Here is a 57,054-nt window from a genome sequence, read left to right as displayed (position 1 = left end):
CAGCTCGTTGGCCGCGCGAAACACCCGGATGGCGATTTCGCTGCGGTTGGCGACGAGGATCTTCTTGATGGGCATCTGTGGTGTCCGGGCATGAGGGGGCGCCGCGAGGCGCTGAGGCTCGTGAACAGTCGGCAACGAAGCCACCGGCAGGGACGCCCTGCTACTGGCTCAGATGTCCCGCAAGATGGGACATGTCGTAACCCGCATTTGCTGCTGCCGCGATGATCTCTGAGGCTGGCGCCTTGCCAGCCTGGCTGAGAGCCCACAACGTGGTCGAGCGGGTGCCCGACCTGCAGTAGCAGAACACAGGCCCGGCGCTCCCCTCGAGCACCTGCTTGGTCTGCTCGACCATTTCGGCAGAAACGCCTTCACGGCCAAGTGGAATGTAGTGGTAGGCGAGGCCGGCGTCGTGCGCCGCTTGCTCGATGGTCGCGCTCGTCGGCTGATCCGGGGATTCCCCGTCCGGCCGGTTGTTGATGATGGCGACGAACCCCTGGGCCTTGATGGCCGCGACGTCCTCGGGGCTGATCTGCGGGGACACGCTGACGTGGCCATTGATCCGCTTCAAATCCAAATCGGCTACTCCAAATCGGCGAGAAGTCAGCAAGGACTTCCGAACCTTTATAGCCATCGCCGCGCAAGGGAAGCAAGGCGCAGCCGCGTGCCCTCAGGCGGCGACTGCAACGGCGCGCGGGGCAAGTGCCAAAGGCGCAGGACGGGCCAGCAGATATCCCTGAAGGCCGGTGCAGCCGCACCGCTCGAGGAAGTGGAGCTGTTCCTCAGTCTCGATGCCCTCGGCTATGACTTCAACTCCGAGCGATCGGGCAATTTCGCACAGCGCCGAGACGATCAGGCCGTCCACCTTGCTGCCGGGCAGATTGGCGACATAGGAACGGTCGATCTTGATGATGTCGAAGGGAAAGCCGCGCAGATATTCCAGGCTGGCAAAGCCAGCGCCGAAGTCGTCGATAGCGATGCGGACACCCAGCGCACCCAGTGCGCGGATATTGCGCAACTCGGCAACACCGGCGTGCAATTGCAGGGTCTCGGTGACCTCGACGACCACTTGGCTACCGGCAATCCCGGCTTCATTGAGAATGGCCGCGAACCGCTCGGCAAAGTCGCTGCGGCGCAGTTGCACCGCCGACACGTTGATCCCGACATCGGGCGTCCCCAGCCGGGGCAGGTCGCGCAGCGCCTGGCGCAGCACCCAGTCACCCAGCTTGTCGATCAGGTCGCTCTGCTCAGCAATGCCGATGAACTCGCCTGGCAGCATCCGGCCGCGCACCGGGTGCTGCCAGCGCACCAAGGCCTCGTGGGAAATCTTCTGCCTGCCATTGGCAGAATAGATCGGCTGATAGTGGAGCTCGAGTTCGTTGAGCAGGATCGCCGCACGCAGGTCGCGTTCGACGAAGCGCTTGTGGCGGTCATCGGCCAGCAGTTCCGGATCGTACGCCACCGTCAACGCTCGGCCGTTCTTCTTGCCTTTATAAAGCGCGAGATCTGCCTTTGAGACCAGTTCATCGGCGCTTACAGCGTCCTGCGGCCAGAGCGCCACCCCAATGGTTGCCGACAGCCGTGTCGGCCGTCCCTCGATCGAAATCGGGCGGCCCAGCGTCGTCAGTACTTCATCACCCAGCCGGATCAGCGCCGCCCGGTTATCCTGCCCGGCGATCGCTATACCGAATTCGTCGCCACCCAGCCTGCCCACCAGCGCCTGCGGCATCAGCGTGCCCAGCGTTTTGACCAGATGTACCAGAGCCGCATCGCCGGCCCCATGGCCATGCGAGTCGTTGAGCACTTTGAGGTTGTCCATGTCGATCTGCAAGTAAGCCAACGGGCTCGCCTGATCGACGAGCTGCTCATGCAGTTGCGCCAGGAAATAGGAGCGGGTGAAAGCCCCGGTCAGCGAGTCGCGGTAGGCGGAATCGAGCAGGCTCTTTTGTGCCGCCGCCGCAGTCTGCAACTCACGCTTCAACTCGAGATACCCCCAACGCGACAAAACCAGCAGCCCAGAGATGCAAAGAACGAGCCCGAACAGCGGCGTCAGCGGTGGTCCACCCTCCCACCTGGCACCTGACAGCGTGCCGAGCATCAAGGCCAACATAGCGCCGATCAGCGCGGTGCCGATGATCGCGATGAAGCGGAACGTCGCAACAACGCGCTCCAGTGAAGCCTGCTGGCGCACTAGACAAACTCCAGAGCTAAAGTGGGACCGTCCCGCTTGTTGTCGCCAAAGTGCGCGAAGGAGCTTTCCGAAGCCCTAACAACAGAGATTTCCGACGTATTTTCAGTTGGTTAAACAAGACCAACCCCCTCGGGGCCGTTGACGCTAATCGAGCTTTGTGACGATTGGACAACACCGAGCCCCCCACCTCTCAGAGTGCTGAACGCCCGGTTACTGCGGCTTGGGGGCGGCCAGTTCGGGCAAACCTACCCACGGGCGCCAGATCTCGCCGCGCTCGGCGACGAACCGGTCGGCAACGCTTTCTACTGTGGCGCCGGGCTCGCCCAGTTGCTGCAGCATCCGGTTCATTTCCGCAAACGGCATCCGGGCCCGGCCGAAATAGGCGGCCACCTGTGGCGCGCCCAGATAGACCCATTCCGCCAGGGCCACGACCACCGGATCAGGCGCGAAACCAGTAGGCGTCGTAGACCCACAAACGCTGCGTCCCATGCAGAGGAATGCATCATGGTCGTAGGGCGCGAGGGCTACGGGCTGAAAGCTGAACTGTGACAGCACCGCATTGGGCTGCCAGTAGTAAAACGCGATGGGCTGCTTCCGGCCGACCGCCTCGGCAATCAGCGTATCCATCTCGAACCGGTTGGCGGGCTCCACTATCTCGAAGCTCTGGTCGAGGCCATAGGCGCGCAACAGGTTGCGGTTGACCAGGGCGCAGCCCCAGTCGATGGGGCAGGAGATGAACCGGCCCGGCTTACCGGCCTGGGCAAACTCCGCAGCGTGGGCCTTGAGCGCCTCGACCGTCGCAATATCGGGCCACTTGGCGACAACGTAGTCCGGAACGAACCAGCCTTCGAAGGTGGCATCGGTATAGGATGTGCCCGCCTGCCGGACCTTATCGCCCTGCATCGCAGCGTTCCAGATATCGGCGATCCGCGAGATCCAGAGTTCAGGCGCGACGGCCGGTTGTCCGGTGGCGCCCATCGACGACCCCGTGGTGGCGAGATCGCCATCCTGCACCGAAACATTGCAGAGGAAATTGGCGGTCAGCAGCCGCGAATGGATTTCGGCCAGTAGCGCCGCCGAGGGCCATTGCATCCTGGCGATGGTGATGGGCTGCGTGCCGCAAGGCGGCGGTGGCGCCGGCGCCGCCGAAACATCCGGACTTCCCGGAGCCGCTCCGTCAGCCGCGGGCACGACGGCCGTACTCTCGCCGGAACTCACCCCACTCGGCGGGCCAAGTTGCTGGACCGAGTCCTGCGCGAACACCGGCGCCGTCGTGCCGAACAGCACAATCACAATGAGGCTGACAAAGCGGAGCATCTTGCGGTTCGTCCCCGAACATTGAGCGCGAACTTATAGAACGGTGAGCCGCGATGACAACTGGCCGCCGTCCTTTACCAGTTGATCAAATCCGGGTGACTCCACGATCTGAAATATGCAATATCGCCGCCAGCGGGGCATGGGTTATGCCCCCATTGATTGCCGCCGCTCCGTAAGGTTTGCCAAAAAGGCACCACGGCCCGGCGTCATGTAAGAGGGACACAATGAATACGTCAAAGAAACTCCTCAGCCTCGCAGTCGCGGCTGCCGTTCTCGGTCTCGCCGTTCCGGCACTCGCCGAAGACGTCAAGATCGGCATCCTCGGCGACCTGACCGGCCCGATCGAAAGCCTGGCTCCGCCGATCGTCGCGGGCGCTCAACTCGCGTTCGACGAAGTCAATGCCCAGGGCGGCATTCTCGGCGGCGGCAAGATCATCGTCAGCACCGGCGACTCTGCCTGCGACCCGTCTGTTGCCGGCCCGGCCGCCGATAAGCTGGTCAATACTGATCAGGTGACCGCCATCGTGGGTGCCTTCTGCACCGGCGCCACCATCGGTGCCGCCACTGCTGCCGGCATCCCCGGCGGCGTCGTCCAGATCTCGCCGTCGGCGTCGGCTCCGGCCCTGACCACGCTCGACGACAAGGACCTCGTCTTCCGCACCACCCCGTCCGACGCCTTCCAGGGCGTCAAGATGGCTCAGTTGGTGCTGTCCAAGGGCATCAAGGACGTTGCCCTCACCTACGTGAACAACGACTACGGCAAGGGTCTCGCCGACGTGTTCGTCGCAACCTACACCGCCGGTGGCGGCACGGTTTCGGCTAACGTCGCGCACGAAGACGGCAAGGCCGACTACCGTGCCGAGCTCGGCCAGCTCTCGTCGGGCGGCTCGCAGAACCTCGTGATCCTCGCCTACGCATCGGGCTCGGGCAAGACCATCCTGCAGCAGGCAATCGAAGGCGGCGAATTCACCGCATTCGTCGGCGGCGACGGCATGGTCGGTGACGACCTGACGGCAGGCCTCCCGGCTGACGCTGTCAACGGCAAGATCATTGCCACTCGCGCTGGTGCCTATGCCGGCGAATCCGCCGACCTCTACAAGAAGCTGGCAACCGATGCCGGACAGGACCCTGCCGCGACCTACGCGCCCCAGGCGTATGACGCTGCGTTCCTCCTGGCGCTCGCCATCGAAAAGAACGGCTCGGCCAAGCGCGAAGGCCTCTCGGCCGCTCTGCGCGACGTCGCCACTGCTCCGGGCGAGAAGATCCTTCCCGGCGAGTGGAGCAAGGCAGTCGAACTGATCAAGGCCGGCACCGACATCGACTATGAAGGCGCTGGCGGCCCGGCCGAATTCGACAAGGCCGGCGACGTTGACGGCATCATCGTCGAGCTCGCCGTCGAAGGCGGCAAGTTCGTCGAAAAAGGCCCGATCAACTAAGGCTCGCTTTCACATCAGGATTGAAGAAGGCCCGGGAGCGATCCCGGGCCTTCTGCCTTTCTCACCCGGGCAAGAGGCGCGCCTCAATCTGGCGCCCGTCAGTCTCGACACTGATTTCGAAATGCTCCGCCTGGGTCACATCCAGAACCTTGCTGGGACGATAGGCGCAGGCGTTCAGGCCACCGCGGTGGCGGACGCTGGCATAGAGCAGCCCATCCTCGCCGGCCGCCCGCTGCTGCTCGCCGAAGACCTGGCCTGCCCCGTAGGAATCAGGCGCCATCAGATCGGCTCTCGCCTCTTCGCGCAGGTCGATGTAGCTGCCATCAAGCCGCGCCACATAACTGCGATAGACGCGGCGCATCCCGCGCAGTCTCCGGGCCAGAGCCTCACGGCGGAGGTGATGTCCGACTTCTGCAATTGCAGTTCGGACTGCGGCAGCCGCATACCAGGCACCGAGATCGGGGCCATTGAACCGGGCGCCCGCCGTATGAAGAAACGCGGCCATCACGACGCTGGAATTGGCCCGGCCGTAGACCCGCTGCGCCTCGGGAAGCCTCGCCACCCGCTCCCTCACCAGCCGGTCGTTCGTCCAGCCCGACAGCTCCATGACAGCGTCGAGGTCTGCGGCAGTGGCGACCGTGTCGAAGAGCCCGATTGGCGGAAACTGCGAGGGGATCAACCGGTAGCTGGGATGCGGCGCCGAGGCGTGCATCACCGGACGATGATCTCGGTGTCGTCATAGGGCGTGAAGGCCACATCCAGCGCATTGGGCGCCATGTAGAGACCGCCCCGCGCCGCATCGAGGAACCGGCGCACGGCCATCAGGCCATCCTGGGTACCGGAGGTCACCAGCACCATCGGCGCCTGCCCGCCAAACAGCGGGGCATCATGCGGCCCCCTCAGCCAAGTGAGCCCCGCCTGCTCATCGGCGAACAGAACGCCCAGCGCCTGATGGATGCCAAGCATCGCCGAAATCCTCAGCAGTGCATCAAGGTCGAGCACGAAGCTGCCATGTTCCCGCGCCTGTTTGGCCCAGCTATGGAAGGTCGAGCGCGACGGATAACCCAGCACCAGCCGCCGCTGCTCCTCGTTGAGCACCCAGAGATCGGCAATGGCTAGAAACGTGCGAAAAGCCGGCGCGCTCAGCCGCCGCCGGTTCTCAGGCGAGAACCGCCCCAGGACGGGCTCAGCTGAAATGAACGGCGTTGACGGCTCGTGAAGCCCAAGGGTGTGCATTGCACGCCTCCTATGTCTAAATCTGGATATAAGACAAATTTGGACGAAACACAATGTCCAAATTCGGACAGGCTTTGCCGCACCCGATGCCCATCTTGACAAAAGACCACTGGCCTCTTAATTAGAGACCATCATTCTTTTATGAAGGTGCTGCATGAGTTGGTCGACCAAGGACATCCCCTTCCAGGCTGGGAGACTCGCATTGGTTACCGGAGCGACAGGCGGTCTGGGTTACGAGACGGCCCTTGAGCTGGCTCGTGCGGGCGCCGATGTCGTACTCACCGGACGCAATGCGGAAAAGGGAGCAGCAGCCCTGGCACGGATCAAGGCTGAGGTGCCGCAGGCACGCGTCTCATACGAAAACCTCGATCTGTCAGCGCTGGGCAACGTGGCACGATTTGCCGAGGATTTTGCTACACGGCACAACCGGCTCGACATCCTCGTCAACAATGCCGGGGTCATGGCGCCGCCGAGCCGTGAGCTGACGCGAGATGGGTTCGAGTTGCAGCTGGAGACCAACTACCTGTCGCATTTCGCGCTTACGGCAAAGCTTCTGCCCCTGCTGATGGCCGCACCGGCTGGACGCGTAGTGCCCCTCGCAAGCGTGGCAGCGCGAAGCGGGAAGATCGATTTCGCGAACCTGCAGTCGGAGCGGGACTACAAGCCGATGGTCTCATACAGCCAGACCAAGCTCGCCTGCCTGATGTTTGGCTTTGAATTGCAGCGGCGGAGCGATGCAAATGGCTGGGGTATCGCCAGCATCACTGCGCATCCGGGTGTCTCGCGCACCGATCTGGTCAACAACGGCATGGGCGAGGCGAGCGTCGCGGGTTTCTTCCGGCGCCACTTCTCCTTTCTGTTCCAACCCGTGCCGATGGGGGCGCTGCCCACCCTAATGGCAGCAACCGACCCGTCGGCAAAACCAGGTGGCTACTATGGTCCCCAGGGACTAATGGAAGTGCGTGGCGCACCGGGCGAGGCCTCGGCGCCCAGCCAATCGCTCGACCTCGCGGTCGCTCGCCGGCTCTGGGACGTATCGGAAGAACTGAGCGGCGTGCGCTTCCCGGAGCGGGTACTGGCATCCTAGAATGGAGTGATGACTCAAACTCAAGAATTCCAGCGGGCACGAAAGCCCCAAGAGATCGAAGCGCGACGCACCACCCTTCTCACCTCGGCGGCGGAGCTGTTCGACGCCGAAGGGCCGCAGGGCGCCGGGCTGAACGCCATTGCTGCTAGGGCCGGGTTCACCAAGTCCAACGTCTATCGCTACTTCGAAAGTCGCGAGCAGGTGCTGCTGGAGTTATTCCTCGGCGAAATGGCCTCGCTGGTGCCCACCATGTGCGACAGGCTGGGGACCGCGGCCGAAAATGATGTGCCAGCGATAGCCGATCTCATTGCTGGGGAGTTCACGGCGCGGCCACGGCTCGGCCAGTTGACCGCGATCCTCACCAGTGTGCTCGAAGCCAACGTGTCGGAGGACACCATCGTGCGGACCAAGCGCACGATGGGCGCCCTGACAGCACGCCTCGCAGAGGCGTTGCACCAGAAGCTGCCTAAGGCAAGTGTCGCCGATTGCCTCTGGGCCATCTCGATGATCGGCACTCTGGTCGCAGGCATGTGGCCAGCTGCCCGTCCCTCACCTGCAGCGGCCCGCGTGTTGGAGCGGGAAGAATTCGCCGCGTTCCGGCCCAATATTCAGCGGGATTTGAAGCGGGCAGCGGAGGCGCTTCTCGCTTCGATTGTCTAGCCGAAAGAGCGACTGGTTATTTCTCCCGGCGTACGATCTCCGGGATCAGGCCACGCGGTGCGTAACGCAGGGCAATGGTGATCACCACGCCGAGCACAAACACGCGCATCTGGCTGGCGCGCGACTGGATTTCAGGGATCGCGCCCCAGCCATGCTCGACCGACCAGCTCGAAATGCCGTTGAACAGCCACTGCGACACCGGGTCGGAAATCATCCAGGTGATGTAGATCAGCAGCGCCCCGAACACCGCGCCCCAGTTATTGCCGGCGCCACCCACGATCACCATCACCCAGATCAGGAAGGTGTGGTTGATTGGCTGATAGGCGCCCGGATCGTAGATCTGCTGGAACGACACCAGCATCGCGCCGCCGATCCCCATCAGTACGGAGCCGAGGACGAAAATCTCGAGCTGCCGACGCGTGACGTTCTTGCCCATAGAGGCGGCCGCGACATAATTGTCGCGAATGGCGCGCATCATCCGGCCCCAGGGGCCAGCATAGGCGCGCTGCACTAGGAAGAACGCCGCGGCAAGGATGACCAGCACCACGGCGAGAAAGCCCAGCCGCGCGTAGATGAAGGACTCGGTGATCGGCAGTCCCTGCGCCTGCAGGTCCTGCGGTTGCGGTACCGGCCACGGGATCGGCGAAACGGTCAACGTACCGCGCGTCAACCAGTCCATGTTCTTGAGCAGGGCGCGGATGATCTCCGAAATCCCAATGGTGGCGATGGCCAGATAATCAGTCCTCAGCCCCAGGCAGATACGTCCCACCACGTAGGCGACACCACCTGCAAGCAGCCCGCCAAAGGCCCATCCAAGCACAGGGTTAAGGCCAAGCCCACCCACCCAGCCTGAGCTGCCCTCGATATAGGCCGCCGCCGGATCGATCTGGCTGCGATAGCCGATATAGGCAACGATCCAGGCGACGACGATCAGCGCCGTCCGCCAGCCGCCTTTGATGCCTATCCGGTCAGCATGGCGTGCGCCAAATACCAGCGCTCCACCGGCGATGAACGCCAGCAGCGCCTTGCCCAGCATCAGCGGACCGTCCGAGCTCCAGAAGGCCCCGTTCACCGGGAACGAAATGAAGGTCACGGCGGCGCCGCCGACCATCAGCATGCCCATGATCCCGAAGTTGAACAGCCCGCCATAGCCCCACTGGATATTGAGACCGAGCGCAATCAGCGCATACGCAAAGCTCTGCACCAGCAGCAGCGAGATGTTGGCGGTGCCGAGGAACGCCCCGATCACCACGAACAACGCGAACAGCCCGGCAAACAGAATGAGGGAACGGCGCCCGATCATGACGAGGCTCCCTTGAAGATACCCGTCGGGCGCCACAACAGCACCACCACGAGGATCACGAACGCCACGGTCAGCTTGTACTCGGTCGGAACGATCGCCAGCGTCGCCGGCACATCGAACGGCAGCGCACCCGCCATCGGCTTCAGCAGCACCGACCAGTTGAAGATCGAAAGCGTCTCTGCAAAACCGATCAGGAACCCGCCCGCGATCGCGCCATAGGACTGGCCGAGCCCGCCCACAATCGCCGCCGCAAAGATCGGCAGCACGATGTTGAACGCCAGGTCGGGTTTCAGCGACACATCGAGCGCCAGCATGGTCCCCGCCATACAGGCAAGCGCGCCGGCGATGATCCAGGTCACCCGCACCACCAGCTTGGTGTTGATGCCCGAGACCTGCGCCAGATCGGCATTGTCGGACATCGCCCGCATCGCCTTGCCGAGCCGTGACCGGGTTAGGAACAGATGCAGCGCCAGCACCACGATGGCTGTCGAGACCACCATCAGCACCTGCGGCTGGGTAAAATTGATCGTCCTCGTGACGCCCTCGAGCGGCACTGGAATGCGGACCAGTTGCTTTGCTTCCGTCTCAAAGAACGACACCGTTCCCGATCCAAAGAACAGCCGGATCAGCCCCTGGATCATCAGCGTCACGCCAATCGAGGCAATCAGCATCGTCACCGGCCGCGCCCCACGGCGCCTGAGCGGCGCGTAAAAGCCCTTGTCGATCCCCAGCGCCACCACCGCGGCAAGCACCATAGCGAGCGGCATCACCAGGAACCCAGTCGGCACCAGCGGCGTGGTCCAGCCCATGGCCGTGCACACGGACGCGAGGAGGAACGCCATGAACGCCCCCATCGTCATCATGTCGCCATGGGCAAAATGCGCGAAGCGGAGGATGCCGAAAATCAGCGTCACGCCCACTGCGCCTATGGCATAGATCGACCCGAGCACTACGCCAGCGACGATGACATTGTTGAAAAAGAAGATCAGCTCGTTCATCGCTCAGCCCCCCAGGAAGCTCTTGGCGACTTCGGGATCGGCAATGAGCTCGGCGCCCGTACCGGTAAAACGGTTCTGGCCCTGCGCCAGGACGAACCCGCGCGAGGCAAACGCCAGCGCCTGCCGGGCATTCTGCTCGACCATCAGGATCGCAACTCCCTCCTTGTTGACCTTGACGATCTGTTCGAAGATTTCGAGCACATAGCGGGGCGAGAGCCCGGCCGAGGGCTCATCAAGCAGCAGCAGCTTGGGCTGGCTCATCAGCGCGCGCCCCATCGCCACCATCTGGCGCTGTCCACCGGACAGTTCTCCAGCCGGTTGCCGGCGCTTTTCCTTGAGCACCGGGAACATGCCGTAGACCCATTCCATGGTCCCGGTGAAATCGTCGGTCCGGGTGAAGGCACCCATCTCAAGATTTTCCTCGACACTCATCGAGGTGAAGACGTTCTTTTCCTGCGGCACAAAGCTCAGGCCTTGCGGCACCAGTTTATCGGGCAGCGCATTGGCGATCTCCGCGCTGCGGAACCTGATCGAGCCTCCCGTGACCTTCAACAGCCCGAAGATCGCCTTGAGCGTCGTCGACTTGCCCGCCCCGTTGGGCCCCACGATCACCCCGATATCGGACTGCTCGATGGCCAGGTTCACACCATTGAGAATGGGCGCACCGCCATAGCCCCCGACCAGGTCGGTGATTTCCAGCAAAGCCATCAGGCGGCCTCCACCGGCGAGCCGAAATAAGCTTCGACGATCGCGGGATTGGCCCGGATTTCAGCCATCGGACCCTCGGCAATCTTTTCGCCCTGCGCCATCACGATCACCGGATCGCACAACCGGCCGATCAGGTCCATGTCGTGCTCGATGACGAAGAACGTGTATCCGAGTTCGCGGTTCATCCGTTCGATATTGGCCGCAAGATCCTGCAGCAGCGTGCGATTGACGCCCGCCGCAACTTCATCGAGCAGCACCACCTTGGCATCGACCATCATGGTGCGGCCCAACTCCAGCAGCTTCTTCTGGCCGCCCGAAAGGTTGCCAGCGAGCTCGTTCTTGACGTGCCCGAGCTTCAAAAAATCGATGACATCGAGCGCCTTCTGCCGCACCGCGCGCTCGCCCGCCTTGACGCGCCCCGGCGCGAACCAGGTGGTGACAAGGCCTTCACCCGGCTGCCCGGACGGCACCATCATCAGGTTTTCAAGCGCCGTCATGTTGGAGAATTCATGCGCGATCTGGAAGGTCCGCAGCATGCCGCGATGAAATAGCTGGTGCGGCTTCAGACCCGTCACATCCTGGCCATCAAAGATGATCTGCCCGCTGTCGGGCACAATGTTGCCCGCCACGAGATTGAACAGCGTGGATTTACCAGCCCCGTTCGGGCCGATCAGTCCAGTGATCGATCCGCGCGCAACCTGCAGTGAACACTGATTGACGGCCTTGAGGCCGCCGAAACTTTTGCTGACGTTCCTGACGTCGATAACTGCATCCAAGGACACCCCGCCCCCGTCCTGATAGAGTTCTTGTCTTGCGGTCTTGGCCGCATTTGAAATCTACATGCGCATACGCTGCCCACCCGGTCAACGTGGGCTGCCGCGTCCGGGCTCCGGAGATGACAGTTTTTTGACCAGACGGTCAAATCGCTGCCAGCACCGCGTCCGCCGTTTTGTGATTGGGCGCGAGAAGGATGTCGTAGAGCGTGGCGAGCCGCGTTAGCGACTTGATGTCGACGTCATGCGGCATCGCCGTCAGCGGATCCTGGAAAAAGATCAGCGCATCGAGCCTGCCTTCAGCGATCATCGCTCCGAGCTGAGCGTCACCACCCAGAGGCCCACTCAGCAAGAGTGTCACCCGCAACCCAGTGCCCTGGGTCACACGGCTGCCGCTGGTACCGGTACCCCAGAGGTCATGCTGCAGCAACGTGTCACGGTTTTTCAGCGCCCAGGCGACGAGCTCATCCTTCTTGTCGTCGTGCGCAACCAGTCCGATACGTGCCATGGCCAGTCTCCGTTACCGGCCTTCTTTCACCACGGCTCAGGCTTTGAGCGCAATGGCTTCAGCGAGGAGGATAGCGAGCTCATCGTCGGGGATCGCCGCGCCGGGATCGAAACGGATGAAGCGCACCTGCTTGCCATCACCCTGCAGGAGTGGGGAGGACAGTTGTCGCCCGTGCTCGAAGACCAGCGACACATGATCCTTCATCGGAAATACTGCACACAGGAACCCAGCTTGGGGGTGCCGGTAGTTCATCGAACCCCAGCCGACCCGCACAGCCGATTCAAGGTCTGGCCGCAGGCGCGCCAGAGTAGCACAAAGCCGGATCGTCATCTCGATGATGCCGGGGTCGAGGCCACGGACCAGCAGTTGCAGATCGTCGGTCATGTTCAGGATGCCTCGCGAGAACTCACCGCCCACTAGCAGATTCGCAGCCTGCTGCTGCGCACTGCTCCGTGAAAAAAGAGACCCAGTCCAGTCTCGGAAGGGTCTCTTGCTTGTTTGCGATCTTGAGGCGAGCGATCAGAACTCCGCCCAGTCCTTTTCGGCCACCGCAGCTCCGCCGCGCGAAAGATACGAACGTGCCGCAGTCGCCACCTTGTGCTGCAGCGCCTTGATGCCCCTGGCTGGCTCAGTGCTGCGCCCACCAGCCACATCATTGACCTTGAACACCTCGACGATCTGGTCGAGTTGGGCCGCCTGCGCCTCGGTTTGTTCTATCGCCGCATTGGTTTCTTCCACCAGTGCCGCGTTGTGCTGGGTCATCTCGTCCATCTGGCGCACCGCTGCGCTGACCTCCTCAATCGAGGATGCCTGCTCGCGGCTGGCACGGGCGATGGCATCCATCGCAAGGTTCGACGAACGCGCCGCCGTCAGCATGGATTGCAGCTTTTGCGCCGCCTCGGCGACAAGTCGCGAGCCGCTCTTCACTTCGGTGCCGCTCTGCTCGATCAGCGCTTTGACTTCGGCCGAAGCGCTGGCGGCAGATTGCGCCAGCCGCCGCACTTCCACGGCCACCACCGCGAAACCCTTGCCCGCATCGCCGGCCCGCGCCGCTTCGACTGAGGCGTTGAGCGCCAGAAGGTTCGTTTGGAACGCGATATCGTCGATCATGCCGATGATGTTGGAGATCTTGCCCGACGACGCGGTGATCCGCTCCATCGCAGCATTGGCCTCATTCATCACCACCCCGCCTTCTTCGGCGGTCTTTGTCACCCCCGCAGCGGCGCGCGAGGCCTCATGGGCCTGCTCGGAATTGGCGAGAACCGTCGTCGCCAACTGCTCCATCGCCGCCGAGGTCTCCTCGATGGTTGCCGCCTGCTTGGTGGTCCGCTCGCTGAGGTCGTTCGCCCCAGCCAGAATCTCGCCGGTCGCCGTCCGCAGCGAGCGCGAGGTTTCCTTCAGCCCCAGCACCACTTCACTGAGTTTGTTGGCCACCGCGTTGGTATCGGCCTTGAGCCGCTCGAACGCGCCTTCATAGCTGCCCTCGACCCGGCGGGTCAGATCGGTGTCGGCAAGCGCCGCCAGCACCTGGCCAGTTTCGCTGAGACCCCGATCAACGGTTTCAACCAGTTCGTTGACGCCACGGGCGAGTGCATTGAGCTCCTCATCGGGGAAGCTTGCCTCGACCCGCTGGGAAAAGTCGCCCGCCGTTGCAGCGCTGACCACCGAGCCAAACGCACGTTGCAGCCGCTGCATCATGCTGACGCGCTCATTGCGCCGATGCTCCGATCCCAGCCGCTCGCTCTCGGTCATTTCGCCGACCTTGAGGGCATTCTCCTTGAACACTAGTACCGATCGCGCCATCAGGCCAAGCTCGTCGGAGCGCCCAGCCCCGGCCACCTCGACATCAAGGTTGCCCTTGGCCAGACTGTCCATGGTCACGGTAAGGCGGGACATTGGACGGGTGATGCTTCGCGCAAACAGGAAGCCGGCGATCGCCACCAGCGCCAGCAGCCCCATGGCAGCGATCAGCATCCCGTTGCGGATATCGGTCACCGGAGCGAGGGCTTCGCTCTTGTCTTCTTCAGCCACCACCACCCAGGAGATGCCCTCGATGTTGAGCGGCGTCACTGAAACCAGGGTTTCAGCATTTTCTTCGTTAGTGCCCTCGCCAGATCCGCTTTGGCCGGCGAGCGCGACGTCAAGCAACGGATTCTCGTAGGAGACGCTCAGTGTGTCATCTTCTGTGGTGTGGTGGCTGTCGTTGCGGCGCAGCCGGTCCGCTCCAACGAGGAAAACTTCGCCGCTCTCACCCACCCCGGCAGTTGAATTCAAAATGGCGTTGATCTTGTCGAGCGGCAACTGCAGCGCGATGACGCCTTGCTTCCGGCCCTGATCATCAAAGACCGGCGTGGCCATGAACAACGCGGGTGCGCCAGCGCTGGGGGCATAATGCTGGAAGTCTGAGAATGCGATCTCGCCAGGCTGCTGCATCGCCGCGGCAGCCCGATAGACCCGGCCAAGTTCGGTGTCCGCATAGGGCCCACCGCCCTCCGAGAAATTCTGTCCGAAATCGTCTTCCTTGAAGGCGGTGTAGACGGCATTGCCCGCATCATCGAACAGGAAGAGGTCGTAGTAGCCACGCTGCTGGATCAAGGTGCGGAAACTGGGGTGCACCTTGCGGTGGAGGAAGTTGTAGCTCAGCAGCGAGGTGGCAGAATCCAAAAGGATCCGCTCGCCCGGCGGGTTGGGGTTGTTGTCGATATAGGCTTTCCGCAGGACCTCTGAAGCCGAGCCGGTCTTGATCTGGCCCCAACTCACCTGGAAATCATGGATAGTGCTCGCCGTACTGGCACCCGCACGTGTCAGCAGGTCGTCCTTGATGCCGGTCAGGTAGGTGGCGACTTCCGCACCGCGCTCGGCAACGGCGTTGGCAAGGCGTTCCTGAGTGAGCTTGACGACGGCATTCTGTGCGATGACATAGCTCGCGCCGCCCACCCCGCCGCTCACCACCAGCGCGCTCAGCAGCACCGCGATCGGCAGCTTGTGCGCGATCTTGAGCTTCGGCAGAAATCCCATAGCCATTCCTCTGCTGACGACCTGCACGGGAGGGGAAAACAGACGGCGGCCGCTCATTCAGCGCCCGCCATGCCTCCTCCAAAGCAAGACTTAGACTAGATGCGATGGCGGAGCCTATAGAGCAGATATTAACTTCTGATTGCACAGGTTAGTGATCGGAAACGCAGATGTAGATCCAGCAAAAAAAGCAAAAGGCCGCCCGGAGGCGGCCTGTTTTGTCTGTCACGCAAGGACCGGCCTTACGAAAGCACGCCGATAACTGCCTCGATACGCTTCTTCATGGTCGAAGCATCGAATGGCTTGATGATATAGTTGTTGACCCCAGATTGGATCGCTTCCTTGACCTGCTCCTTGTCGGAGCGGCCGGTTGCCATGATGAAGGGCATGGCCTGGGTCTTGGGGTGCTTGCGGATGACGCGAAGCAGCGTCAGCCCGTCGATATCGTCCATGTTCCAGTCGGAAATGATCAGGTCGACATTGCTTTTTTCAAGCTTGCCCAGCGCATCGCGGCCGCTTTTGGCCTCGACGATCTGCGTAAACCCAAGCTGATTGAGGATGTATTTGCAGATGCCCCGCATCGACTGCTGGTCATCCACGATCATCACACTGATAGCACTTGCCTTCGGCATTGTTGCGTTACGCCTTCTAGCCGCCCGTAAAACCAACCCGGGTCGCGCACCCTGCAGACCCTAGGCAATATCTGTTACCAATCTCTCAATCCGCGTCGGACTATGCCGCGGATTTGAGCTTTGTCAGTGCAGCAGCCAGCCGTGCCGCGATGGCCTCGACCGGCGCCTGTTCGACCACGGCGCCCTCTTCGAAGGCCACCCGCGGCATGCCATAGACCAGCGCCGACGACTGGCTCTGGCCAATCGTGTAGCTGCCGGCATCACGCATCTTCTTGAGCCCGCGCGCCCCATCCCGGCCCATCCCGGTGAGGATTGCGCCAACGGCCATCGCACCGACGGAATTGGCGACGGATTCAAACAGCACATCGACGCTCGGACGATGTCCGGAAGCCAGCTCATCCTGCGTCAGCCGGCACTTCAACTGGCCCGAACTGCGCTCCACCCGCAGATGATAATCACCCCTGGCGATGTAGGCGTGGCCGGGCTGCAGCACCATGCGGTCCTCGGCCTCGAGCACCTTGATTTCCGAAAGCTCATCGAGCCGGCTGGCAAAGCGAGAGGTGAAGCCGGCGGGCATGTGCTGGGCAATGACGATCGGCGGGCAATCTGCCGGCATCTGGCTCAGCACCACCCGGATCGCCTCGACGCCACCGGTAGAGGCACCGATAGCAATCAGCGAGCCCTGAGGAGCAGCCGCAGTGCGCACCGGCACATTGGCCGAAGTGGCGCGCATGGCGCGGCCCTTGACGTCCGAATTGGCGGCAGCGCGGACCTTATGGCGGAGGTTTTCGCCAAAAGCATCGAGCCCGCCAGCGAGCGTGGCGTTGGGCTTGGCAACGAAATCAACGGCACCAAGTTCCAGCGCCAGCAGCGTTTCACTGGCCCCCTTGGTGGTCAGGGTCGAAACCATCACCACCGGCAATGGGTGGAGGCGCATCAACTTGTCGAGGAACTGCAGCCCATTCATGTTGGGCATCTCGATATCGAGCGTCACCACATCCGGGCTCAGATCCTTGACCTTGGAGCGCGCCTCGATCGGATCTTCCGCCGTGCCGACGACGACAATGTCACCATCACGGCCGAGCGTCCGGCTAAGAACCTCCCGAATGAGCGCTGAATCGTCGACCACCAGTACCTTGATAGTCATGCCGCTTCCCTCGCCTTGTTCTGGATTTTTGACTGATAGATGGTCTTGCCGACCAGCTTGAAGTTGGTGCCACCGGACCCGAGATTTTCGGAATGGCCAATGTACAGAAAGCCCTCGGGCACAATCAGTGCGCCAAGCCGGCCAAACAGCTCACCCTGGGTCTTCTTGTCGAAGTAGATCGCCACGTTCCGGCAGAACACTGCATCGAACGGGCCACGCATCGGCCACGGATTGTGCATGAGATTGAGTTGCTTGAACGCGATCAGTTCTCGCGCGGCAGCGGGAATGCTCACTTCGCCGTTGCCTGCCTGTTCAAACAGCCGCATCCGTTCCGGCGACAACCCGTTGAGTTCGGCCACCGGATAGACCCCGGTCGCAGCCTTCTTGACCACGTTGGTGTCGATATCGGTTGCAAGAATCTTGAAGTCCCAGCGCTTCAGATCGGGGAGAGCGTTGAGCAGCGTCAGCGCGATGGTGTACGGCTCCTGACCAGTCGAGCAACCCGCCGACCAGATCCTGAGTTTGGGCCTGCCGCCGGGTGCCATACGCGGACGGGACTGCATCAGCCCGCCGACATATTTGACCAGGTGCTCGAAGTGATGATCCTCGCGCCAGAAGCGCGTCAGATTGGTCGTCAGGGCGTTGATGAATTCCTGTGTATCGGTCGGGCTGCCCTGCCGCTCGAGATAGTCGAGATAGGCGTCAAAGGAGTTGAGCCGGAGCGCGCGGACATGCTTGGCGAGGCGAGACACCACCAGCGTGCGCTTGGCGTCCGAGAGCGAAATGCCGGCTTCGGCATAGACGCGGGCCTTCACCCGGCCAAACTCGCGCTCGCTGAGGGGCAGTTCGCCCTGTTCCATAGTCCAACCCCTAACACCTGCCTGCTTTATGCAGACTTTCTGCGTGCCGGCAGTTGCAGGGCTCTCGCCGCTTCTGTTCCGACCGCGCTTACACTGCCGTCGAGCCGCGCGATCGCGCCGCTCCCTTCGTCCAGTGCACCCGCTATCATGTCGGTCTCTTTGCTTAGATTCTCTAAATGCGACCCCAGACCGGAGAGGATATTTTTCAAACTATCCGTTTCAGTGACGGAATCTCCGGCCTGAGTCCGGCTTTTGGCGATGATCGTACGGATCTCGCGCACCGCCTGCTGGGTAGCCTGGGCCAGCGTGCGCACCTCACTGGCCACAACCGCGAACCCCGCACCCTTTTCGCCGGCACGCGCCGCTTCCACCGCGGCATTGAGCGCCAGGAGGTTGGTTCGGAAGCTGACATCCTCGATCGCGCCGACCATCCGGTCGATTTCCTTGGCCGCGTGTTCCATCCCCCCAACTGCCGTGCCAGTGCGCTGCGCCGCCAGCGCCGCATCGGTAGCAAGGGTAATGGCCTGCCTCTCGAGAGCCCGAACCTCTTTCGCTTTGGTCCGCCCCTTCTCGATGGCGGTGGACGCAACCGAGAGCCCGGTGCGGCTTTGGTCGGCGAGTTGGGCAAGGTTGGTGACGCTGGCGCGGTAACGATCGATAGCCATGAGGATTGCGTCCATCTTGCCAGCGAGCATCTGGCGCGACGCCTCTGCCTCGTCGCGCTCCTCCGCCATGGCATCGAACGCGTCGCGCATCCGGCGCACCTGCGGCGCAAATCCGCCACTGCCGCTGATCAGGGCCGGGTCGACCGCTTCCCCGGCAAGGATCTGCTCGATCGCTCGCGTGCCGCGGTCAAACTTTTCGAGCGCGCCGCCCAGCGCCTTCAACGCTGGTGAGTGCTGCATGCCCCAATCGTCAAACCGGAAACTGGTGCGCCCGGCGCTGAGCGCTGCCACAAACGCATCGAGGTCATCGTCGGCAATGAACTGGCCGGCCAGTTCAAGCTCGATGACCGCGCGCCCACCCGAAAGCGCGCGTCGTTCCGCAACATACCGGCGCCCGCCAACCATGGTGAGGCTTTCGGCAGCGGCACCGCCGAACAGATAGGCCTCGCCCAGCACTGCTTCGATGCCGTGGCCCTCCTCGGCGCCAGGCTCAATGCTGATGAGCCCGTCAGTGGACCCCAGAATCAATCCATCGACACTGATCAGTGCTGCTGGGCGCGCAAGGCTTGAGAATGCGGATTTGAACTGGTGCGCCCGGTCGAGCCGGCCGCAGAGGTTCTTGACGATCGCTTCAACGGTTGAGGAATCCTCCGCTGCCTTGAGCCCGACCGCATGCCCGAGCGCCGCCAGCCGATCGGCAAACTGCCGGTCTCCCTTGAGGCCGAGCGCCAGAGTGCCCGCAAAAGCCAGAACGATCGCACCAAAGGCAATGGTCGCCGCCAGCGCGCTGACGCCGAACAGCATCAGCGCTGCAGCAGCCGTCAGGGCCGCCAGCAACCAGCAGACATTAGCGATGAGCGCGACAGTCAAGCGGCGCAAGAATCACAGACCCCGGACAGGCCTCCCCAGGCCTCCGCTGTGACATTAGGAGATTAATGGTTAACCAAATGTATAGACGCCCGGCGGGCGCTAAGAGTTTGGTAACCCCGCTAGAACAACTCGATGTCGTCGTCGACGACGGGCTTGGCCACCACGATGCGCCGACTTGCGGCCACCGCCAGTTCTTCCCGCGCGATATTGGCGTTTGCGGTGTTGTCGAGGCGCTTGCAGAACGCCCTGCCCGTGACCGGCTTGAACATCACGCGCCGCGCATAATTGCCGCCGAGATCCTCACCGGACATCTGGTAGCCTTCATTGGCGAGGAACTCCCGCACGAACTCGATATTCTTGGCGCCTACGTCATCGAGCGCCGCGTTGATCTTGCCCCCACCGAACACCTTGATTTCGAGATTGGATTTCTTGCCGGTCCCGCGGGTCAGCACCTTGTTGATCAGTTGCTCCATGGCAAACGCACCATAGCGCGCCGATGCCCCATAGCGGTCCTTGGATGACCCGGACTGCTCGGCGAGGAGGAAATGGTTCATGCCGCCGACATTGGCGACGCGGTCCCGCACGCAGGCGGAGATGCAACTGCCCAGGACGGTAGAAAAGGTGAGGTCCAGCTCGTTCGAGACCAGACAATCGCCCTGATGCACCGTTGTTACCACCCCTCGATCGAATTCCGGAGGCAGAGAACTCGGCAAGACCATAATGCACACGACCCTGATGCGGTTATTCCACAATCCTTACGGGAGAATCGTTAGTGAAGCGCTAACCACGCGTGTCGGGCTTTCTCTATTGGCTTGGCTCGGCAAGGAGCGATTTAGAATTAGGCGCTATGGTCGAGCTCTATACCGGGGGTTCGGTCTACATGTCGTTACATAAACTCGCCCGAGAGCTCGACGAAAGCGCGCGCCAGACGGCTGCGATGGTCGAAAGCGTCACGCTCGCGCTGGAGCTGCTGGGTGATCGCGATATTCCCGCCGACGCGGCGCGCCGCGAGGCCGCGGCCATCATCATCAGCGCCTTGCAGGGCCAGGACAGGATCGAGCAGCGGGGCCAGAACCTGGCACACGCCGTACGCCAGTTTGCGGTTCTGCCAGCCTCAGCCACCGAAGCCGACTACGAAGAAATCTGGTCCGGTCTGGTACTGGATGAGTTGCGTGTGCCGACCCTTTCGGGCTCCGCTGGCCGCGGTCATCACGGCGACGCCGAGCTGTTCTGACCGTCACCCGGCTTTTGGCAATCCTGACGGAAGCGCGGCAGTCCTCCGCCGCATGAAATCCGCCACATCGTCGCCGCTCATCGGCGGCGCCAGCGCGTGCCCCTGCAGAACACGGCAGCCCAGATTTCGCAGAATATCAGCGTGCTGCAGCGTCTCGACGCCCTCTCCGAGGACCTCGATATCGAGCGACCGGCCAATATCGACGATGGCACCGACGATCTGGCGCTGCGTCGCGGACTCGCTGATGGGCTTGATCAACTGTTGATCGATCTTCAGCCGGCTCGGCTTGAGCCGCATCAGGCTCACGATCGAGGCATAGCCGGTGCCAAAGTCATCGATCTCGATATCGATGCCCAGCTGCCGGATCTGCTCGATATTCCAGCGCACAACCTCATCGGTCTCATCGAGGAAGATCGACTCGACCAGCTCAAACGACAGCCTGCCGGGGCGAATGTTCATGGCGCGCAGCGCACCCACGAGTGCCTCGTCCTGCAGCCGCCGCGCCGAGACGTTGACGGCGATCTTGGGGATGGTCACACCCTGCCGTTCCCACAAACTGGCCTGCGCCAGCGCCTGTTCGAGCACGATCCGGTCGATGGTGGCGACCACATTGAGTTCCTCGGCGACATCGAGGAACTGCCGGGGCGCGAGGATCCCGTCGGTTGGGTGATGCCACCGCGCCAGCGCCTCAACGCCCACGACTTCAAGCGTTTCGGCGTCGAACTGCGGCTGGTAGTGGGCGATGAACTCGTTGTTCTCGAACCCGCTCAGAATTTCGTCGGCGATGCGCTTGGTACGGCTGACTTCTGACTGCAGCGCCTCGGTGAAGAACTCGTAGCGGTTGCGGCCACGGCTCTTTGCCCGGTAGAGCGCGATATCCCCGTTGATCATCAGCCGGTTGGGATCAAGCGGATGACTGCGCTCGGTGGCGATGCCGATCGAAACGCCAAACCGGCACTCATAGCCCTGATAGCTGAACGGCCGCCGCATCCGCACGACGATGCGATCTGCAAGCGCCGCCAGGGCTTTATGCTCACTCAGAGTCGACACCACCACGAATTCATCGCCGCCGATGCGCGCCGCAAAATCGCCGGGCTGGATATTGGCCTGGAGGATTTCGGAGACGTGGATCAGCACGGCATCGCCAGCGGCGTGGCCGAGCGTATCGTTGATCTGCTTGAACCGGTCAAGATCGAGATGCAGCAGGCTGAGCGCCCCTTCGGACCCATCCGCGGCTGCGGCGCGCTGGCGGAGCACATCATCGAGGTAGCGCCGGTTGGGCAGGCCGGTCAGCGAGTCGTGCAGGGCATTGTGCTCGATGCTGGCCTTGGCGGCCTCGAGCTCGGCGTTACGCGCCTCGGTCAACCGCTTAGCAAGCTTGAGGTTTTCATTAAGCGCTACATCGGACGAGACGTCCCAGTTGACGCCCACGATCTTGGCTGAGGTGCCGGGATCCTTGTAGACCGCGCCGATCGCGCGCACGTGGCGCGTCTCGCCCTCAGGCGTGACGATGCGGTATTCCGAGCGGTAACGCCCGGTGTCCCGGGTGGCGATCTGGAACTCTTCCTGCGCCCGGGCGAGGTCATCGGGATGGAGCGCGTCGTGCCAGTGGCTATAGCCGCGGGGCCCGCCATCCTGGGGTAAGCCGAAGAGGGCGTTGACATTATCGTCCCAGAGCAAGGCTCCGGTTTCGAGGTCGTATTCGAAGACGCCGACCTGCGAGGTCTCGAGCGCGAGGCCGAGGCGGCGGGAGAGCCGCTGCAGTTCGGCCTCACGGCTGCTGAGCACATCAAGGTTCCGCTGACGCTCATCACGCAGCCGGCCGGCGACGAGGATAGGCAGGGTCACCAAGAGGCCGAGCAGGAAAAAACTCAACCAGATCAACCAGCTATTGGGCGGTACAGCGATCCAGCCACCGCGCGGGATGGCGGCGAGCCGCCATGAACCGCTGGGAAGCACGACATCGGCGATGACCGGCCGGCTGGCGAGCACCATGGCATCGCCGAAGAACTGCGCTCCCGTGGCGCCCAGCCCGTCGCGGCCGACAATGGCGATGTCGATTCCGAGGTTCGGATCGGTCAATCCGCTATCGGCATAGAGGCGCGCCGTGTCGACCACTGCCGAAACAATGCCCCAGAATTGCCGCTGCCCTGCCCCGCCGATGAACACTGGATAACGGGCGATGATGCCGCTGCCGCCCTGCACCAGGTTAAGGGGCCCCGCCAGCACGAGCTCACCCGTGTCACGTGCGCGCTCGGCGGCATCGCGCTGCACCGGATTGGCGCGATAGTCGAGCCCGATGGCAGACTCGTTGCCCGCCAGCGGATACATCAGCCGGACGACGAGATCGGGAGCGGCCGCGATATTGTGCAACTGGCTGTGTTCTTCGAATAACCCCGCTGCGAGATCGGCAAATCGCGACTGGCTCATGTGCGGTTCGGTGGCCAGCGTCGCGATCAGACCGCGCACCAACTGGATGTCGCCGTTGATATTGCCCTCGAGCTTGGCGCGCACAACGCTCAGCTCATGCGTGACATCGGCGCGCATGCGCTGTTCGTACAGCACCTGATTTTGAACAGTGGCGTACCAGGCGACAATCAGCATGACCACAACAGTCAGCAGCGCCGGCAGGCTGGCGGGCCTGATCAGCGCCTTAGCGCCACGGCCAAGAACTGTCGTCCAATTCGTCAAAACCAGCCGCCCCCTGTCACCGCGAAGTAGCCCAGCAGAGAGCGGATGTTAAAGGCGGCGCGTTAACTTTTGATCTACTCGCCAATATTGACGATTTCGACGCGCCGGTTCTCCGCCGCCTCAGGATCGGCAGGATTGACTGGATCGGTTTCGCCCTTGCCAATAGCGACCAGACGATCGCGATCGACATGATGGAAAAACACCAGATGTTCGACCACCGCCTGGGCACGCCGCTCGGACAGCGAGAGGTTATAGGCGTCCGAACCCTTGGCGTCGGTGTGGCCGATGATTTCGAACCGGTACTCCTTGAGCCGTGGGTCGCGCAGCGCCGCGCCGAGCGCCTTGAGGGTCAGCACGGCCTCGTTTTCGAGCTCATCGGAATCGTAGGCGAACTGCACGCGCATGCTGATCGAGGGCGCTACCTGCTTGTCCCCGCCCTTGACCTTCAGCCCACGGACCGCCTCGCCCTTGGGCGTCAGCGCATCGACGATCTGGCTGGCCGAGACGTCATCCTGCGCCAAAGCGGCCGGCAGCGGCCCCGCTGTCGCCAGCAGCAGCGACAGCACCATGCCGAGGATCAGTCTGCTCGATACGCCGCTCATGAGACTTACTCCGCCGTGTGGATGGGAACATAGGCAGCCGAAATGAACCGCTCCGGGCTGGCCTTATCTGGCCGGGCCAGCACCGCTTCCCGCAACGCGCTGAGGAATTCGCGCTCGGTCTCGGTTTCGGGCCGGGGCTCGGCGAACAACGGTGAGCGCGAGGTGATGACCAGAAGTGTCTCGTCACCGAACGGACCGGACACTTCAAAACTGTCGCGACCCGCCTCACCGTCGCCGAAGATCAGTGTGCTGAGGGGCGCCAAGGTCTTCAGATGATCCGCATCGACCTGCTGCAGGTTGACCACTGTGCCGTCGGCCTGGATGTAGGCGACATGCACGTAGCTGTCGAAATCCGGGGTTTCGACGGTGATCGTCAGCTTGTCGCCGGCCTTCAGGTCAGTGCCGCTGACACTGACCTTGGGCGCGTCCTTTTCGCCAAGCTGCGCATCGAGCGTCAGCAGCGCCTCGCATTGCGGCCAGGGCGCCAGCGCGACGTTGACCGCATCGACTTCGCCGCCGAGATCTTCGGTCACCGTCTCAAGGTCTTCGGGGCGGCTGACAAACCCTTCCGCAATGTGCTGGCCGGCACGGGTGGCGATCTGCACCTTGGCGCACTGCAACCCGGCGAGATCAACTCGCGCCTTGGGAGCAGGGTCGGCCGGTGCGACAGGGGCCTCCTCCATGATCGGCTCTTCAGGCGCCGGGGCCTGTTCCGGGTCGAGATCGTCGATAGGTAGCGCCGGCGTATCCGCCGCCAGTTGCATGACGAAGGCTTCGGTCGTGCGGTTCATGAAGGTCTGGTAGTCCATCCGGCCATAGCCGCCATCGGACCAGTCCGGCCCCCACGAGTTGATGAACTTGAAGGTCTGCTTGGCCTCGTTATAGCCCACCAGTGTAATGGCGTGGCCAAACCCGTCTTCGGCGAGCGGCGGTGAATGCCAGACCGCCCTGGGTTTGTCCCAGAGGTTGTCGAAGGCATCGTCGGGCACGATACGGATAATCACCGGATTGCCGTCCGCAAGTTCACCCTTGATCTGGTCGACCCTTGTGAAATCGACCTGCCGGTAGTCGGCGATCTTGAAATCGGTGGCCGCCGCGATCTGGCCACTGCTGGGCACGTCACAGCGGTCCGGATCATAGGGGTAGTCAGCCAGCGACAGAGCGCCGCCATACTTCAGCGTATCGAGCGCGAGGATATTGGAGCTGCCGGACTCGCAATCGCCGGGCACCCCGACATTCTGGTTGTAGAGGAACGCCGGGCTCGGGATCGACTGCGGCAGCGCGATGCGCCGGTCTTCCACTGCCGCCGCATAATAGGCACGTGCCGCGTAACCGACGGCCCAGCCGGTGCATGAGCCCTGGTTGCCCTGATCGCCGGGCACCGGAAAATATTGCGAGAGATCGACCATCTCCGGCAGGAAATCGCGGAACTCGGGTGTGACGGCCAGCCCGCGGACTTTCACCGGGTCGCTGGCGGTGGCGCCATAGGGATGCTTGGGCGGGCTATCCCCCGCAACGGCCACCCCACTTGCCACTAACAGCACCGCAAGCGCCAACCCGGCTTGCGCCCCAACCGTCCGGAAATCCCTCATGTCCCCTCGCCCACCCCGTCCACTCTCACCCCTGGACCAGCGTGCCGCAGCCCGCCGGATCGAACCTAACCAGAGGTAGGACGCTGACCGCAATACAATCCTTGGGGCGCTCTCGCTAAACGACTTTGGCTCTGGCCTTGAACTTAGGCTGGTCCCAGGCGCGCGTGGCAATGACCTCGCCGAGAATCTCGGCAGCCCGCGCCACATCGGCAAAGCTTAGGTAAAGCGGGGTCAGCCCGAAGCGCAGGATATCGGGCTCGCGGAAATCGCCGATGACGCCCCGTGCGATCAGCGCCTGCATCACCGCATAGGCATCGGCATGGCGCAGCGACGCCTGCGTACCGCGTCGCTCCGGATCGGTGGGCGTGAGCACAGTCACTTCCGGCGCGAGGGGTGCGATGGCCGTCGTGAACAGCTCGAACAACTGATCGGCCTTGCGCTTCACCAGCGCCAGGTCGACCCCCTCGAACGCATCGAGCGCCGCATCGAGGGCCGACATCGAGAGGATCGGCGGCGTGCCCACCCGCATCGCCGCAATGCCAGGCGCGGGCACATAATCCGGCGCAAAGCTGAACGGCACCGCATGCCCGAGCCAGCCGGTGAGGGGTTGCCGAACCTTTGAGAGGTGCTTCGGGGCGACATAGATGAACGCCGGCGCGCCCGGCCCACCGTTGAGATATTTGTACCCGCAGCCGACGGCAAAATCCGCACCTGCTTCCGAGAGGTTCACCGGAAGCGCCCCGGCACTATGCGCCAGATCCCAGACAATGAGCGCCCCGGCGCTATGCGCCGCCGCGGTCACGGCGCGCATGTCCAGCCGCGCCCCGGTGCGATAGTTGACCTCGGTGAGGAGAACGACCGCAACGTCCCCGGTGATTGCGGATGACAGGGCATCGGCACTCACCAGCCGAAGCTGATGCCCCTGCCCCAGCATCTCCGCGACGCCCTCGGCGATATAGGTGTCGGTGGGGAAATTGCCCACTTCCGAGACGATCACCTTCCGCCCCGGCCGCAGGCGCAGCGCAGCGGCCAGGGCCTTGAAGACGTTGATCGAGGTTGAGTCGGCGACGGTTACGGTCCCCGGCGGCGCCCCAATCAGCCGCGCAATCCGGTCGCCGACGCGTGTCGGCAGGTCGATCCAGTCATGCGTGTTCCAACTCCGGATCAGACCTTCGCCCCATTGCGTTGCCACCACATCGGCCATGCGCGCCTTCACCCCACGCGGCAGCGCGCCGAGCGAATTGCCATCGAGATAGATGACACCCGGCGGCAGATCGAACCGCGCCCGGAACGGCGCCAGCGGATCATCACGGTCAAGCGCGGCGATGTCAGAAAGCATGGGGATCTCCTCGGCGACATTCGTAGCGGGAGTGGCCGTGGCTGCAAGCCGCATTTCGAGGGTACGCGCCACTACCTTCTCCCCTTGTGGGAGAAGGTGGCGCGCAGCGCCGGATGAGGGGTCCACGAACGAAGTGTAGCGCGATCCGAGCAGAGCGAGGAGCGGACCTAGTGCGCGGAGAGCACCCCTCATCCGCCCTTCGGGCACCTTGTAACTTGATCCCGCAGTTATCTGATATCGATAGCGCTGCGGTGATGCCGGGCAGCCCGATGGCACCAGGAGTTGAAAAACTCGTGGAGAAGCGAGGGGCGCCTGGCATCGATCCATCGATCCCGAACAGTCGCCGGGGCCGCAACAAGGCGAGCCCGCTTAGGCAAGGAGGGGACAAGATGGAGATCACCGTAGGTATCGATGTGAGCAAGGCGCGGCTGGATGTATATATCCATCCGCTGGGCGAGAGCCTTGTGTCCGGCAATGACGAGGCTGGCGCGAGTGAACTCGTCGAGCGGCTGCGCAGGCTGGAGGGGCTTGTGTCGGTCGGCATCGAGGCGTCGGGCCGCTATGAGCGGCTGGCGGTGGCCGAACTTGCTGCCGCAGGTCTGCCGGTGGTGGTGCTCAACCCCGCTCAGGTCCGGCACTACGCCCAGGCCATCGGGCTCAAGGCCAAGACCGACCCAATCGATGCCCGCCTCATCGCGCTGTTCGTTGCGGCAGTAAAGCCTGAGCCAAGGCCGATAGCCGATGCGCACACCGAGGATCTGGCGGCGCTAATGGCCAGACGCCGGCAACTGGTGCAGATGCTGGCTGCCGAGCGCATGCGGCGCCAGCAGGCAGCACCGGGGCTGATCCGCACATCGCTCGCCCGCATTGTAACCACGCTGGAGGACGAGCTCAAAGACCTCGACCGCCATATAGATACCACCGTGCGTGACACCCCTGTGTGGCGCGACAAGGAGAACCTGCTCGCCTCGGTGCCTGGCATCGGCAAGACCATCGCCCGCACGCTGCTGGCCGAACTGCCCGAACTGGGACAGCTCAATCCCAAGCAAGTCGCGGCCCTCGCCGGGCTCGCCCCCTATACCCGCCAGTCCGGCAAATGGCGCGGCAAGAGCCTTATCGGTGGTGGCCGCACTGCCGTGCGCACCGCCCTGTTCATGGGCGCCCTCGTTGCCGCACGGCATAATCCCACCCTCAAGGCCTTCCGGGACAGGCTCGTGGCCGCAGGCAAACCAAAGCTTGTCGCCATCGTCGCCACAGCTCGAAAGCTCCTCACCATCCTCAACGCCATCGTCAGGGACAAAAAACCATGGTCACCAGCTTGACCAACAAGACAGTCGCTTCTCCCACAAGGGGAGAAGGTAAGAGGGGACAAACAAATCTCACATCACATACGACTTTAGTATTAGACTTTACTACGACTTTAGTTGTATCTCCTCGTTCTCGCCTTGACGCCAGCCCACCCCGCCGCGATGTTTCAGCCCAGCGCGGGGGTGAACCCGCACCAGGGACGAGGAACCTCATGGCAAGCGTAACCATCAACAAGGCCGGCAAGCATTACGGCAGCTTCGAAGCGCTGAAGGGCGTTTCGTTCGATATCGCGGATGGCGAATTCGTCGTCATGGTCGGCCCGTCGGGCTGCGGCAAGTCCACCCTGTTGCGCATGATCGCCGGCCTCGAGGAAATTTCCTCGGGCGAGATCGGCATCGGCAACCGCGTGGTCAACGACTTGCCGCCCAAGGAACGCGACATCGCCATGGTGTTCCAGAACTACGCGCTCTACCCGCACATGACGGTGGCGCAGAACATGGGCTTCTCCTTGAAGCTCAAGGGCGTGCCCAAGACCGAGATCAAGGCGAAGGTGGATCGCGCCGCGCAGATCCTCGGCCTCGAAAAACTGCTCGACCGCCAGCCGCGCCAGCTCTCCGGCGGCCAGCGCCAGCGCGTCGCCATGGGCCGCGCCATTGTGCGTGATCCGCAGGTCTTCTTGTTCGACGAACCGCTGTCGAACCTCGATGCGAAGCTCCGCGTCCAGATGCGTTCCGAAATCAAGGAACTGCACCAGCGACTGAAGACCACCACCATCTACGTGACCCACGACCAGGTGGAAGCCATGACCATGGCCGACAAGATCGTGGTGATGCGCGATGGCGTGATCGAGCAGATGGGCACCCCGCTCGACCTCTATGACCGCCCGCTCAACACTTTCGTTGCCGGCTTCATTGGCTCGCCCTCGATGAACTTCATCAATGGCCAGACCACGCCGGACGGCTTCAAGACCACCGATGGCATCCTGATCCCGACGCTGCCTGGTGTCACCGACGCCGTCATCTACGGCATCCGCCCCGAGCACCTGCACCTCGACCCCAACGGCATCGAGATCGAGGTCGTGGTGTTGGAGCCGACAGGCTCGGAAACCCAGGTCATCGGCCGCATTGGTTCGCAATCGATCAACGGCATCTTCCGCGAACGCATCACCGCGCAGCCCGGCTCGAAGATCCGCGTCGCGCCCGATCTGTCGGTCGTGCACCTGTTCAACAAGGACGGCAAGCGCGTCAACTAAGGCGCATTGCGCTGAGCATCAGGCCGCTGCGGGAAACCGTGGCGGCCTTTTGATTTGGCTAAAGCACCCGCCGCCCCTCGCGCCACACCGTGCGCACCACGGGCATGTCATCGGCATTGGCGACCTGCACCAGGTCAGCGCGCTTACCCACCGCGATCTCACCCCGGTCGGTGAGGCCGGCCGCGGCCGCCGGGTGCCGCGTGACCATCGCCACTGACTGCGGCAGGCTGATCGAGTCCTCGAGCGCGAACACCGCCTGCATCAGGCTGAACGGCACATAGTCGGACGAGAGAATATCAAGCAGCCCATGCTCGGCCAGTTCCCGGGCCGAAATATTGCCGTTGTGGGATTTGCCGCGGACCACATTGGGCGCCCCCATCAGCACCGCCATGCCGGCCTCGTGCGAGGCGCGGGCCGCTTCGAGGCTGGTGGGAAACTCGGCAATTGTGACCCCACGCCCATGTGCATCGGCAACATGGTCGAGCGTCGCGTCGTCGTGGCTGGCGAGCACAATACCAAGCGCGGCAGCGCTGGCCGAGATCGCATCCCGGTGCGGCCGGGCGAACCGCGCCGACTCCCCCATCCGGCGCTCGGCAAACGCCTCGAATTCGGCATCCGACATGCGCTTTTTCTTCTGGTAATAGCCCTTGTAGGCCTCAAAAGTGGGGAATTGCCGCTGCCCCGGAGAGTGGTCCATCAGCGAGGCGAGTTTCACCAGCTCATCGCCTTCATAGGGCCGGAAGGCCTCGAGGCAATCAGGCGCCGCGACTTCGCAGCGCAAGTGGATGAAGTGCTCGGCCCGAAGCCGCCCCGCCGCCATGCCGGCGTGGATCGCCGCGCCCAGCCGGGTGAAATCTTCGGCCGACATGCCATCATCGGTGTTGAGTCCGACGCGCAGCGCATCGAACACCGTGGTGATGCCCGAGGACGCGACCTGCGCATCATGCGCCTGCACGGCGGCCATCGGATTCCAGCGGACACCGGGGCGCGGGGCATAGTGGTTTTCGAGGTGATCGGTGTGGAGTTCGACGAGGCCGGGCAGCAGGTAATCGCCCTCGAGGTCCGTGCCACCGGCAAACGGCGCGCCGATATCGGCGATCCGGCCATCGACGATCTTCACCGAGCCGAGAATCACCTCATCGGCCAGCACCAAATTGGCATTGGTCAAAATCAACGCGTCAGGCATGTCGCTTCCCCTTGTCGCTCCGGCGCCTAGCGCAGGAATGTGACAGTCGCAAGAAGGGCTCAGTGCGATTTGCCGATCAGCCGGGTGCGAAGCGCATTCGAGATATTGTCGAAGATGAACACCACGAGGAGGATCAGCAGCACCATGTAGAAGACGTTCGACCAGTTCGAATTGGTGCGCATCGCCTCCCAGAGCTTGAGCCCGATGCCACCGGCGCCCACCGCCCCGATGATCGAGGCAGATCGGGTGTTCGATTCCCACTGGTAGAGCGTCTGCGAGATCATCACCGGCAGCACCTGCGGGATGACGCCGTAGCGTTGCACCGACACTGGATCGGCGCCCACCGAGGTGACGCCCTCGCGCTGCTTGTCATCGATGTTTTCGAGCCCCTCGGCATAGAGCTTACCGAGCGTTCCCGTCTCGGTGAAGGCGATGGCACCGATGCCGGCGAGCGGCCCCGGCCCGAAGGCGCGGGTGAAAAACAGCGCCCAGATCAGCATATCGACCGAACGCAGGAAATCGAACAGCCGCTTCAGCACTTGGTTGAGGAGCTGGTTGCGAGTGATGTTGCGCGCTGCAAAGAAGGCCAGCGGGAACGCCACGAGCCCACCCACCAGCGTGCCGGCAAACGCCATGACGATGGTCTGCAGCAGCTTGATCCACACATCGCCATGCTGCCACTGGCTGTTGTTCCAGATATTGTCCCAGGCGAGCGCGAGGTTGGAGGTGCCGGGTTTGAGCTCAGGCCCCGAAACGATCAGGCTCGCGACCTCGCCGGCGGACTTGCCGAAGAAGGGCGAGTAGGGATCGAAGAGGAAATTCGGCCAGCCCAAAGTGCGCTTGCGCACCTTGATGCGGTCATAGGCGATGCGGACGTCGCCGACAAAGCCCATGTCCGCATTGATCTCGTCGCCCTTGATGCGGACCCAGTCCGGCACGGGATTGGTGAGCACCCTCGCGGCGCTGGCGCCGATGGCGATGTCGACGCTTTCGCCGTCCCGGGTGATGGTCGCCGCAGACTTGGTGAAACGCACCGAATGGCTGGCGCCATTGAGCTCGACGGTCAGGCTGCCATCGCCATTTGTGGTGATCCACTCGGGGTGCGGGTCGGGACCCAGTGCCGAGTTGCGGTTGAACTTGGGCACAATCGCCGCCCCGCTGTCGAGCCGGAACTCCGGAGAAACGTCGAAGCTCACCCATTGCTGGAGATAGTTGCCCAGCCGGTCCCACTTGGCTTCGGCAAGGACCGTGGGGAGGGAGAAGAACCACACCGCGTAGACGAAATAGAGCGCTACGCCGATCACCACGAAGAGCGGCATGAACCGCTTCCAGAGCGACTGGTGGAACACCTGCGGGAAGCGCTGCTCGTAGGTGGGGACAATGCCGTCGGTCATCTGATCGCCCTCAGGCCGAAAGGAATGCAGCATCGCCGACAAGGCGCTTGCGGACATGTGCCGAGACCTGGTCGATGATGATGACGGTGGTGAGTAGCAAGACGATCAGCGCGATGGTCTTGGCGCCGAAGCCGCGCGAGATCGCGAGCTTCAGCTCCTCGCCAATGCCTCCGCCGCCGACTGCGCCAATGATGGTCGAGGCGCGCACATTGATCTCGAGCCGTAGCATTGCGTAGGAGGTGAAGTTCGGCAGCACCTGCGGCAGCGCCCCGAAGCGGACGCGCTCGATCCAGTTGCCGCCCACCGCCTTGAGGCCCTCATCGGGCTTCATGTCGATATTCTCGATCACCTCGAAATAGAGTTTTCCGAGTGCGCCGATGGTGTGGAGCCCGACCGCGACGATGGCGGCGATCGGCCCGATCGACAGCACCGCCGCAAACAGCCCTGCAATCACGATCTCGGGGAAGGCGCGGAGGATTTCCATGCTGCGCCGCACCACGAACCGAACCGGCGCAATCGGCATCATGTTGCGCGCGGCAAGAAAGCAGAGCAGCAACCCGCCGGTAAAGCCGATCACCGTAGCGACCACCGCGACGTTGATGGTCGTCAGCATCAGGTGGAAATATTCAGGGATGTAGAAGGTGTCGGTGACCGGCAGGCGGCCGACTTCAAAGTTGAATTCCTGCGTGCCGTTGTCGGACGGGGAGGGCAGGTCGAACAGCGCCCGCCAGACATCGTTCCAGTCCTTGGGGATCAGCCAAGAGAGGAAATCGAACAGATGCGGCAGCCGGTCGAAAAAATGCCCGGCATTGCTTTCGTCGGCAAACCAGAACGAGCCGATGACGGCGAGGACCAGAGCGCCGAAGCCGATGAGAGAATAGAGCGTGCGCTGCGCACTGAGCCTGCGCCATTCAGCGTGCACGGCGCGGGCGTTGTCGGTCTCGCCAGCCAGCAGAGTCATCGGCATCCCTCGGGATAGAGAAAGGGCACCTGCGATCTCGCAGATGCCCCTCAGGTGTTTTGGAATTAGCCGCCAATAGCCGCTTTACGGGCTTCGATGATGGCGTTGTAGAATTCGGCCTTGACCGGGACATAGCCGGTGAAATCGCCGCCTTCGACAGCGTTGAAGCAGGCAACGTCGGTGGTCGGCAGCGCCGCCCAGAAGTCGGTCAGCTTCTTGATCCACTCATCGCCGAGGGCAGTACGGATCACCAGCGGGCCGTTCGGGATCAGCGGCGAGCGCCAGACTTCAACCAGGTCGGCCGGGTCGGCAGCGCCCTTGGCAACCATCTTGTGAAGGGTGCCCGAGGTGAAGCCGTCCTTGAAATCGCCGATACCCGAAGCGTCGTCAACAGCGACGTCGGACTTGCCATCGATGACGGCGAGGATGTTGTTCTCGTGGCCGCCGTTGAAGGCAGTCTCAGCAAAGAACTTGTCGTTGGGCTCGCCGGTGGTGACCGGGATCTGGGTCAGCGGGATCAGGTAGCCCGAGGTCGAATCCGGGTCAGCATAGCCGAGCTTCTTGCCCTTGGCGGACATGATGTCGGTGATGCCCGAGTCCTTGCGGGCGAGGCCGATCGAGTAGTAGCCGGTGGCGCCGTCGGTCTGCTTGGTGGTGAGGACCGGGGTCACAGCCGTGGGGTCCTTGATGTAGATCTTGGCAAAGCCCGAAGCGCCGAGGCCGGCCGCGTCGAGGGTACCGCCAAGCAGGCCCTGGATCACGCCATCATAGTCGGCGGCCGGGAACAGCGAGACCTTCTCGAAGCCAAAGGCTTCCTTGAGGTGATCGGCGAGGCACTGGTAGTTGCGCAGGCGGTCGGCTTCGTTTTCGCCGCCAAGGATGCCCAGACGGAATTCCTTGATGTCTTCGGCGAACGAGGTGGTCACGGACGCACCCATGGCGATCAGCGCCACCGTGCTCATCAGTACAGTCTTCAGCATTTGTCTCTCCTGTCGAGGGTTCCGGCCCCCGTTGCACGGGGGTCTGGAAGGGGGCGTCGTTGCCTTCAGTTGGCGAAGGCTTCCTGACGAACTTGCGCAACTGCCGGGCTGAAGCCGCGGAAGCTGGTTGAGGTGATGGCCTCCGAGAAGGCCTCCTTGAGGCCATCGGCGCCGTAGATTTCGCGCGCTGCCGCTTCGGTGAGATCGTCAGCCGTACCGTCGAACACGACGCGGCCGGCGGCCATGCCGACGATGCGGCCGCAATAGGCGCGGGCCGTGTCAAGCGTGTGAAGGTTGGTGATGACGGTGATCTTCTGCTGCTCGTTGATCGATTTCAGCGAGTCCATCACGATCTGCGCGTTGCGCGGATCAAGCGAGGCGATCGGCTCGTCGGCAAGGATCAGCTTGGGCGACTGCATCATCGCCCGGGCAATGGCGACGCGCTGCTGCTGACCGCCCGAAAGCGTGCCGGCGCGCTGCATAGCAACCGGGGCGATATCGAGCCGGTCGAGCGCCCGGATCGCATCGAGCCGCTCGTCATGGCTGAAAATGTTGAGGAGGCTCAACAGCGTCGGCCGCGAGTTGAGCCGACCGAGCAGCACATTGGTCAGCACATCGACGCGCGGCACCAGGTTGAACTGCTGGAAGATCATCGCGCAATCTGAGCGCCAGGCGCGGAGCGCCGAGCCCGTGAGGTTGGTCACGTCGCGCCCGTCGTGGCTGATGCTGCCTTCGGTCGGATCGGTCAGGCGGTTGATCATCCGCAGCAGGGTCGATTTACCCGCCCCAGACCGGCCAATCACGCCGACCATCTGCCCATCCGGAATCTCGAGGGTGACGTCAGCGACGGCAGTCTTTTCGCCGAAGCGTCGCGATACCTTTGAGATCCGCAGCATGCCATGCTCCCGTCAAGTGAACGGAGGCAATGGGTAAGTCCGCAACGCGAACCCTGAATGAAGCTTTGGCGACGGGATTATGACGGTGGATAAGACAGCCAAAGCCGCCAGGTTTGGCGTTATCTTTGAGGTACTAAGCTGTTCTCGCCGATCATTTCTCAGGCCGCCCGAAGGACTGCTTGACGACATAGGCCAGCCCGGCAGCGACGAGCACTGCGCCGAAATTCACAAACAGCAGGGCGAGAATGCCGAGCACCAGACTGGCGATGGTAACGTTTACGGTTGGCCACTTCACCGGCCAGTAGCGAATATCGGCGAGGGCAGTGCTCGCAGCAGCAGGCGTCAGGTTTAGGCCCGCAAGGTAGGACGAGAAGTCCGCTGAGAGCGTGCCCCCATTCAACTGCTCACGAAGGCGGTCGGCACCACGCTTTGCGGCTCTCCCAAGCGCCGACGCGGCGCTGGCAATGACGATGAAGAAGAACAGCAGCCCCAGGATCGAGACCGCGACGCTGTTGCCATTGACGATGATGAGCTTGGCCCCGGCCTGTAACACCTCGACGACCTTTCCGAGATCCAGTTCAAGCTTGGTTGGGATCAGTGGTGCAAAGAAGGTCGCGAGATTGGCGTCTGGCTGCCGCAGGTAAACGTTCTGCAGGGTCACCAGGTAGCCCATGGCGAACAGAACGAAGCAGCCGGCGATCGAATAAAAGAAGAAGTCTTCGAGCACTTCGAACCCTCGGCGGGAATCGACCGAGTGCAGATCTGGAACGACGCGAAGCTTGGCCTCCCGGATATCGGAGGCAAACACGAACCGTACGTAAAGACCGAAGGCGAACATGAAGCTGATCGCGCTGATCGCCCCCAGATAGACCAGATACGCGTACGCCAACCCGGCGAACCAGCCATTGAGACCGCGGTATTGCATTACGGTCCGGCACTGCTCGGAGACCTCCTGGGTGTACGCGCATATGGGGGCCGCAATCGACCAGTCAGCTTCATTTTGAGGATCGATGAATGCAAACGGCCGGAACGGCTCGGGCCCATAGAATCGGCCCACGACTCGGTAGTACTCAAGCGCCACAAAGCCAGTTGCCAGCATTGTCGCGACGCCGACGACGACGATGAGCGAGATTGTGCGCTTCCTCACGAGGCTCCGCATGAAACTCGCCGACGGAGTCTTCCAGCTTTCGCTGACGATCATCTGGCGGCTGACCATCTGGTCGATGGCGTAGAGGCCACCATTCACCGTCTCGCACACGCAATAGATAAAGAACGGGAACAGGACGCAGAGGCCGACTGACCAGTTCAACGCCAGCCCGAACCCCACCTGCTTGGCCAGCACATGGTGGGCGTTGCAGGCGACCAGCTTATAGGTCTCCAGCACCCCAGAGGTACCATCCCAGCACGTCTCGAAATTCAGGATGCCGATACTGAATGCCGCGATCAGGAACGATGCCCCGATAAAGAAGACTGCTATCGCAATTTCAAAGGATCGCATCCCCAGCCGCCCCCAGCCTTGATGCGGGCAGGGTGGCGGAGTTTGAGCAGCAATGCTGTTCGGACAAACCCTATTCGTACTTCTCCAGAAACGCCTCGATCTCAAGCGCCCTGAAATCGGGCAGCGCGTCGTGGAGCTTGTCGTGGCTCCAGTCCCACCAGCCGAGCACTATCAGGCGTTGGGCGATGGCGTCGGGGAAGCGCTGGCGGATGGTTTTGGCAGGCACGCCCACCGCAATGGCGAAATCGGCGACATCCTTGGTGACCACGGCATTGGAGCCGATGATCGCGCCGTTGCCTATCGTGACCCCCGGCATGATCACTGCGCCATGGCCGATCCACGTGTCGTGCCCGATGCTGATCGGGGTCGAGGCGCGCCAGTCGAAGAACGACTGGTCGTCCGTCTCGCCGTCAAAATACCAGCTCGAGCGATAGGTGAAATGGTGCAGCGACGCCCGCCCCATCGGGTGCATCGAGGCATAGATGCGCACGTGGCTTGCGATATTGGCGAACTTGCCGATGCTCGTGTAGGCGATCTGGGTATTCTCGACGCAGTAGGAATAGTCCCCCATCGTCGAGTGCGCGACGTGGGACCCCGCCCCGATCTCGGTATAGCGGCCGAGCGTTGAATCGCTGACATGGGCGGTGGGGTGGACGAAGGGCGTCTCGCTCAGTTTCATGCGGCAATCCTTGGGGCAAAGGCGGTGACATCGACGATCCGGTCAGCAACCAGGGTGCGGACCTCTTCGTCATGGAAAATACCGAGCAGCGCCACACCCGCGCGTTTTTTCTCCGCGATCATTTCGACCACCACGGCGCGATTGGTGGCATCGAGCGAGGCTGTGGGCTCATCGAGCAGCAGCACCGGGTGATCTGTGATGAAGCCGCGCGCGATGTTGACGCGCTGCTGTTCGCCGCCGGAGAACGTCGCGGGTGGCAGCGCCCAGAGCCGCTCAGGGAGATTGAGCCGCGCCAGTAGCCTGCGCGCCTTTTCCTGCGCTTCGTCGCGGCCGACACCCCGGCTGGCCAGCGGCTCCGCCACCACATCAAGCGTCGTGACGCGGGGCACGGTGCGGAGGAACTGGCTGACATAGCCGATGGAATCGCGCCGCAGGTCGAGCACGGTGCGCGGGCTGGCGGTGGCGAGATCGACCGCCTCGCCATGGTGCATCAGCTGGATGGCACCGGCATCGACCCCGTAATTGCCATAGACCATCTTGAGCAGGCTCGACTTGCCCGCGCCCGAGGGGCCACCGAGTACGACGCACTCGCCAGGATGAACCTCGAAGGTCACGCCCTCGACCACGGGGAGCACGATGCCATCGCGCAGGTGCATGGTGAAGGACTTGGCGACGTCCGAAACGGAAAGAAGAGCGGTCATCGGTTTGCTCCGTTGAGGCTGCAAAGACCCCTCATCCGGCGCTGCGCGCCACCTTCTCCCCGACGGGGAGAAGAATGGACCTGAGCTCGATTGGGGCACACTGTTCCTCTCCCTGTCGGGGAGAGGGTGGATCGGCCAAAGGCCAAGACGGGTGAGGGGTTGAAGAACACAGAGCCCGCCCTAAACCTGCAAAATCGACGACACGAGCAGCTGCGTATAAGGCTCGCGCGGGTCGTCGAGCACGCGGTCGGTCAACCCGGCCTCGATCACGTGCCCATCCTTCATCACCATCATCCGGTGCGAGAGGAGCCGCGCCACCGCGAGGTCGTGCGTGACGATGATCGCCGCGAGCCCGAGGTCGCTGACGAGCCCGCGCAACAGGTCGAGCAGGCGCGCCTGCACCGAGACGTCGAGCCCACCGGTCGGCTCATCCATGAACACCAGCCGGGGGTGCGTCACGAGGTTGCGCGCGATCTGCAGCCGCTGCCGCATGCCGCCCGAAAAGCTACGCGGTTCGTCGTCGACGCGATCCTCGGCAATCTCCACCCGGCCCAGCCACTCGATGGCTGTCGAGCGGATCTTGCCATAGTGCCGGTCGCCCACCGCCATCATGCGCTCGCCGACATTGGCGCCCGCGGAAACCGTCATGCGCAAGCCATCGGCCGGGTTCTGGTGCACAAAGCCCCAGTCGGTCCGCATCAGGAAGCGCCGCTCGGCTTCGCTCAGATCATAGAGGTTGCGCCACACGCCATCGCGCATCCGGTACTCGGCAACGCCCGAGGTCGGCTCGAGCTTGGTAGCGAGGCTGTTGAGCAGCGTCGTCTTCCCCGACCCGGACTCGCCAACCACGGCCAGCACTTCGCCCGGCCACAACTCGAACGACACATCTGCGCAGCCCATGCGGGAGCCGTAGAACTTGGTCAGCCGGTCAACCTTGAGGAGCGGTTCGGTGCTCATTGTGTGCTCCTAGAGGCAGATGTTGCGGCGCGCTGAGAGTGCTCCCCTCCCCCTTGAGGGGAGGGGCTGGGGGTGGGGGTCCACCGGTGATCATCGCACCACCCCCACCCTCGATCCCTCCCCTCAAGGGGGAGGGAGGCGCAAAACTGCTGGATCGGCCCACTCATTCCGCAGCCTCCAGCGCGTGTCCCGCGAGAACGCCGCGGTGGCCTTCGGCTCGGCGCTCTTCGCAATTGTCGGTGTCCGAGCAGACGAACATGTGCCCGCCGTGATCGTCCAAAATCACCTCGTCGAGATAGACCCCCTCCGCGCCGCACAGCGCGCAGGGCTCTGCAAAGTGCTGGATCTCGAACGGATGATCCTCGAAATCGAGGCTCACCACTTCAGTATAGGGCGGCACCGCATAGATGCGCTTTTCGCGGCCGGCGCCGAACAATTGCAGCGCCTCGGACATGTGCATCTTGGGATTGTCGAATTTCGGGGTCGGCGAGGGATCCATCACGTATCGACCCTCCACCTTGACCGGATAGGCATAGGTCGTGGCGATGCGGCCGTGCTTGGCGATATCCTCGTAGAGCTTCACGTGCATCAGCCCGTATTCCTCGAGCGCATGCATCTTCCGCGTCTCGGTCTCGCGCGGTTCGAGGAAGCGCAGCGGCTCGGGGATCGGCACCTGGTAGACCAGCACCTGGCCCTCGCGCAGCGTCTTTTCCGGGATGCGGTGGCGGGTCTGGATGATCGTCGCCTCGGCCGTATGCGTGGTCGTGGCCACGTTCGCGACCTTGGCAAAAAAGGCCCGGATCGAGACCGCATTGGTGGTGTCGTCAGCGCCCTGGTCGATGACCTTCAGCACATCGTCGGGTCCGATGATCGAGGCCGTCACCTGCACCCCGCCCGTACCCCAGCCATAAGGCATCGGCATTTCGCGGCTCGCGAACGGCACCTGGTAGCCAGGGATGGCGATGGCCTTGAGGATGGCCCGGCGGATCATCCGCTTGGTCTGCTCGTCGAGATAGGCAAAGTTGTAGTGCGCGGAAAAGCTCATTCTGCCGCCTCCATCTGTTCACCGTTCGCGTCTGCTTCGGAGATTGGGGCAGCCACGACGTCATGCTCCGCCCGCATCTCGCGCAGCAGGCCGAGTTCGCCCTGGAAATCCACATAATGCGGGAGCTTCAGGTGCTCGACAAAGCCGGTGGCCTGCACGTTGTCGGAGTGCGAGATGACGAATTCCTCGTCCTGCGCGGGGTGGTTGATATCCTCCCCCAACTCGCGTGCACGCAGCGACCGGTCGCAGAGCGACATCGCCATCGCCTTGCGTTCGGCCTGACCGAACACCAGCCCGTAGCCGCGGGTGAACTGCGGAGCGATCTTGGCATTGCCCTTGAACTTGTTGACCATCTGGCATTCGGTGACCCGGATACGCCCCAGCGACACGGCAAAGCCGAGCTCGGGGACATCGAACTCAACTTCGACCTCGCCGATGCGGATTTCGCCGACAAACGGGTGTGAGCGGCCATAGCCGCGCTGGGTCGAATAGCCGAGTGCGAGGAGGAACCCCTCGTCCCCGCGCGCCAGCGCCTGCAGCCGCAGGTCGCGATTGAGCGGAAATTCTAGCGGCTCGCGGGTGAGATCGCCGACCTCATCCTGAGGCTCGGTCGCATCGGGCTCGATCAGGCCCTGATGGTCGAGGAGGTCAGTGACGCGTGGCGCCCGCTCGGGGGTGGAGGCGCGCTGCACCGGCGCTTCGACATCGGCACCTTCAGCGAGGCTGGGGTCGAGCAGGCGGTGGGTGTAGTCGAAGGTGGGGCCCAGCAGCTGTCCGCCCGGCAGATCCTTGAATGTCGCCGAAACGCGGCGCTCGATCTTCATTTCAGCGGTGTCGATCGGCCGCGAATAGCCGAAACGCGGCAGCGTGGTGCGGTAGGCGCGGACGAGGAAGATCGCCTCGATCAGGTCGCCGCGCGACTGGGTGATGGCAAGCGCGGCGAGTTCGCGGTCATAGAGCGAGCCCTCGCCCATGGTGCGGTCAACCGCGAGGCCGAGCTGCTCGACAATCTGCGCGATGGTGAGCGCCGGCACCGAACGGTCGCCCCGGCGGCGGTCGGCAAGCAGGCGATGGGCATTGGCAATGGCGGCCTCGCCGCCCTTTACGGCAACATACATAGCTAGACCTCCGAAATGCGGGTGGTGCGCGGCAGGCCGGTGACCCGGCCATCGCCGACCAGCAGCAGGTCGATACCGCGCGGAAAACGCGCCCGGTTCTCGGCCCATTGCCCAAGGAAATCGCTGCTCGGCAGCGCGAGGTCGGTGACCAAGTAATCCTTGATCCCCGGACCAACCAGCCGATACGGGCGGGGCGCGCCGCTCACCGCCAGAACGATTGTGGTCGAGCGATCGGGATATTCGTCCGTGCCCTGCGCATAGCTCGAAAGTGGCGGCAGCAAAGCGGCATCGCTCACCAGCGCGAACTGCGCCGCGGCGGGGTCGGTCACCAGCGGCACGCCGGCATGGAACTGCAACCAGGCGCCGACCGCCGGGCTGATGGCCAGCACCGGATCGAGCCACAGCGTCGCATCATGGTCGCACATGGTCAGCGCCACAGCGCCGAGATCTGCCGTGAGCGGCGCGGGCGGGACCACGAAACTGCCCAGCGCCTGCGGAACGCCCGGCCGCGAAAGCGCATCCATCAGCGCGCGGAATACGCTTTGCGCGCCGAGAACGCTGTCGCCAAAACCGCCTTCAATTGCGAGATCCATCAATCGTCTCCCCGCACCATGGTGAAGAAATCGACCTTGGTGGCCGCCGTTTCGTCCTGCAGTTGCTGGTCGGCCGTGGCCTGCTCGACGCGGAGCGGCGCCAGCACCTTGGCCTCAATGCCCTCGGGGTCGCGCTGCAGCAGCGCATCGAAACAGGCGGCGATCACCGCCTTGTTGCCGTCGCGGCCGAGGCAATAGGCATGCCCGACTTCACCCGTTTCGAGCCGCACCGTGGCGCGTGTCACCGTCGCCTCGCCGAGGTTGAACGGGTTGCCGCCGCCACCAGCCCGGCCGCGCACCATGACGAGCCCGGTTTCGGGGCCACGCACCTTGTGGAAGGACGGCTGTGTAGGCCAGGCCGCCCAGAGTTCGCTGAGCCGGTCGCCCGGCGCCTGCGCCAGCACGGCCATCGCCTCCTGGCGGGGGTTGTTCGCCACTTTGGGCGCGGAAGAGGGCATCTGGCGCTTGCTCCAACTTGTATAATTTACTAGACAAGTAAGTCCGTTTCAGCCCCTCATAACCAGCCCTCGTGAATTTGCAATGACAAAACTGGCCCGCACCGAAATCGCCCCGCAGGGGGGCGTCGCGCTCTGGCGGCAGATCGCCGACCAGATCCGGCTCGACATCGTCGGCGGCAAGCTGGAGGTCGACGACAAGCTCGATGGCGAACTGCCGCTGGCCGAACGTTTCGGCGTCAACCGCCACACGGTGCGGCGCGCCATCGCCGTGCTGATCGAGGACGGTGTGCTCCGCGCCGAACAGGGACGCGGCACGTTCGTCGCGTCCGCCCGCCGGCTGAGCTACCCGCTGGGACGGCGGACGCGCTTTCGTGAAGGTCTCAAGGGACAGGTGCAGACCCTCACCTCCGAAGGGCTGGGCCACCGGCAGGAAAACGCGACCCAGCGCATCGCAACTGCGCTCGGGCTCGGGCGCGGTGCGCGGCTGGTGCGGATCGATGGGCTCAACAGCGCCGACGGCTTCCCCATCTCGCGCGCCACCACCTGGCTCCCCTATCGGCGCTTCCCCGATTTCGCCGAACGCATCGCAGAACTCGGCTCCACGACGGCGACCTTCAAGAGCTACGGGATCGTCGACTATGTGCGGATGACCACCCGCATTTCCGCCCGCCACGCTGACGCCGAGGAACTGAAGCTGCTCAAGCTCGCGCCCGGAGCCGTGCTGCTGGTCTCCGAAGCGGTAGACGCCGACGAGGCCGGTGTCCCCATCTCCTACGGCCTCTCCCGATTTCCCGCCGACCGGCTGGAACTGGTGGTTTAGCGCCCCAGCACAATCCCCGCCCCGGCCAGCATCTGGTCCACATCGACCGTCTGCCCCCTCGCCATCGCCTCGTTGGCGGCGATGCCCGTGAGGATCGACCAGGCGCCTTCGCGGTGGCTGGAGGCGCGGTTATAGAGGTCGGGCTCCATGCTGCAGGGCTCGAACAGATAGCCCAGCATCACCGGATCGGCGCCGCCATGATCGCCTGAGCCCTGCCAGACGTCGAGCACTTCGGGCCGCTTGCCCGCAAGGTGGAGCGTCGTGGTCATGGCGTCTTCGTGCGCCTTGTCCCGCACGCCCCCGAACACGCCGTGCACTTCGACATGGCGGTGCGTGAGTTCGCCCTTGGTGCCCTGGAACTTGATCTCAAGCCCTTCCCACGGGGAATAGGCGCAGAGCGTATAGTTGAGGAACACCTCGTTGGCGTATTTCACCTGTACCTGCATGGTGTCCTCGATGGTGATGTCATCGGCAAACACGCACTTGTCGCGGAGATACCCGTCATCGTCCTCGGCATCGAGATAGAGTTCGCGCAGCGCCGGGTCGCCCGCGAGGTCGAGCCGGTAGTCGCAGCGGTCGAACACCGGGCAGCCCTGGCAGCGCGGGCCGTGGCCTTCGAGCCCCAGCTCAACCGCCATCTGCGGGGTGTAAAAGACGCGCTTGCCCAGCGCGCTGACGGTCTTCGGCGTTGAGGCCACCCACCAGTTCATCAGGTCGAAATGGTGCGTGGATTTGTGCACCAGCAACCCGCCGGATTTCTCCTTGTAGCGGTGCCAGCGGCGGAAATAGTCGGCGCCATGCACCCGGTCGAGATACCAGCGGAAATCCACTGCCTCGATTGTGCCGATCACCCCGCTCAGGAGCAGATCCTTGATCTGCGTGCGGGCCGGTGTGTAGCGATAGTTGAAGGTGACCGTGACCTTCTTGCCGCTCGACGCCTGCGCGTCGAGAATTTCGCGCAGCTTGCCCAGATCCACCGTCATCGGCTTTTCGGTCATCACGTTGCGCCCGGCTTTGAGCGCCCTGACGATATATTCGTGGTGAAGGTAATCCGGCGTGGTGACGATCACCGTGTCGGGCTGCTGCTCATTGAGCATGCGGTCGAAATCCTCGGCCGCGTAAGTGGCGATGCCGTTGCCGCGCGGTGGCACCTTGCTGGCCGACAGCGCCAGCCGCGACGCGTTGACATCGCACAGCGCCACCAGTTCGTTGTCGGTGGGGTGAGTTTCCGTAATGGCCGTACGAAACATGGCATGGCGGCCACCAGCCCCGACAATCGCGTATTTCAAAATGCTGTTCCTGCCCAATACGCGCAGCCTGAGCCTCCCCGCTGCGCAACTGGAAAATACTGTTCCATCCTCTGCCAAGGGGCAAGCCTTCAGAGTTCACGATACGCACCGACATACGGCGGCTTGCGCGCCGAGGGGCGGATAGTCTCTACTCCGCACTCTCAACCGGCGCCGTCGCGCCAAAACTGGCACCAAGACTGGCACCAAGACCGGCACCATGACCGACCCGCTTTATCTTGCCATTGATCTCGGAACGAGCAGCGTGCGGGCCGCGCTGGTCGATGGCCATGGCCGGATCACCGCCTTCGCCTCGCGCTTCTATCAGCAGGTGATCCCGCGCTTTGGCTGGGCCGAGCAGAGTGCCACCGCCTGGTGGGAAGGCGCCCTTGGCGCCATCCGCGAAGTCGTCGCCGGGGCAGACGCGACCCGCATCGCCGCCATATGTGCCTGTGGGCAGATGCACGGCACGGTGCTGATCGATGCCGATGGCCGGCTGGCGCGCGACGCTGTGCTGCTGTGGAACGACAAGCGCGCGGCCGGTGACGTTGCCGACTGGTCAGCTACCCACCCCTTCGCTGACTATTCCGGCATCACCGCCAACCCCGCGACCCCGGCCTGGCCCGCTTTCAAGCTGCGCTGGCTCCGTGACAACGAGCCCCTCGACTATGCGCGGACCGCGACCGTGCTGGCGCCAAAGGACTTCATCAACTTCCAGCTGACGGGAATTCGTGCCACCGACTGGACAGAAGCGTCAGCCAGTTTCCTCGCCGATTATCGCACCGGCTCTTGGTCTCAGCCCCTGATCGATGCGCTCGGTCTGAGGCACGACTTTCTGCCAGATATCCATGACCCAGGCACAGTCCTTGGACCGATAACTGCAGCCGTTGCGCAGGGAACCGGGCTCCGCGAGGGTACGCCCGTTCTCGCCGGCGGTGGCGACCTGCCCATCGCGCTGCTGGGGTCTGGTGCCTTTGCTGCCGGCGCCTATTCCGACATTACCGGCACCTCCGCCATTGCCACCAGTGTCAGGCCGACCCCGTTGCTCAGCCCGCTGGTCAGCAATGTCGCACTGCCCGGCGGCAACTGGGGCGCCTTCACGCTCGTCGATGCAGGTGGCGACGCGGTGCGCTGGACGAGACGGGTGCTGATCGATGATGGCGACCCGGCGACGGCGACACCTGGAAGCAACGGCTTGTTTTTCCTGCCGTTTTTGTCTGGTCAGCGGCTGGGACAAGCACAGAATGCGCGCGCCCAATTCTTCGGCCTGACCGCCAGCCACGGCCCGGCAGAACTGAAACGCGCGGTGCTTGAAGGCGTGACTATGGCGCTGAAGCAGCAGTTCGACGCAATCGGGGCGCGCCCGCAGCAGTTCATCACCGCCGGAGCCGCCGGCCGCTCCGAGCTCTGGCTGAAGATCAAGGCGGCAATCTACGGCGTGCCGCTGCTGGTGCCGCGCGAACTCGAATGCGGCGCCATCGGCTGCGCCATCCTCGCCGCCACCGCCACCATCGGCGGCACGCTTTCAGAAAACGCCGCGCGCATGGCGGGGATCGACCATGAGGTCCTGCCAGACCCGGCCTGGCAGGAGCGCTATGCCCGCATGCTGCCGCTTTTCGGGCACCTGCGGGAGGCCATGGCGCCGCTCAATGACGAGCTCGACGCCTTGGTACGGTGATCAGAACCCGAGCGCTTTCAGCCATTTGACCTGCGCACGGTCCTGGAACACGCCGCCGCCTTCGTGGTTGTTGAAGGTGTAGGTCTCGATAGCCTTAGTACCCGGCCATACGTTGTAGGCGGCATAGACCGTTGACGGCGGGCAGATATCGTCCATCAGCGCCACCGAGAACAGACCGGCCGCCTTCGCGCGGGCCGCAAAGTGCACCCCATCGAAATAGTTGAGGGTCTTGAAGGACGCCTCGGCGGCATGACGGTGCACGGCGAGATAGCGCACGATCTCGCCATAGGGATCGCGGCTGGTGAGGCCCACCGCCCGGGGAAAATCGCAGAGGAACGGCACATCCGGCATCGCCGCGCGGACACGCGGCTCAAGGCCTGCGACTGCTATGGCAATGCCACCACCCTGGCTGCCGCCAACCACCGCCAGCTTGCTGGGATCGGTTTCAGGCCGCGTCAGCACAGCCTCCACCGCACGCACACCATCGGTGAACACACGCCGATAGTAATAGCCCTTAGGATCGGTAATGCCGCGGGTCATGAAGCCGGGATGGGAGGGATCGGAGCCCGCCGGATCGGCCGTGTCGCTCGGCGACCAGCTCGAGCCCTGCCCGCGCGTATCCATCACCAGCACGGCGCGGCCGGTCGAGGGCCAGAGCAGGTGCTCCTGGACGAACCCGCGGCCGCCGCCGTAGCCGATGAACTTGATGACCGTGCCGGTGGGCGCCTGGCCGGCGGGTTTGATGTACCAGCCCTTGATCCGGTGGCCGCCAAAGCCCGAGAACGCCACATCGAAAACGTCGAACAGTGGAAAGCCGGCATCGACCGGAGTGAACACCGCATCGAGCGCGTGGGTGCGCGTCTCAGCCAGAGTTGCGGCCCAGAAACTGTCGAAATCCGCCGGTGCAACCGACGATGAGCGATAGTGCGGCAACTCGGCCTGCGGCTTGTCAAAAAACGGCATGTGAAAACCTCTCCCCAGAAAATTGACGGGACTTTGGCCAGCAAAGCAGCGCCATGCAAGGCAACTTCCGTCGCAAGTGTCGGCTATTCGGCGCCAAGCTGACGCAGCAGCAGGGCCGGACGCGGCCGTAGCGCTTTGCGGATGGTGGTGGCGCCCAGAATACCGGTGATGACGATGGCGCCCAGATCGACCGCTGCGATGGTCATCGCATCGACGGTGAATTCGACGTCGAGCAGGACCATGGTCAGGATCCACGCAAGCCCGATGCCGAGCGGCGTCGCGAGCACGGCCGCGAATGTTGCCAGCAGCACATAGTGCACTACCGACACCGAGAAGATTTCGAGCCGGCGCGCGCCCAGCACCTTGGTGATCACCGCATCGGCCTGCCGCTGTCGCCGGCCGGCGGCGAGGCTGCCGAGGAGCACGAGCAGGCCGTTGCCAACTGCGAGCCCCCCGACCAGCGAGGCGGCGAGCGAGAGCTGCCCGAGGGCAGCCGTGATCAGCTCCAGTGTCTGGCCGATGGCGATGAAGTGCACATCCGGTAGGGTCGTCGCCAGCTGCCGCTCGACGATGCTCTCGCTGCCAGCCGTCGCGGTGACGGCGCCGAGCAGCGTTGCCGGATAGGCCTCAAGAACTCCCGGTGAAAAGGTCGCGAGGAAGTCGATACCGCCCTGCCAGGAATAGTCCCTGAAATTTGCGACCTTGGCGGTAACCGGTTCGCCGAAAATGGTGAAGGTCAACTCGTCGCCGAGTTTGATACCGAGCCCGGAGCGCAAATTCTGGTGCAGCGAGACCAGCGGCGGGCCGGAATAGGACGGGCCCCACCACGCGCCCGCGACGACGCGGGAGGTCGAGGGCAGTTCCTGCCGGTAGGTGAGCGGCACTTCGCCCGAAAGGAGGAACGATGCCTCGGACCCGCGCGGACGGAAGGTTTCAACCGGGTTGCCGTTGATCGCGGTCAGGGCGCCGCGCAGCATCGGGGTGGAGGTGAAGCGGGATATATCGCTGCCGGACTGCTTCAGCCCCGCCAGCGCCTGCACCTCATCCTCGAACAGGTCCGAGGCCACGAAGGTCGGCACATCGAACACCGAGGCGCCAAGATATTCGTTGCGAAGGTTCACTTCGAGCGCCAGCACCACGACGAGCATGGCAAGCGCCAACCCCACCGAGATCACCACCGAGCTGGCATTGGAGCCGGCGCCGACAATATCGCGCAGGGCATGGCGGAGGGTGCGGTTGGTTGATTCGGGGAGGCGCCGGACGGCCGCCATGACGAGGATAAGCGCATAGCGGAACAGGATGACCGACAGCACGCTGACCACGGCGAAAGCGGCAACCAGCATGGGGTCATCGGTCATCACCACCGCAAGGGCGAGGAAGGCGATAGCCGCCAGCGCCAGCGGCAGGATCTGCCACGAGGCGAACAGCTTCCGCCATTCCAGCGGCGGTGCCGCCAGCCCCTTCGAACGGAACAGGGTCACCGGGCTGATCGCCTGCGCCTGCTGCAGCGGCAGGTAGGAGAAGGCAAACGCGGTGAGGAGCCCCACCCCGGCGGCAACCAGCAGCGGCTGGATATGGAGCGCGGGCGGCAGGCTTACCCCAACGGCCTTGCCGACGGCCGGCAAAGCCAGCAGCGCCGTGCTCGCACCAACGGCGAGGCCGATGCCAACTCCGATCAGCGCCAGCATTGCCACCTGGGCGAAGAAATGGATGAAGATGCGCGCCCGGTTGGCGCCCATGCTGCGGAGGATCGCTATGACATTGGCACGCTCGGTAACGTAGGCCGAAATCCCGGTCCAGACGCTGACCCCGCCGATCAGCAGCGAGGCGAGCCCGACGATCACCAGGAAGCGCATGAAGAGATCGTAGTAGCGCACCATCGGCCCCAGCCCGTCGCGGGCTGAGCGGACGGTCCAGCCGGAATCATTGAGCGCCTGCTCAACGGCGACCTTGCCGTCTTCGGCATCCCCGCTATCGAGCTTGAGCTTGTAGCGATACCAGGTGCCCAAGCCCGGCAGCGGGGAAGTCTGGTCGGCAAGATTGGCGAAGGCGGTGGTGGTGATCATCGCCTTGAGGCCGAGCCGGAAGCCGCGCACCGCGCCATCGGGAACGCCCGCCAACGCGCCACGGACCTCGAACGGCGTGCCGCCAATGGCGATCATGTCACCCACTTGTGCGCCGAGCTGGTCGAGCATCAGCGGATCGACCAGCGCGCCGAAATAGCCATCTCGCCAGGACAGAAACTCGAACGGCTGCACGTCAGGTGGAAGTTGCGGGCTGTCGATCTGGCCCAGCAGCGGATAGGTCTCGCCGATTGAGATCAGATCGACAAACGCATCCTTGTCACCCGACTGGGCGCGGAGGTTGGTGTCGATGACATTGGCGAGCTTGCCGAAGGTTTGGAGCAGCGCGACCTCATCGCCGGTAGCGACGCGGTCCGCACGGGAGAGCTCAAGATCGCCGCCCATCAGCACCGCCGCATCCTCGGCGACGGCCTGCCGGATGCTGGCACCGACAGAACTGACGCCGGAGATCAGCGCGGTGCCGACCGCGAGGCAGGCAATGATCAGGGTGAAGCGGCGCCAGTCGCCGCGCATGTCCAGCAACCCGACGCGGACGGCGGCCCAGAAACTGTGCATCAGACGGCGGGCCCGGCTTCGACCAGTTCGCCTAGCGTCATGGTGAGCGTGCGGTCCGCCCGCTCAGCCAGTGCGGCGTCATGGGTGATCATCACCACCGCCGTGCCCTGCTTGCGCGCCATGTCGAACATCAGTTCGACGACGCGTGCGCCCGATTTCTGGTCGAGATTGCCGGTCGGCTCGTCGGCCAGCAGCAGGCGCGGCTTGGCGATCATGGCGCGGGCTAGCCCGACGCGCTGTTGTTCACCACCCGATAGCGTCGCCGGACGGTGGTGCAGGCGATCTCCAAGCCCGACCGCCTCGAGTGCCGCAGTCGCAGCAGCCCGGGTCTCGGCCAGCGACAATTGCGGCGAGGCGATCTCAAGCGCCAGCCCGACATTGTCGAGGGCGGTGAGCGAGGGGATGAGGTGAAAACTCTGGAAGACGATGCCCATCGTCTTGCGCCGGAACGTCGCGAGGTCATCCTCGCTGAGCGTCGAGAGATCCTCCCCCGCGACCATCACCTTGCCGGTGGTGGCGCGCTCCAGGCCGGCAAGCAGCATGAGCAGCGAGGTCTTGCCGCTGCCCGATGGCCCGACAATCGCCACTACCTCCGACGGGCGGACCTGCAATGGCACGCTCTTGAGGATGTGGAGTGGTCTGCCTACAATATCCAGCGTATAAGTAACGCCTGTGAGTTCAATGATCGGCGACTGCGTGTTTCCCGTCACGTCCGACTGGGAAGTTTGCGCGACCGCACTTTTTTGACTTGCCCTACTTGGCAAACCCTCCGACTGTGCGCTCGGATTTGTGGAGCTCGCTTTGCCTGACATGTCGTTCACGAAATACCTTTCGGTCCGGCAAATGGCCGCTGCGGGCCCACGTGGGGTGCACAGCCTGCCGGTGAGTCGCAGCGCGGACACTGTCAGATTCTGGCAATACTTGAAAAGCATGAAGGCAATCGGTGGAGCGGTGGAAATGACGATGGTTCGGCTTCGTGGCTTGCTTGCAATAGCGGCACTTGCGCTGTTCGGGCTTACCGCCGCACCGGTGCAGGCAGGGCAAGCCGAGCTTGAGCTTTTGAGCTCATATGTCGGCAACTGGAGCGGCGCCGGCGTCATGGTCGGCGGCGAGGCCCCCGAGGCGTTCAAATGCAGGATGACCGTGGCCAAGGGCAACCAGGCCAAGATCAACTATTCCGGTCGCTGCAGCCTCGTGAACATGAACCTGTCGGTCAGCGGCACCATTGGCTTTGATGACGCCATCAAGCGCTACCAGGCCGCCATGAGCTCGAACGCCGGCTATACCGGCCTCGCCATCGGCAAGATCGACGGCGACCAGATCGCCTTCAACCTCAGCGAAAAGCAAACTGACCGTGGCGGCAACGTTGTGCGCATCGGCTCCAAGATCCTGCTGGTCAACGACAAGATCACCGTCGACTTCGAGATCGAGTTCAACAATTCGGGCCAGGTGCTGACCGCCTCGGTGCCGTTCTCGCGCTAACCTCGGTCGAGCTTCAGGAACTGAAGCAACTCCCGCGCCGCGGCCTCTCCGGCGCGATTGGCGCCGATCGTCGACGCAGAGGGGCCATAGCCCACAAGGTGCACCCGCGGGTCTTTCGCAACCTGCGTTGCCAATCGCCCCGTCATGATGATGCCGCCGCTCGGCTCCCTGAGATCGAGCGGAGCGAGGTGATCGAGTGAACTGCGAAATCCGGTGCACCAGAGGATCACATCGACCCTGAGCGTCGTACCATCGGCCCAGCGCACCCCCTCGGGCGTGATCTCGCTGAACATCTCCCGCCGGTTGAGCGCCCCGCGATCCCGCATCGCCGCTATGGCGGGCGTCATTGGCAGGCCGGTGACAGAGACCACCGAGCGCGGTGGCAGTCCCTGCCGCACCCGGTCTTCGACCAGCTTGACCGCTGCGCGACCCGCTTCCTGGTCGAAGGGCCCCTCCCGGAACTCCGGCGGCCGGCGGGTCACCCAGGTGGTCCGCGTCACCCGCGAAATCTCGTCGAGCAACTGGATGGCGGAGATACCGCCGCCGACGACCAGCACATGCTTGCCGGCGAAGGCTTGAGCCGTACGGTAGTCTCGCGTGTGCAACTGCTGGCCAAGAAAGCTCCCGGCACCGGGATAGTCGGGGATGTTTGGCGTCTCCCACGTACCGGTTGCGTTGATCAGCCCGCGCGCTGAAAAGTTGCCGCGGTTCGTTTCTACCCGGAGCCGTTCACCCCGCGAGGTGACGAGTTTGACCACCATGGGCCGAAGAACCGGCAGCGCGAAGCGTTGCTCATAGGCGGCGAAATAGCGGGGCACAGCTTCCGCCGCACGGACCTGAGTGGCGCTGGTATCCACCGCTTGCGCAAAAGCCATGCCCGGAAGGTCGTGGATGCGGTTGACCGTGCTGAGTGTCAGTGACGGCCAGCGAAACTGCCAGGCGCCGCCAGCCTGCGGAGATTGGTCGAGAACCACAAACCCGGTGGGACCGGATAGCCCCATCCGCTGCAGGTGATAGGCCGAAGAGAGCCCCGCCTGCCCTGCCCCGATGACCACGACATCGACTTTCACCGCGACCTGCGCCGAGGGGGCCGCCAGAAGGGGCTCAGCCACGCGCCATTGTCCTCGCGATCAGGTGAATGCGCGGTCTCACTTGGATTTGTCCGACTGTGCCGCGCCTGGCAGCTCAGCCGCCCCAAACGCCTGGGCGAACAGGTCCTCAACGCTTATGTCGCGACGGACGGAAGGAGCCGGTGGTGCTGTCGGCGTGACTGGGGCCACAGGAACCACAGCATCCGACGCAACGCTTTCAGCCGCCTCAGCAACTGGCGCAGAGGCAGGGGCAGGAGCGGGAGCGGCTTCGACAGGCACTGACGGCGGCAAGGCAACCGGGGCCACAGCAACCGGAGGCGGAACGGGTGCGGGGCGGGCGGCCCCGACGGGCGCCGCAACACGCGATGGAGTTGGCCGCATGGGCGCCGGCTTGAAACGCACTGGGTTCGATGGAGGCGGTGGGGGCGGCGTAGGCTGAGGGGCCACGGCCGGGCTCGGCTCGAACCGGACGAGCGGCTGCTCGGGCTCGACAGGTTCAGCTCTGGGTGGCTCAACCGTGATTGGCTCGGGGTGGACCGGCTCAACTTTGGGCAAGTCGGCCTCTGGAGCAGAAGGCGGCGCGCTCAGCGCCGGTGCTGATTGCTCAGCGGCCGGAGGCGCTGGCTCGGTCGGCGTGGGCTGAACCTCGACAGGTGCAGGCGCATCAACGCTGGGCGGCTCAACCTTTGTTGCCTCAAGGCCTGGTGCCTCGAATGTCGGTGGCTCGATCTTTGGCGGCTCGATCTTTGGTGGCTCGGTCCTCGGACCTCTTGCGGGCTGTTCCGGCGCCTGGAACTGCGGTCGTGGCGTGCGGATCGGCTCCACGCGTACCGGCGCCGACTTTGCCTCCGGGCTCGCCACATCCTCTACAATCGGCTCAAGCGTGCGCATCACCACCGCACGCGCGGGGACTGGCCGCGATGTTACCCTCGCGGGCTCCGGCACCGTCTCTCGCGGCGCAACCTGTCTCAGAATGGACGAACGTCTGATCTGGCGGCGATCGAACATCGCGACGGCGACAAGGATCAGCATGCAAAGCGCAATGCCCAGTGCCAGGCCGACCAGCAGCCAAATCAACGCATCGCCGAACATCTACCCGTCCCTAACCTGCCATCCGATCATGCCCGCTGGGCAATACCATCGCAACCGATGCCATGCCGCATCAGCCGGTCAAACGGCCGCGCAGCTCGTCCAGTTCCTGGATACACCAGTCGATTTCCGATTTGATGGCACGGCGGTCTTTGAGCGTCAGGGCCGTCTTGCTGCCGGCCTTGTCGAGCCGGATCGCGGCGCTCAGTTGCTCCACGTCGCGCTTCAATCGTGCCACTTCGCTCACCGCCAGCATATCATTCCCCGAGCTGTTCGAGGCCGGGTCTAGCATTGGAGGACAAGGATGGGAACGGATTCGGGCGCCGAACTGGCCGGCGCCCGATCACGTGTTATTTCGCCTTGTTCAGCGCCTGATCGAGATCGGCGAGGATATCGTCGATATACTCGATGCCGATCGAGAGCCGCACATAGCCTGGTGTGACACCGGCGCTGAGCTGCTCGTCAGGAGAAAGCTGCGAGTGCGTGGTGGTCGCCGGGTGGATCGCCAGCGTCCGCGCGTCGCCGATATTGGCGGCGTGGTAGATCAACTGCAGCGCATCGATAAACCGCGCCCCGGCTTCACGGCCACCGGCGAGCTCGAACCCGATCAGGGCGCCCTTGCCACGCGTCAGGTACTTGTCGGCGGTTGCCTTCTGCCGCCCGGTATGGAGCGTGGGGTGGTTGACCGAAACAATCTCTGGCCGCTTGCTGAGCCAGGCCGCAACCTTGGCGGCGTTTTCGAAATGCCGGTCGACACGCAGTGCCAGCGTTTCAATGCCCTGGATGGTGAGGAACGCATTGAACGGCGAGAGCGCCGCGCCATGGGTGCGGAGCAGCGTGGTGCGGGCCTTGAGGATATAAGCAATGGGACCGAGCGGCTTCGCCGCTTCGACCCAGACGGCGCCATGGTATGCGGGATCGGGCTTGTTCAGGAGCGGCTGGCGCTCGGGGAACGCTGCCCAATCGAAATTGCCGCCGTCAACGATGAGGCCACCGATCGAAGTGCCGTGGCCGCCAAGATATTTGGTGGAGGAGTAAACCACCACTGCGGCGCCGTGCTCGAACGGCCGGGCGGTCAACGGGGCCGCCGTGTTGTCGACGATCAGCGGGATGCCAAAGCTCTTGCCGATCGCGGCGATTTCGCCGATCTGCAGCACGGCCAGCTTGGGGTTGGGCAGCGTCTCGGCATAATAGGCGCGGGTCTTGTCGTCGGTGGCGCGGCGGAAGTTCTCGGGATCGGCCGGATCCACGAACCGCACCTCGATGCCCGCTTCGCGGAAGGTGTTCTTGAAGAGGTTATACGAGCCGCCATAGAGGTCGGTCGAAGCAACGATATTGTCGCCGTTGACGGCGAGATTCTGCACCGAATAGGCCGTTGCCGACTGGCCGGAAGCCACTGCGAGCGCAGCAACGCCGCCCTCTATCGCCGCGACGCGCTTTTCGAGCACATCGGTCGTCGGGTTGCCGAGGCGGGTGTAGATATTGCCCAGTTCCTTCAGCCCGAAGAGGTTTGCCGCGTGCTCGCTATCGTTGAACTGGAACGAGGTGGTCTGGTAGATCGGCACCGCTACCGAGCCCGTTGCCGGATCGCTGCGCCAGCCGGCGTGCAGCGCCTGGGTCTCGGGGTACTTTGAATTAACGCCCATTATTTGGGTCCTCCGCTACTTTAAGGGGCACACTCTAGGGGCATCGGCGGGCGTTCGCGAGGGCTTTGGTGCTAAACTCCAGCGGGATCGACGAATGCTTGTCCCGGCAAGCAGCGGACGGCGCAAAGCTTTTTGCGGGGCGCCCGAGCGCTGGGCGAATGGCTCGCCAGCTTGCCAATGGCGCCGAATTCAGCGAGCACGGAGCATTGCAGCAAGAGTGTTGGCATGACGATCACCTGTTTTGATATCGGCGGTTCCGCCATCAAGGGCGCAGTCGCCGCAGACCCTGCCGCACTCACCAATCTGGGCCGGGTCGACACCCCGCTCGACGATTTCGCTGCCTTCATCGCCGCCATCGCCGGGATGCTGGCAGTGGGCGCCGCCGATGCCGCGTCCGCAGTGGCGATCTCGATCACCGGTGTCGTCGATCCCGACACCGGGATCATCAAGTGCGCGAACATCCCCTGTATCGATGGCCGCACGCTGGGTGCAGATCTCTCCGCTTCCTTGCGCCGCAAGGTGCTGATCGCCAATGACGCCGATTGCTTCGCGCTGGCCGAGGCCGTCGCCGGGGCCGGGCGCGGCCACCGCATCGTCTTTGGCGCCATTCTGGGCACCGGCGTTGGCGGCGGCATCGTGATCGACGGGCGCATTCTCGAAGGCACCGCCGGCATCGCGGGCGAATGGGGGCATGGCCCGGCGGCCGCCACCAGCGCGGGCGACCCACCGATCGCCATTCCGCGCTTTGCCTGCGGCTGCGGCCAGGTCGGATGTGTCGATACCATCGGCGGCGCACGTGGCATGGAGCGGCTGCACCTGCACCTCCACGGTGAAACGCTGCGCAGCACCACCATCGTCGCCAACTGGCTGGCGGGCGACGCGGCGGCCAAACGCACCATCGAGTGCCTTGTCGATCTCCTCGCGAGCCCCTTGGCGCTGACCGTCAACATTGTCGGCGCCGGGATCGTGCCGGTGGGCGGCGGGCTGGCGCGCGTACCGGAGCTGATCGCCCGCCTCGACACCGAAGTGCGCAGACGCATCCTGCGGCGCACCGACCGTCCGCTTGTGGTGCCCGGAACGCTCACAGTCGAACCGGGTCTCATCGGCGCCGCCATCCTGGGGCTCTCCGCATGACCGCGCGGGTGATCGAAATCTGCGTGGCCGACGCGGCAAGCCTCAGCGCTGCCATCGTCGGCGGGGCCGACCGGATCGAGCTCTGCTCGGCACTGGAAATGGGCGGACTGACGCCGTCGCCCGGGCTGATGCGCATCGCCGCCAGGGCGCCGATCCCGGTCTACGCCATGGTGCGGCCGCGCAGTGGCGACTTTGTCTTTGGTGCGGGCGATTTCGATGTGATGCGGGCCGAGATTGACGCAGTGCGCGCGGCGGGGCTGGCCGGAGTGGTGCTGGGGGCATCGCAGGTCAACGGTGAACTCGACGCGGAGATGCTGGCCCACCTCGTCGCCCATGCCGATGGGCTCGGCGTCGCGCTCCATCGCGCAATCGACCTCGTCCCTGACATTACCGACGCCGTGAACATTGCGGTAGAACTCGGCTTTCAGCGCATCCTCACCTCAGGCGGCGCGGAGACGGCGCTGGCGGGAGTCGCGGGCATCGCCACCGCGCTCGCCGCTGCGCGGGGCCGGATCGTGATCATGGCCGGCTCGGGCATCACGCCAGCAGCCCTCGGTGCCCTGCTCGAGCAACTGCCGCTGACCGAGGTGCATGGCGCCGCCGCCCTGCCGCAGCCGACCGAGGGCGCCGACGCGGTACGGCTCGGCTTTGCCGCTGCCTCCCGCCGGGTGACGGACGCGGAAACGGTGGCGGCGCTGAAGCGGATACTCCAGAGATAGAAGGAGCGGTGGCAACCTTACGGCTGCCGCCGCTCTGGATCGCAATCAAGCAGCCAAGCGTCGCGACAGCCCGGCGGAATTTGCCAGCGTGAACGATGCAACGACCTTGTCGAGATCCTTGGCCTGCCGCTCGGTCTGCTCGATGGCAGCGTTGGTTTCCTGCACCAGCGAGGCATTGTGCTGGGTCATCTCGTCCATAGTGCGAACGGCCGTGCTCACTTCGGCAATGGCCCCGGCCTGGGCCCGGCTGTCCCGCGCAATTTCGGTCAGTGAGGCGGCGCTTTGGCGAATGCCATCGAGGACCAGGGCAAGTTTGCTGGCCGCGTCCGATGCCAGGCGGGAGCCGCCGCTGACTTCGACAGCGCTCTGTTCGATCAGCGCCTTCACCTCACTTGAGGCCTGGGCAGCCGACTGGGCGAGACGACGCACTTCCACCGCCACCACTGCAAAGCCCTTGCCAGCGTCGCCCGCTCGCGCCGCTTCCACGGACGCATTGAGCGCCAGGAGATTGGTCTGGAAGGCGATATCGTCGATCAGCCCAATGATGTTGGAGATCTTGGCGGACGATTGGGTGATGCGTGCCATAGCCTCTGTGGTCTCCTCCATCACAGCGCCGCTCT

54 protein-coding genes (2 of these 54 running past the window's edge) are annotated in these 57,054 nt (G+C 63.8%); 11 read left to right on the top strand and 43 right to left on the bottom strand.

The genetic code is table 11. From position 1 onward, the window contains the following. The 4 genes from pyc to ACO06J_RS18940 form a co-directional block, all read right to left on the bottom strand. Positions 1–75, bottom strand: partial view of a pyruvate carboxylase gene (pyc, locus tag ACO06J_RS18955; protein ID WP_421762271.1) — the start only. It extends 3,366 nt beyond the left edge of the window; the window shows 75 of its 3,441 coding nt (coding positions 1–75); the start codon lies at positions 73–75; its stop codon lies off the left edge, out of view. Positions 76–160: 85 nt separating this feature from the next. Next, on the bottom strand, positions 161–574 hold the full coding sequence (locus ACO06J_RS18950) for a TIGR01244 family sulfur transferase (RefSeq protein WP_421762270.1): 414 nt from the start codon (positions 572–574) through the stop codon (positions 161–163). Between the two features lie 93 nt (positions 575–667). Beyond that, positions 668–2,188, bottom strand: a complete 1,521-nt coding sequence (locus ACO06J_RS18945; RefSeq protein WP_421762269.1) for a putative bifunctional diguanylate cyclase/phosphodiesterase — start codon at positions 2,186–2,188, stop codon at positions 668–670. 210 nt (positions 2,189–2,398) lie between these two features. Next, positions 2,399–3,505, bottom strand: coding sequence for a glycine betaine ABC transporter substrate-binding protein (locus tag ACO06J_RS18940; protein ID WP_421762268.1), 1,107 nt, complete (start codon positions 3,503–3,505; stop codon positions 2,399–2,401). Between the two features lie 224 nt (positions 3,506–3,729). Between ACO06J_RS18940 and ACO06J_RS18935 the strand changes: the two genes are divergently transcribed. Then, a complete protein-coding gene (locus ACO06J_RS18935; RefSeq protein ID WP_421762267.1) occupies positions 3,730–4,941 on the top strand; it encodes an ABC transporter substrate-binding protein in 1,212 nt (403 codons plus the stop codon). 61 nt (positions 4,942–5,002) lie between these two features. On the opposite strand, the gene ACO06J_RS18930 is transcribed toward ACO06J_RS18935, so the two are convergent. Further along, entirely contained in the window at positions 5,003–5,656 is a 654-nt protein-coding gene (locus tag ACO06J_RS18930) for an RES family NAD+ phosphorylase (RefSeq protein WP_421762266.1), read from the bottom strand. Beyond that, complete coding sequence (locus ACO06J_RS18925) at positions 5,653–6,120, bottom strand: MbcA/ParS/Xre antitoxin family protein (RefSeq protein WP_421762548.1); 468 nt, start codon at positions 6,118–6,120, stop codon at positions 5,653–5,655. Before ACO06J_RS18925 ends, ACO06J_RS18930 begins: the two co-directional genes overlap by 4 nt. 211 nt (positions 6,121–6,331) lie before the next feature. On the opposite strand from ACO06J_RS18925, the gene ACO06J_RS18920 reads away from it, so the two are divergent. After that, a complete protein-coding gene (locus tag ACO06J_RS18920; protein ID WP_421762265.1) occupies positions 6,332–7,264 on the top strand; it encodes an oxidoreductase in 933 nt (310 codons plus the stop codon). A gap of 9 nt (positions 7,265–7,273) precedes the next feature. Next, the gene (locus tag ACO06J_RS18915) at positions 7,274–7,924 is read left to right on the top strand and encodes a TetR family transcriptional regulator (RefSeq protein ID WP_421762264.1); all 651 of its coding nucleotides are present in this window, start codon (positions 7,274–7,276) and stop codon (positions 7,922–7,924) included. Positions 7,925–7,940: 16 nt separating this feature from the next. Here the strand turns inward: ACO06J_RS18915 and ACO06J_RS18910 are convergent, their stop codons facing one another. From ACO06J_RS18910 to ACO06J_RS18855, 12 genes are all read right to left on the bottom strand, one after another. Next, complete coding sequence (locus ACO06J_RS18910; RefSeq protein ID WP_421762263.1) at positions 7,941–9,227, bottom strand: branched-chain amino acid ABC transporter permease; 1,287 nt, start codon at positions 9,225–9,227, stop codon at positions 7,941–7,943. After that, positions 9,224–10,225, bottom strand: coding sequence for a branched-chain amino acid ABC transporter permease (locus ACO06J_RS18905; protein ID WP_421762262.1), 1,002 nt, complete (start codon positions 10,223–10,225; stop codon positions 9,224–9,226). Before ACO06J_RS18905 ends, ACO06J_RS18910 begins: the two co-directional genes overlap by 4 nt. A gap of 3 nt (positions 10,226–10,228) precedes the next feature. Continuing rightward, positions 10,229–10,933, bottom strand: coding sequence for an ABC transporter ATP-binding protein (locus ACO06J_RS18900; protein ID WP_421762261.1), 705 nt, complete (start codon positions 10,931–10,933; stop codon positions 10,229–10,231). After that, positions 10,933–11,709 (bottom strand): ABC transporter ATP-binding protein, encoded by a 777-nt coding sequence (locus ACO06J_RS18895; protein WP_421762260.1) that lies wholly within the window; start codon positions 11,707–11,709, stop codon positions 10,933–10,935. The genes ACO06J_RS18900 and ACO06J_RS18895 overlap by 1 nt, the downstream gene beginning before the upstream one ends. Before the next feature lie 142 nt (positions 11,710–11,851). After that, positions 11,852–12,214 (bottom strand): methylglyoxal synthase, encoded by a 363-nt coding sequence (locus ACO06J_RS18890; protein WP_421762259.1) that lies wholly within the window; start codon positions 12,212–12,214, stop codon positions 11,852–11,854. Between the two features lie 36 nt (positions 12,215–12,250). Continuing rightward, positions 12,251–12,598: a DUF1801 domain-containing protein gene (locus ACO06J_RS18885; protein WP_421762258.1), complete on the bottom strand. Its 348-nt coding sequence runs from the start codon at positions 12,596–12,598 to the stop codon at positions 12,251–12,253. A gap of 135 nt (positions 12,599–12,733) precedes the next feature. Then, a complete protein-coding gene (locus tag ACO06J_RS18880; RefSeq protein WP_421762257.1) occupies positions 12,734–15,232 on the bottom strand; it encodes a methyl-accepting chemotaxis protein in 2,499 nt (832 codons plus the stop codon). Positions 15,233–15,471: 239 nt separating this feature from the next. Next, the gene (locus ACO06J_RS18875; protein WP_421762256.1) at positions 15,472–15,861 is read right to left on the bottom strand and encodes a response regulator; all 390 of its coding nucleotides are present in this window, start codon (positions 15,859–15,861) and stop codon (positions 15,472–15,474) included. Between the two features lie 100 nt (positions 15,862–15,961). Further along, positions 15,962–17,008 (bottom strand): protein-glutamate methylesterase/protein-glutamine glutaminase, encoded by a 1,047-nt coding sequence (locus ACO06J_RS18870; protein WP_421762255.1) that lies wholly within the window; start codon positions 17,006–17,008, stop codon positions 15,962–15,964. Continuing rightward, positions 17,005–17,868, bottom strand: a complete 864-nt coding sequence (locus ACO06J_RS18865; protein ID WP_421762254.1) for a CheR family methyltransferase — start codon at positions 17,866–17,868, stop codon at positions 17,005–17,007. Before ACO06J_RS18865 ends, ACO06J_RS18870 begins: the two co-directional genes overlap by 4 nt. A gap of 26 nt (positions 17,869–17,894) precedes the next feature. Further along, positions 17,895–19,412: a methyl-accepting chemotaxis protein gene (locus ACO06J_RS18860; RefSeq protein ID WP_421762253.1), complete on the bottom strand. Its 1,518-nt coding sequence runs from the start codon at positions 19,410–19,412 to the stop codon at positions 17,895–17,897. Positions 19,413–19,522: 110 nt separating this feature from the next. Further along, the gene (locus ACO06J_RS18855) at positions 19,523–20,068 is read right to left on the bottom strand and encodes a chemotaxis protein CheD (RefSeq protein ID WP_421762252.1); all 546 of its coding nucleotides are present in this window, start codon (positions 20,066–20,068) and stop codon (positions 19,523–19,525) included. A 182-nt stretch (positions 20,069–20,250) separates the two neighbouring features. On the opposite strand from ACO06J_RS18855, the gene ACO06J_RS18850 reads away from it, so the two are divergent. Next, positions 20,251–20,637 carry a hypothetical protein gene (locus tag ACO06J_RS18850; protein ID WP_421762251.1) on the top strand — a complete coding sequence of 129 codons (387 nt, stop codon included), beginning with the start codon at positions 20,251–20,253 and terminating at the stop codon, positions 20,635–20,637. A 3-nt stretch (positions 20,638–20,640) separates the two neighbouring features. On the opposite strand, the gene ACO06J_RS18845 is transcribed toward ACO06J_RS18850, so the two are convergent. The 4 genes from ACO06J_RS18845 to kynU form a co-directional block, all read right to left on the bottom strand. Beyond that, complete coding sequence (locus ACO06J_RS18845) at positions 20,641–23,241, bottom strand: bifunctional diguanylate cyclase/phosphodiesterase (protein ID WP_421762547.1); 2,601 nt, start codon at positions 23,239–23,241, stop codon at positions 20,641–20,643. Between the two features lie 161 nt (positions 23,242–23,402). Beyond that, positions 23,403–23,930 carry an OmpA family protein gene (locus tag ACO06J_RS18840; RefSeq protein WP_421762250.1) on the bottom strand — a complete coding sequence of 176 codons (528 nt, stop codon included), beginning with the start codon at positions 23,928–23,930 and terminating at the stop codon, positions 23,403–23,405. Positions 23,931–23,935: 5 nt separating this feature from the next. Further along, positions 23,936–25,522, bottom strand: a complete 1,587-nt coding sequence (locus tag ACO06J_RS18835; RefSeq protein WP_421762249.1) for a C1 family peptidase — start codon at positions 25,520–25,522, stop codon at positions 23,936–23,938. A gap of 115 nt (positions 25,523–25,637) precedes the next feature. Beyond that, positions 25,638–26,861 (bottom strand): kynureninase, encoded by a 1,224-nt coding sequence (kynU, locus tag ACO06J_RS18830; RefSeq protein ID WP_421762546.1) that lies wholly within the window; start codon positions 26,859–26,861, stop codon positions 25,638–25,640. A 389-nt stretch (positions 26,862–27,250) separates the two neighbouring features. On the opposite strand from kynU, the gene ACO06J_RS18825 reads away from it, so the two are divergent. Next, entirely contained in the window at positions 27,251–28,183 is a 933-nt protein-coding gene (locus ACO06J_RS18825) for an IS110 family transposase (protein ID WP_421758802.1), read from the top strand. Between the two features lie 197 nt (positions 28,184–28,380). Beyond that, complete coding sequence (locus ACO06J_RS18820; protein WP_421762248.1) at positions 28,381–29,421, top strand: ABC transporter ATP-binding protein; 1,041 nt, start codon at positions 28,381–28,383, stop codon at positions 29,419–29,421. A 58-nt stretch (positions 29,422–29,479) separates the two neighbouring features. On the opposite strand, the gene ACO06J_RS18815 is transcribed toward ACO06J_RS18820, so the two are convergent. From ACO06J_RS18815 to phnG, 13 genes are all read right to left on the bottom strand, one after another. Then, positions 29,480–30,607 carry an alpha-D-ribose 1-methylphosphonate 5-triphosphate diphosphatase gene (locus tag ACO06J_RS18815; protein ID WP_421762247.1) on the bottom strand — a complete coding sequence of 376 codons (1,128 nt, stop codon included), beginning with the start codon at positions 30,605–30,607 and terminating at the stop codon, positions 29,480–29,482. 59 nt (positions 30,608–30,666) lie between these two features. Continuing rightward, entirely contained in the window at positions 30,667–32,001 is a 1,335-nt protein-coding gene (gene phnE / locus ACO06J_RS18810) for a phosphonate ABC transporter, permease protein PhnE (protein WP_421762246.1), read from the bottom strand. A 10-nt stretch (positions 32,002–32,011) separates the two neighbouring features. Then, complete coding sequence (gene phnE, locus ACO06J_RS18805; protein WP_421762245.1) at positions 32,012–32,962, bottom strand: phosphonate ABC transporter, permease protein PhnE; 951 nt, start codon at positions 32,960–32,962, stop codon at positions 32,012–32,014. A 65-nt stretch (positions 32,963–33,027) separates the two neighbouring features. Next, on the bottom strand, positions 33,028–33,942 hold the full coding sequence (gene phnD, locus ACO06J_RS18800) for a phosphonate ABC transporter substrate-binding protein (RefSeq protein ID WP_421762244.1): 915 nt from the start codon (positions 33,940–33,942) through the stop codon (positions 33,028–33,030). A gap of 65 nt (positions 33,943–34,007) precedes the next feature. After that, complete coding sequence (gene phnC / locus ACO06J_RS18795) at positions 34,008–34,838, bottom strand: phosphonate ABC transporter ATP-binding protein (protein WP_421762243.1); 831 nt, start codon at positions 34,836–34,838, stop codon at positions 34,008–34,010. Positions 34,839–34,989: 151 nt separating this feature from the next. Then, the gene (locus ACO06J_RS18790; protein ID WP_421762242.1) at positions 34,990–36,336 is read right to left on the bottom strand and encodes a hypothetical protein; all 1,347 of its coding nucleotides are present in this window, start codon (positions 36,334–36,336) and stop codon (positions 34,990–34,992) included. 70 nt (positions 36,337–36,406) lie between these two features. Continuing rightward, positions 36,407–37,015 (bottom strand): DapH/DapD/GlmU-related protein, encoded by a 609-nt coding sequence (locus ACO06J_RS18785; RefSeq protein ID WP_421762241.1) that lies wholly within the window; start codon positions 37,013–37,015, stop codon positions 36,407–36,409. Continuing rightward, positions 37,012–37,716 carry a phosphonate C-P lyase system protein PhnL gene (gene phnL, locus ACO06J_RS18780; RefSeq protein ID WP_421762240.1) on the bottom strand — a complete coding sequence of 235 codons (705 nt, stop codon included), beginning with the start codon at positions 37,714–37,716 and terminating at the stop codon, positions 37,012–37,014. Before phnL ends, ACO06J_RS18785 begins: the two co-directional genes overlap by 4 nt. Before the next feature lie 180 nt (positions 37,717–37,896). Continuing rightward, on the bottom strand, positions 37,897–38,673 hold the full coding sequence (gene phnK / locus ACO06J_RS18775; RefSeq protein WP_421762239.1) for a phosphonate C-P lyase system protein PhnK: 777 nt from the start codon (positions 38,671–38,673) through the stop codon (positions 37,897–37,899). 163 nt (positions 38,674–38,836) lie between these two features. Continuing rightward, positions 38,837–39,718 carry an alpha-D-ribose 1-methylphosphonate 5-phosphate C-P-lyase PhnJ gene (locus ACO06J_RS18770; protein WP_421762238.1) on the bottom strand — a complete coding sequence of 294 codons (882 nt, stop codon included), beginning with the start codon at positions 39,716–39,718 and terminating at the stop codon, positions 38,837–38,839. Beyond that, the gene (locus ACO06J_RS18765) at positions 39,715–40,836 is read right to left on the bottom strand and encodes a carbon-phosphorus lyase complex subunit PhnI (protein ID WP_421762237.1); all 1,122 of its coding nucleotides are present in this window, start codon (positions 40,834–40,836) and stop codon (positions 39,715–39,717) included. Before ACO06J_RS18765 ends, ACO06J_RS18770 begins: the two co-directional genes overlap by 4 nt. Positions 40,837–40,838: 2 nt before the next feature. Continuing rightward, positions 40,839–41,429, bottom strand: coding sequence for a phosphonate C-P lyase system protein PhnH (gene phnH, locus ACO06J_RS18760; RefSeq protein ID WP_421762236.1), 591 nt, complete (start codon positions 41,427–41,429; stop codon positions 40,839–40,841). Continuing rightward, the gene (phnG, locus tag ACO06J_RS18755; protein ID WP_421762235.1) at positions 41,429–41,887 is read right to left on the bottom strand and encodes a phosphonate C-P lyase system protein PhnG; all 459 of its coding nucleotides are present in this window, start codon (positions 41,885–41,887) and stop codon (positions 41,429–41,431) included. The genes phnH and phnG overlap by 1 nt, the downstream gene beginning before the upstream one ends. An 82-nt stretch (positions 41,888–41,969) precedes the next feature. Here phnG and phnF point away from each other — a divergent pair, with 82 nt between their 5' ends. After that, a complete protein-coding gene (phnF, locus tag ACO06J_RS18750; RefSeq protein WP_421762234.1) occupies positions 41,970–42,707 on the top strand; it encodes a phosphonate metabolism transcriptional regulator PhnF in 738 nt (245 codons plus the stop codon). On the opposite strand, the gene ACO06J_RS18745 is transcribed toward phnF, so the two are convergent. Continuing rightward, on the bottom strand, positions 42,704–43,996 hold the full coding sequence (locus ACO06J_RS18745) for a Gfo/Idh/MocA family protein (protein WP_421762233.1): 1,293 nt from the start codon (positions 43,994–43,996) through the stop codon (positions 42,704–42,706). The genes phnF and ACO06J_RS18745 overlap by 4 nt on opposite strands. 217 nt (positions 43,997–44,213) lie before the next feature. Here ACO06J_RS18745 and ACO06J_RS18740 point away from each other — a divergent pair, with 217 nt between their 5' ends. Continuing rightward, on the top strand, positions 44,214–45,671 hold the full coding sequence (locus ACO06J_RS18740) for a xylulokinase (RefSeq protein WP_421762232.1): 1,458 nt from the start codon (positions 44,214–44,216) through the stop codon (positions 45,669–45,671). Here ACO06J_RS18740 and ACO06J_RS18735 read toward each other — a convergent pair whose 3' ends face one another. The 3 genes from ACO06J_RS18735 to ACO06J_RS18725 all read right to left on the bottom strand — a co-directional run bounded on the left by ACO06J_RS18735 (position 45,672) and on the right by ACO06J_RS18725 (position 49,983). Next, positions 45,672–46,634: an acetylxylan esterase gene (locus ACO06J_RS18735; protein WP_421762231.1), complete on the bottom strand. Its 963-nt coding sequence runs from the start codon at positions 46,632–46,634 to the stop codon at positions 45,672–45,674. It abuts the gene before it with no gap. 83 nt (positions 46,635–46,717) lie between these two features. Next, positions 46,718–49,273, bottom strand: a complete 2,556-nt coding sequence (locus ACO06J_RS18730) for an ABC transporter permease (protein WP_421762230.1) — start codon at positions 49,271–49,273, stop codon at positions 46,718–46,720. Continuing rightward, the gene (locus tag ACO06J_RS18725; RefSeq protein WP_421762229.1) at positions 49,273–49,983 is read right to left on the bottom strand and encodes an ABC transporter ATP-binding protein; all 711 of its coding nucleotides are present in this window, start codon (positions 49,981–49,983) and stop codon (positions 49,273–49,275) included. Before ACO06J_RS18725 ends, ACO06J_RS18730 begins: the two co-directional genes overlap by 1 nt. Positions 49,984–50,230: 247 nt before the next feature. On the opposite strand from ACO06J_RS18725, the gene ACO06J_RS18720 reads away from it, so the two are divergent. After that, positions 50,231–50,755: a hypothetical protein gene (locus ACO06J_RS18720; protein WP_421762228.1), complete on the top strand. Its 525-nt coding sequence runs from the start codon at positions 50,231–50,233 to the stop codon at positions 50,753–50,755. On the opposite strand, the gene ACO06J_RS18715 is transcribed toward ACO06J_RS18720, so the two are convergent. From ACO06J_RS18715 to ACO06J_RS18705, 3 genes are all read right to left on the bottom strand, one after another. Then, positions 50,752–51,867, bottom strand: coding sequence for an NAD(P)-binding domain-containing protein (locus ACO06J_RS18715; protein ID WP_421762227.1), 1,116 nt, complete (start codon positions 51,865–51,867; stop codon positions 50,752–50,754). The two genes, ACO06J_RS18720 and ACO06J_RS18715, sit on opposite strands and share 4 nt — an antisense overlap. A 1,141-nt stretch (positions 51,868–53,008) precedes the next feature. Next, positions 53,009–53,191: a hypothetical protein gene (locus ACO06J_RS18710; RefSeq protein ID WP_421762226.1), complete on the bottom strand. Its 183-nt coding sequence runs from the start codon at positions 53,189–53,191 to the stop codon at positions 53,009–53,011. 94 nt (positions 53,192–53,285) lie between these two features. After that, on the bottom strand, positions 53,286–54,581 hold the full coding sequence (locus ACO06J_RS18705; protein WP_421762225.1) for an O-acetylhomoserine aminocarboxypropyltransferase/cysteine synthase family protein: 1,296 nt from the start codon (positions 54,579–54,581) through the stop codon (positions 53,286–53,288). 225 nt (positions 54,582–54,806) lie between these two features. Here ACO06J_RS18705 and ACO06J_RS18700 point away from each other — a divergent pair, with 225 nt between their 5' ends. Next, positions 54,807–55,715, top strand: a complete 909-nt coding sequence (locus tag ACO06J_RS18700; protein WP_421762224.1) for an ROK family protein — start codon at positions 54,807–54,809, stop codon at positions 55,713–55,715. Next, positions 55,712–56,434, top strand: a complete 723-nt coding sequence (locus ACO06J_RS18695) for a copper homeostasis protein CutC (protein WP_421762223.1) — start codon at positions 55,712–55,714, stop codon at positions 56,432–56,434. Before ACO06J_RS18700 ends, ACO06J_RS18695 begins: the two co-directional genes overlap by 4 nt. A 45-nt stretch (positions 56,435–56,479) precedes the next feature. Here ACO06J_RS18695 and ACO06J_RS18690 read toward each other — a convergent pair whose 3' ends face one another. Then, positions 56,480–57,054, bottom strand: partial view of a methyl-accepting chemotaxis protein gene (locus tag ACO06J_RS18690; RefSeq protein WP_421762222.1) — the final stretch only. It continues 1,330 nt past the right edge of the window; 575 of the gene's 1,905 nt are visible here — the last part of the coding sequence; its start codon lies off the right edge, out of view; the stop codon is at positions 56,480–56,482.

Source organism: Devosia sp. (genome assembly GCF_965229025.1).
Taxonomy (GTDB): Bacteria; Pseudomonadota; Alphaproteobacteria; order Rhizobiales; family Devosiaceae; genus Devosia_A.
The sequence above is the reverse complement of the archived record's forward strand: the minus strand, read 5'-3'. Positions and strand labels throughout refer to the sequence as shown.

Coding starts and splice junctions, on each gene's coding strand:
- ACO06J_RS18940 (WP_421762268.1), bottom strand. CDS start 3,505: ATGCTCCGCTTTGTCAGCCTCATTGTGATTGTGCTGTTCGGCACGACG.
- ACO06J_RS18935 (WP_421762267.1), top strand. CDS start 3,730: ATGAATACGTCAAAGAAACTCCTCAGCCTCGCAGTCGCGGCTGCCGTT.
- ACO06J_RS18920 (WP_421762265.1), top strand. CDS start 6,332: ATGAGTTGGTCGACCAAGGACATCCCCTTCCAGGCTGGGAGACTCGCA.
- ACO06J_RS18915 (WP_421762264.1), top strand. CDS start 7,274: ATGACTCAAACTCAAGAATTCCAGCGGGCACGAAAGCCCCAAGAGATC.
- ACO06J_RS18910 (WP_421762263.1), bottom strand. CDS start 9,227: ATGATCGGGCGCCGTTCCCTCATTCTGTTTGCCGGGCTGTTCGCGTTG.
- ACO06J_RS18905 (WP_421762262.1), bottom strand. CDS start 10,225: ATGAACGAGCTGATCTTCTTTTTCAACAATGTCATCGTCGCTGGCGTA.
- ACO06J_RS18900 (WP_421762261.1), bottom strand. CDS start 10,933: ATGGCTTTGCTGGAAATCACCGACCTGGTCGGGGGCTATGGCGGTGCG.
- ACO06J_RS18890 (WP_421762259.1), bottom strand. CDS start 12,214: ATGGCACGTATCGGACTGGTTGCGCACGACGACAAGAAGGATGAGCTC.
- ACO06J_RS18885 (WP_421762258.1), bottom strand. CDS start 12,598: ATGACCGACGATCTGCAACTGCTGGTCCGTGGCCTCGACCCCGGCATC.
- ACO06J_RS18880 (WP_421762257.1), bottom strand. CDS start 15,232: ATGGGATTTCTGCCGAAGCTCAAGATCGCGCACAAGCTGCCGATCGCG.
- ACO06J_RS18875 (WP_421762256.1), bottom strand. CDS start 15,861: ATGCCGAAGGCAAGTGCTATCAGTGTGATGATCGTGGATGACCAGCAG.
- ACO06J_RS18870 (WP_421762255.1), bottom strand. CDS start 17,008: ATGACTATCAAGGTACTGGTGGTCGACGATTCAGCGCTCATTCGGGAG.
- ACO06J_RS18865 (WP_421762254.1), bottom strand. CDS start 17,868: ATGGAACAGGGCGAACTGCCCCTCAGCGAGCGCGAGTTTGGCCGGGTG.
- ACO06J_RS18850 (WP_421762251.1), top strand. CDS start 20,251: ATGGTCGAGCTCTATACCGGGGGTTCGGTCTACATGTCGTTACATAAA.
- ACO06J_RS18845 (WP_421762547.1), bottom strand. CDS start 23,241: ATGCTGATTGTCGCCTGGTACGCCACTGTTCAAAATCAGGTGCTGTAC.
- ACO06J_RS18840 (WP_421762250.1), bottom strand. CDS start 23,930: ATGAGCGGCGTATCGAGCAGACTGATCCTCGGCATGGTGCTGTCGCTG.
- ACO06J_RS18835 (WP_421762249.1), bottom strand. CDS start 25,522: ATGAGGGATTTCCGGACGGTTGGGGCGCAAGCCGGGTTGGCGCTTGCG.
- kynU (WP_421762546.1), bottom strand. CDS start 26,861: ATGCTTTCTGACATCGCCGCGCTTGACCGTGATGATCCGCTGGCGCCG.
- ACO06J_RS18825 (WP_421758802.1), top strand. CDS start 27,251: ATGGAGATCACCGTAGGTATCGATGTGAGCAAGGCGCGGCTGGATGTA.
- ACO06J_RS18820 (WP_421762248.1), top strand. CDS start 28,381: ATGGCAAGCGTAACCATCAACAAGGCCGGCAAGCATTACGGCAGCTTC.
- ACO06J_RS18815 (WP_421762247.1), bottom strand. CDS start 30,607: ATGCCTGACGCGTTGATTTTGACCAATGCCAATTTGGTGCTGGCCGAT.
- phnE (WP_421762246.1), bottom strand. CDS start 32,001: ATGACCGACGGCATTGTCCCCACCTACGAGCAGCGCTTCCCGCAGGTG.
- phnE (WP_421762245.1), bottom strand. CDS start 32,962: ATGACTCTGCTGGCTGGCGAGACCGACAACGCCCGCGCCGTGCACGCT.
- phnD (WP_421762244.1), bottom strand. CDS start 33,942: ATGCTGAAGACTGTACTGATGAGCACGGTGGCGCTGATCGCCATGGGT.
- phnC (WP_421762243.1), bottom strand. CDS start 34,838: ATGCTGCGGATCTCAAAGGTATCGCGACGCTTCGGCGAAAAGACTGCC.
- ACO06J_RS18790 (WP_421762242.1), bottom strand. CDS start 36,336: ATGCGATCCTTTGAAATTGCGATAGCAGTCTTCTTTATCGGGGCATCG.
- ACO06J_RS18785 (WP_421762241.1), bottom strand. CDS start 37,015: ATGAAACTGAGCGAGACGCCCTTCGTCCACCCCACCGCCCATGTCAGC.
- phnL (WP_421762240.1), bottom strand. CDS start 37,716: ATGACCGCTCTTCTTTCCGTTTCGGACGTCGCCAAGTCCTTCACCATG.
- phnK (WP_421762239.1), bottom strand. CDS start 38,673: ATGAGCACCGAACCGCTCCTCAAGGTTGACCGGCTGACCAAGTTCTAC.
- ACO06J_RS18770 (WP_421762238.1), bottom strand. CDS start 39,718: ATGAGCTTTTCCGCGCACTACAACTTTGCCTATCTCGACGAGCAGACC.
- ACO06J_RS18765 (WP_421762237.1), bottom strand. CDS start 40,836: ATGTATGTTGCCGTAAAGGGCGGCGAGGCCGCCATTGCCAATGCCCAT.
- phnH (WP_421762236.1), bottom strand. CDS start 41,429: ATGGATCTCGCAATTGAAGGCGGTTTTGGCGACAGCGTTCTCGGCGCG.
- phnG (WP_421762235.1), bottom strand. CDS start 41,887: ATGCCCTCTTCCGCGCCCAAAGTGGCGAACAACCCCCGCCAGGAGGCG.
- phnF (WP_421762234.1), top strand. CDS start 41,970: ATGACAAAACTGGCCCGCACCGAAATCGCCCCGCAGGGGGGCGTCGCG.
- ACO06J_RS18740 (WP_421762232.1), top strand. CDS start 44,214: ATGACCGACCCGCTTTATCTTGCCATTGATCTCGGAACGAGCAGCGTG.
- ACO06J_RS18735 (WP_421762231.1), bottom strand. CDS start 46,634: ATGCCGTTTTTTGACAAGCCGCAGGCCGAGTTGCCGCACTATCGCTCA.
- ACO06J_RS18730 (WP_421762230.1), bottom strand. CDS start 49,273: ATGCACAGTTTCTGGGCCGCCGTCCGCGTCGGGTTGCTGGACATGCGC.
- ACO06J_RS18720 (WP_421762228.1), top strand. CDS start 50,231: ATGACGATGGTTCGGCTTCGTGGCTTGCTTGCAATAGCGGCACTTGCG.
- ACO06J_RS18710 (WP_421762226.1), bottom strand. CDS start 53,191: ATGCTGGCGGTGAGCGAAGTGGCACGATTGAAGCGCGACGTGGAGCAA.
- ACO06J_RS18705 (WP_421762225.1), bottom strand. CDS start 54,581: ATGGGCGTTAATTCAAAGTACCCCGAGACCCAGGCGCTGCACGCCGGC.
- ACO06J_RS18700 (WP_421762224.1), top strand. CDS start 54,807: ATGACGATCACCTGTTTTGATATCGGCGGTTCCGCCATCAAGGGCGCA.
- ACO06J_RS18695 (WP_421762223.1), top strand. CDS start 55,712: ATGACCGCGCGGGTGATCGAAATCTGCGTGGCCGACGCGGCAAGCCTC.